Here is a 49,079-nt window from a genome sequence, read left to right on the forward strand (position 1 = left end):
TCATCCACGACCTTCTGCACCTGGGCGAGCTCGCGCACGTCGCCTACTCCGGCCACGATCCGGCCGCCGAGGCCTTCGACGAGCCGTACCGTCTCATCGAGGTCGGCCCGGGTCGCCAAGTCGTACTTGATTGTCTTGACATCTTGAGAACAGATGTCAAGGGCAATGATGTCGGCCCCCTCTTTTGCCAGACGGACGGCGTGCGAGCGGCCCTGGCCGCGAGCAGCCCCCGTAATGAAGGCAACCTTGTTTTCGAGCAATCCCATGTCTCTCCTTTGTGAACTTCCTAGGGCTATCGATCTACTGCCACTACAGGACAACGTCATCGGCGGTAATCCGCTGAGGGTCGGTCTCGGTGTCGATTGCGTGCAGGTCCGTGATGCGTCGCGGTGCGAAGAGCAGCCACAGCACGATGAAGACAAGGATGGAGGCGCCCATTCCCAGATATACCGCCGCGAAGGTCTCCTGCGGAATGAATCCCTGGGGTCCAGCATTTAGCACGTTCAGGATGACCGCCAAAACGATCATCGAGCTCACGAACTGCACGATGGTCTGCATCCCAACGGTGACGGCCATGTTGTCCTGGCGGCCGGACGCGGCGACGAGCGTGTAGCCGACAGTCAGGAAGCTCAGCACGGTGAGCCCATAGAAGAACACCCACACGTAAAAGATCCATGACGGGGTCTGCACAAAGGCGAATCCGAGGTAGAGGACGAACCCTGCGATGCCGGAGATGACCAGCACCCACTTCGGGCCAAGACGATGGAGGCCCCAACGGGTCCAAACATAACCTAGGCATGACCCGGGGAGCATTGCGAGCAGGACATAGGCGGACTCGAGGGCGGACATGCCGTGCCCGAAGCCAGAATCGGTCGGCGTCTGCAGCAGCAGCGGAAGCACGACGAAAAGCCCTTGGGCCGGGATGGTAGCCGCGAGGAGGGTCATATACCCGACTACTGCTTGGCGCACATCCATGTGGCGGAACGACATGATTGGCGCCTTCGCATTCCGCTGTTGGAAGACCCAGGCGACGAGTACCAAACCGCCCACGATGAATCCACCCAAAACGAGCGGCGATGACCATCCACGGGTTGGACCCTCGCTGATGCCGATCAACAGCGCAGTGACCCAGAGACCGAGCCCGATCGCCCCGAACCAGTCGACGGCCGAGCCCGCCAGCGCGGCTTCGGGCGTCTCGGGTGCAACGAGTGCGAGGAGCAACAGCGTGGCGTAAGCCGCGAAGATCACCCAAAAGACGCTCTGCCACGGCAGCCCGAGGCTGTGAAAGAACCCACCGATGACGATTGCGAGAGGCGTGAAGATCGCCATGACAAGTGATAGAGCTAGCGCGGAGAGTCTAATCCGGTCGGCAGTAGCCCGCGGGCGCAGCAACCCCCAACTCAGCGGTATGGACGCCGCTGTACCTCCCAAGAAGCGACCGATGACCAGCGGCCAGAAGCCTACGACGGTAGCCGCCAGGAGTGATCCCAGCATCGCCAGGATAGTAACAGCGATGAGTACTTTGCGATGCCCATACGTGTCCCCGAGACGGGTTGTCAGGCCGATGGAGACGGCGGTGCCTAGCATCATGCCGTTCAGGACCCAGCCGATCTCAGATGCGGTCAACTGCGATTCTGCCGCGATAGTGCCCACCAGCGGGTAGAGGATTCCGTACTGGACGTCAAGGGCGATACCGCTCAGCATAAGCAGCGCGACAACGGTGGGAACCCCCCGTGAACGGGCCTTGGCCGGTGAGACCGATGTATTGGTTGCAGTGGGGGACATGTGATCGCTTTCTCGTTGCTTTCCAGGGCCGTCAACGGCGACGGCAAGACACTTGTCAGCGGTGTCACACTTCAACGGCATCGTTGAGTGTGATGCGCTTCACCTTTTGTATCAACGAATTTCAGTAAGCATTCATAGGAAGAGGCGCCAACGCTCTTATATAAGGCGCCAATGCGGCACGGGCCGTCCTCGCCGCCGCCCGGGTCTTTGGCGGCAGGCTGACGGGTGGGTTCTGAACAACAACTTGCCATAGCTGCTGCCAACACGCGTGTCTGACGGATTGGTTGCGCTCCGAACCCTGAGCGTGAAGCGCCGGGAATGGGCCATCGACGGCAGGTTCCCCGGACGGTGGGACGACTTGCACGGAAACTTCCGGACTGCGTACGCCGGCAGCATGAGGGCGTACACACTCGAGGTCCGGGCCGGATTCCGCCTCGATGTCAGGCTCACCGCGGTGATGGACAATATCGTCAAGGACAACGAAGATGCTGTGCTGCATCCGGGCAGGTGCTCCGGGAATGGCTTGACGCCCGTGCAGCGACGTCAGCCGAACTGACTGCCAACTACTGCGCCGTGACGGACTCCCGGTCCATCTCAGTCCTTCATTCGCACTTTATCGGCATGCCCTCAGCCTCGGACTTTTAGACCTGGACGCCGCAGCCCTACCGCTAACTCGCATGCTAGCTACGGGGGGTCCTGATCACGAAAGCCGTATGGAGTTCCTAAAGAAAGAACCCCCATTAGGGAGACAACCGTCAGCCTGGCTACACCCCAACCTGATGTCAGGCTGTCACTCAAAAACTGTCAGACTAGAATCCGTTCCGGTGTCCCGCAGACTCCTATTGGACAGCCCAAGATCCCAAACTGACACTTGGCAGCAGTACAACAGCACCGCCGTTTGGCTCCCACGAGCCTTTCGGGCTCGAATCATGCTGGTGCGCAGGTGTACCGGCCAACGCCCGGGAGGAGCGCCCCCAGCTCAATGACCGCCCCCACCTCACACCTTGAAGTACTTCGCCTCCGGGTGGTGGAACACGAACGCGTCGGTGGACTGTTCGGGGTGCAGCATCAGCTCATCGCTGAGGATCACACCCATCCGCTCAGGTTTCAGCAGTTCCGTCACCTTGCGGCGGTCTTCCATGTCCGGGCAGGCGGGGTAGCCGAGCGAGAACCGCGCACCGCGGTAGTCGAGCTTGAAATACCCTGCCGTGTCCTTCGGCTCCTCGGCCGCGAAGCCCAGCTCCTTGCGGATGCGCGCGTGCCAGAACTCCGCCAGCGCCTCTGTGAGCTGCATGACCAGGCCGTTGAGCTCGTAGTAGTCGCGGTACTGGTTGGCGGCGAACATCTTCGAGGTGAACTCTTCAATCTTCGAGCCGGCGGTGACCAGCTGCACCGGCAGCACGTCGATCTGCCCCGACTCGCGGGACTTCACGAAGTCGGCCAGGCACAGGTGCCGGTCGCGGCGCTGCCGCGGGAAGTCGAAGCGAAGGCGGTCGGTGCCGATGGGGCCGCCTGAACCACCATCGGGGGCGAGCAGTCCCGCGGTGCCGAGGACGCCGTCGGGATCCTCGCCGTGGTGCAGCACCACCACCTGCTCCCCCTCGGATACCACCGGGAAGTAGCCGTAGGCAACGGAGGCGTCGAGCATGCCCTCGCCGAGGATGCGGTCCAGCCAGTACCGCAGGCGCGGCCGGCCCTCGCGCTCCACCAGTTCCTCGTAGGAGGCGCCGTCCTCGCCGCGGCCGGGCTTGAGCCCCCACTGCCCCATGAACGTCGCACGCTCATCGAGGAACGCCGCGTAGTCGTGCAGGGAGACGCCGCGGACAATGCGCGTGCCCCAGAACGGCGGGGAAGGAACCGGGTTGTCGGCGACGACGTCGGACCGGCCGGGCATTGCCTCGGGCTCGGTTACCGTGAACTTGGCACCGCCCTTGTGGATGCGCTTCTTCAGCGGCGGCAGGCCGACGTCGTCCGGCGACTCGCCGCGGGCCACGCGCACCAGCGGTTCCATGAGAGCGAGGCCCTCGAACGCGTCCTTGGCGTACCGGACGACGCCGTCAAACTGCTCGGCGAGGTCCTGCTCCACGTAGGCGCGGGTCAGGGCTGCGCCGCCGAGGATCACAGGCCACTTCTTCGCCAGGCCGCGGGACTGCAGCTCCGCGAGGTTCTCCTTCATCACCACGGTGGACTTCACCAGCAGCCCGGACATGCCGATCACGTCGGCGTTGTGCTCCTCGGCCGCGGCCATGATCTCGGCGATGCCCTGCTTGATGCCGATGTTGATGACCTTGTAGCCGTTGTTGGTGAGGATGATGTCCACCAGGTTCTTGCCGATGTCATGCACGTCGCCGCGCACGGTGGCGATCACCATGGTGCCCTTGCCCGAGGAATCGGACTTCTCCATGTGCGGCTCTAGCAGGGCGACGGCGTTCTTCATCACCTCGGCGGACTGCAGCACGAACGGCAGCTGCATCTCGCCGGCGCCGAAGCGCTCGCCCACCACCTTCATGCCCTCGAGCAGGTGGTCGTTGATGATGCCGAGCGGGGTCAGTCCCTCGCTGCGCGCGAGGTCGAGGTCGTCTTCGAGGCCCTTGCCTTCGCCGTCGATGATGCGCCGTTCCAGGCGCGCGCCGGTTGGGAGGGCCGCAAGTTCAGCGGCGCGCTGGTCCTTGAGCGCTGCGGTGTCGACGCCGGCGAACATGTCCAGCATGATGGCCAGGGGGTCGTAGGTGGTGTTGCCGTCGGCGTCGTATTCGCGGCGGTCATAGACGAGGTCCAGGGCCACCTTGCGCTGCTCTTCGGGCAGGGAAGCGAGCGGCACGATCTTGGCGGCGTCGATGATTCCGCTAGTCAGGCCTGCCTGGACAGCCTCGTGCAGGAACACGGAGTTGAGGACGACGCGCGCTGCCGGGTTGAGGCCGAAGGACACGTTGGAGACGCCGAGTGTGGTGTTGATGCCGGGGTACTTGGTGGTGATCTGGCGGATGGCCTCGATGGTTTCGATGCCGTCGCGGCGGGTTTCTTCTTGGCCGGTGGCGACGGGGAAGGTCAGGCAGTCGACGATGATGTCCTCAACGCGCATCCCCCATTCCCCTACCAGGGCGTCGACGAGGCGGGACGCGATGGCCACCTTGCCGTCGGTGGTGCGGGCCTGGCCCTGCTCGTCGATGGTCAGGGCGATGACGGCGGTGCCGTGTTCCTTCACGAGCGGCATGATGCGCGCGAAGCGGCTGTCCGGGCCGTCGCCGTCCTCGTAGTTGACGGAGTTGACCACCGGGCGGCCGCCGATGAGTTCGAGACCGGCCTGCAGCACTGGCGGTTCCGTGGAGTCGATGACGAGCGGGAGGGTGGAGGCCGACGCGAAACGCGAGACGACCTCCTTGATGTCCGCCACGCCGTCGCGCCCCACGTAGTCAATGCAGACGTCCAGCAGGTGGGCGCCGACGCGGATCTGCTCGCGGGCGATATCCACGCAGTCGTCCCAGCGCTCTTCGAGCATCGCCTGACGGAACGCCTTGGAGCCGTTGGCGTTGGTGCGCTCTCCGATGGCGAGGTAGGAGGCGTCCTGGTCGAAGTTCACGTGCTGGTAGAGGGAGGCGACGCCGGCCTCGCGTTCGGTGGGGACGCGGGCCGGGGTGTTGCTGGCGGCGTCCGTCTTGCGGGTGCGGAAGGGGGCAAGACGTTCGACGACGGCGGCCATGTGCTCCGGCGTCGTACCGCAGCAGCCGCCCACCAGGCCCAGGCCGAATTCGCGCACGAACTGCTCGTGCGCGGTGGCGAGTTCGGCGGGTGAGAGGGGGTAGTGCGCGCCGTTGGCGCCGAGGACGGGCAGGCCCGCGTTGGGCATGCAGGCGATGGCGACGGAGGACTGCTTGGAGAGGTGGCGCAGGTGCTCGCTCATCTCGTCCGGGCCGGTGGCGCAGTTCAGGCCGATGGCGTCAACGCCGAGCGGCTCGAGGGCGGTAAGTGCGGCGCCGATTTCGGAGCCCATGAGCATGGTTCCGGTGGTTTCGACCGTCACCTCGACGAAGATGGGGAGCCGGATGCCGCGGGACACGATGGCCTGCTTGCAGCCGTTGACCGCGGCTTTAGTCTGCAGGAGGTCCTGGCTGGTTTCGATGAGGAAGGCGTCCGCGCCGCCGTCGATGAGGCCCTCGGCCTGGAGGGCGAAGGTCTGCTTTAGGTAGTCGTAGCTGGTGTGGCCGAGGCTGGGGAGCTTGGTGCCGGGGCCCATCGAGCCGAGGACCCAACGCATGCGGCCGTCTGTTTCTTCGGCGGCTTCCGCGCGCTCGCGGGCGATCTTCGCCCCCTTGAGGGCGAGCTCTGCGATGCGGTCATCAATGCCGTAGTCGGAGAGGTTGGACCAGTTGGCGCCGAAGGTGTTGGTTTCCACGGCGTCGATGCCCGTGGCGAAGTACGCGTCGTGGATGTCCGCGATGACGTCGGGGCGGGTGTCGTTGAGGATCTCGTTGCAGCCTTCGAGGTTCTGGAAGTCCACATCGAGCGACAGCTCCCGGCCCTGGAGCATGGTGCCCATAGCGCCGTCAGCGATGACGACGCGGTGGTTCACTGCGTCCAGGAGCTCCTGCGCACGGACAGGGCGGGGCACGGACTCAATATCAAGTGCAAAACGAGGCATCTAAACAGGTTACGTGGGGAGGCCTACTACATTGCTTAGTGTTTCTGTGTACTACGACGGCGGGTGGGTGAGATCCTTGGCGCCGTGTTCGCATGCTTGGGTCAGCAGCAGGCCGACGACGGACGCTGGCCTGGGAGCTTCGGTTTGACGGCTGCACAAGCCGGGGAGGTTGTTATGCGCTCTTTTCGACATGGAGTCATACCTGCCAGCCAGATGAGTGTCATTCAGGACAATCACATGTAGTTTGTTGCTTCATCAGCTTGGATCTTTGCTGCACTGCGTTGTGCAGCATCCACGGTCTTGTAGGGGGACAAATGGAGTTCGCAGAGAAGCTTTCAGCGTTGGCAGCAAAGGTGCGCCAGCAGCGAGGTGTTATCCAGACAGAAGAAGCGACGAAGAACGCGTTCGTGATGCCGTTCATCTCGACGATTCTTGGTTATGACGTCTTCAATCCCATGGAAGTCGTTCCGGAATTCATCGCAGATGTGGGACTTAAAAAGGGTGAGAAAATCGACTACGCGATCGTCAAGGACGGCGAAGTCCAGATCCTGATCGAGTGTAAGAAGTCCAGTGAACCCGTCAAAATCGAGCACGCCTCGCAACTCTTCCGGTACTTCGCCGTAACCAACGCTCGGATTGCCATCCTTACCAACGGCGAGGTCTATCAATTCTTCACCGACCTTGATGCCCCGAACCGTATGGACGCAAAGCCCTTCCTCGTGCTCGATTTGAATGACATCGATCAAATGCTCATCCCCGAACTGCAGAAGCTGTCCAAAGATGTTTTTGATCTTGATTCGATCATCAGCGCGGCCGGAGAGCTGAAGTACATCGGCGAACTAAAGCGGACTCTGGCCGCGCAGTTCAAAGAGCCAGAAGACGAGTGGGTCAAGTTCCTGACTGGACGCGTTTATTCCGGCCCGTACACCCAGAAGGTGCGGGAACAGTTCACTGCTTTGGTGGCCAAGGCATCGAAGCAGTTCTTGAATGACCAGGTGAACGAGCGTCTGAAGAAGGCCCTCGGCAACCCCGGCTTCCCGCAGAGCGAGGAAGCTGCAGTTGCGGCCAGCGTCACCAGCGCTCCAGTGGCAGAAGCTGATCTGGCCGAAGCTGATGGGCTGGAGACAACGCTGGAAGAGATCGAGGGTTACCAAATTGTGCGGGCTATTGTTTGCAGCGAGGTGAAGCCGGCCCGAGTAGTTCAAAGGGATGCCAAGTCGTACTTCGCAGTATTGCTGGACGACAACAACCGCAAGCCCATCGCACGTCTGCACTTCAACCGGACGCAGAAATACATCGGGATCTTCGACGACAACAAGGAAGAGACCCGAGTTCCCATTAGCTCTCTCGAGGAAATCTACGAGCACACGGAAGCGCTCCGCGCGAGCGTCAAGAGTTACCTGTGACGGCGCCACCGACAGACCAGGATCTGCTTCTCGTCGCGATTGCCGCAATCCCAACGCCGTGGAAAAAGTGGCCCGGCGGATATCCTGGTCGCCTGGACCTAGCGTTGGTGGATGCCGTCATGTCCATCCGATTTCGCCATGGTCGAGAACGCAGAGACGGAACATGGACAGCTCGCGGTGCAGTCCTGCACTCGGCCGCAGGGACCTACCTGCGGCAGACCCAGCGCGTAAACAACGCCGCCCCGGTGTTGCCTGGCGAGCTGAAGCCGATCGCGCCCAGTACGGACTGGAGCCCGCGACGTGGCAGATCGCGACCATCGGGCGCCTGTCCGAGCCGATCAAGCTGCAGTGGCTGGAAGACTACCCGGCGCTGGAGCAGTTCCTGAGCCAAGAGCTGGCCTACGGCGTGGACGAGGCCATTGCGGACTTCATCCTCAACGGCGGCATCGCCGAGGGCGGCTCCACGGTGTCCGGCATCCTGAACACCACTGGCGTCCTGCAGACCCCGTTCACCACGAACAGGCTCCTCACGCTCCGCCGCGCCATCGGTGAGCTCGACGTGCAGGGCGTCACCGCGACCGGCATCATCCTGAATCCCTCAGATTGGGAGAGCATCGGGACGCTGACCACCGCAACGGCGAGTTCCTGCTGCCCTTGGCTCCGCAAAACAGCGCCGAACGCCGTCTGTGGAACACCCCGGTCACCTTGGCTACGGGCATGCCCGTCGGGGAAGCCATCATCGGGGACTTGTCCACGGTCTCGCTGCTGTACCGGAACTCCCAGCGGATCGGATGGAACCCTACATGACCGAGATCGGATCAAGCGGCGCCCTGGAGCCGCGCGATCTGTTCCGCCGGAACGAAGTCGTCTTCCGCGCCGAAATCCGGGTCTGCCTGGGAATCCTCTCCACCAAAACTCTTCGAATACCAGACCTCGCGTCCACCTAGGCGGGTAGCCAGCCATCAGTACATCCCGCATGAGCCGTTCGGGCGGGATGTACTGTCATACCCGGACTGTAGCCTTGGGCTTTACACGCCGGTATGGGGCCGGCGGTCGAGAAAAGGGCAGGAACGCTTAGTGTCTCTTCAATTAGTCGAATCCATCCAGGAACGGCTGTCTAGCGCCAACTCTGAATGGCCCAGGCACATGTTCACGACTGCCGACAAGCAGTCAGTCATTCTAGTACGTAGGCTGGCACGTGCGGCGAAGTCGCAGAACGTCGAATTCTGCTTCTCATCAAAGGAAAAATTTGCCGAGGGTTCAGCCCGTTTCGGCGGAATCCTGTTTACCCGTGACATGGTGATTGTCGGCACTCTGTCCTCTGGGGAGGAGTATCCACCGTCAGGAGACGTCGTGATGGTGCCCCGCTCCGCAATTAGAAGCCTGACTCTCCATCATGTGGAGTACTTCGGCTATGACGACGATGGTTCCGAGCCGGACTACGTCTCATTTACGGCCGAGTACGATGGCATGCCGCCTGTTCACATTGGCATGCCAGGTAAAGGGGGACCACTCGACGGAAGCACGAGTCAGCTCTTCGACGCGCTTCAGGCTGACCTCCTAAAAGCGATCCAGCGGTAACCGGGGCGACGGAGTACACCGATCGAACCCGGAGAATTTATGAGGCGTCGCGTTGCCCCGAGTGTTCCCGCCGTCTAACGTTCGTGTGGGCCCACGTCACTTCTCCTGCAGACGCTCAGAAGCTTTAGGTTCCAACGAGATTCAGGTGCCCATCGCGCACCTGTCCGAACTCGGAGCCGAGCGTCGAGGGCCTCCCCGGCTTGTAGGCAACGCAGAAAGTCCCGCTGGCAATACCGCCAGCGGGACTTTCTGCTTTCCGCTATTTGCCACTTCCTATAGTCGCCTCATATCCGGCGCGCAGCTCGTCCTCGCTGACCTCGACCGGAGGCCGGTGGCCGAACTGGATGGTGTATATGTACTCGCCCGCAGGGACCTCTGCAACTTCCCAGGTGAGCACGCAATTCTTGGGCGTTGCCGACTGCTTGCCGTTCTTGACGCGCCCGGTACCGACGAGGCTTCCACCATTGCCGGTGATCTCAACTTCACTATCTATTGCGAGGTCCTTGTACCCGCCGGTGGGATTACAGTTGTCGTTGCTCTTGTCGAAAACGTTGTGCAGGTCGCGGTTGATGCTTAATGACTCGATCGTCAGCGATCCCGAAGCGGTGAAGGGCGGCACGTATGTGGCTGTAGGTGATGGGGCGGGCTGCTTTACAGAAGCCAAGGTGCTGCATCCCGCGGCCACGGCTATGACCGCTCCAATGCAGGACGCGGCGATGATGAGCTTCTTGCGTCGCTTCTCCGTTGCCGGGATGCGCTCCACCGAGCAGACCCCATTGCTCCAGTCGGTGACGCGCCGGAAACCGCCAACCTTGACATGCCCGTCCGCCGCCTCCGGGGTGTCAGCGGTCCTCGCGGAGTAGACGGTCTGGCCCTCCCCGTCCGTGATAGTGATCTGGCGCGTCGGCCTTGACGATGTACGCCGCGAAAACCCATCAGGTCCAGGTGCACCAAGCTCCCCCAGCGATGCGATAAATGCTTCTGAATCCAAATCAATCCCCCAAATTATTGCTTGCCCGCAATCTACGGCTCGTCGCCTTCAAAGGCGGGAATGAAGTAGGTACCTGTGGCGGCAAGAGACTTTTGAGCCTCTTCAGTACTGCAGCGGCCTGCGACCACGGCCTTCAGCAGCAAGAATAGCTGCCGTGTGTCGATGACCAGGCCGCCTTCCTGAGCAAAAAGCTCGACGTCCTCGGGGTTCGATTCCAGCGGGATTGGACGCTCATCGGGGGCCTTGTCAAACATGGCGTTCACCACGTACCACTGAGCGTCAGGTCCGCGGCCATTCTTGTGTTCATATATAGCTACGGCCTTGGCCAGTTGCCTCAAGTCGTTCATCTTTGCCCCGCCCTTCGCATAGCCTTTGACTTCGACTAGCGCAACCCAGCCGGGTTGAGCCTCGAGCGTGACTTGCAGGTCTTCACGCTTCGCCGTCTTGTTGGCATCGGCGACTGCATCCGAGTCTGACACTGTAAACCCGATAGCTGTCAAAGCTTCGGACACGGCTGCCACGAGGTCGTCGCCCTGGCTGTTCAGCAGACGGCGTTCCCGCGTGTCAGCAGTGCGAGTGACAGCAGCGGACGCATCAATCAGTCCCAACCGATCACGCTCGCGTTGTTGTAGCTGACGTTCTGTCTCAACGTCAAAGGCGGCAATGTTAGCTTCCGCCTCAAGCTCAGCTTGGGTTTTCCACCGCTCGCTTAGAGACTGCCCAGCAGAAGGGAAATCGTCGGGGTACTGCGCCCGCCAATGGTCCAGCGCAGCCCTTAGCCAGAGATGCTGGGAAGTAACCGCGGGTGAAAGCATCCACCATTGGGAGCCCGTCTCGTTGGTAAGGATCCCGGCGAGCGCTCTGCCCTCGGTTTCGTGTACCAGCGATTGGAATTGGTCATGTGCAGCAGGCGGCACGAAGATGACGCTGTACTCCCCACCGGCTGGAACGTTTTTCAAGAGTTGCTGGTTCACGAGCGTTTCCAGCCCCAGCGCCCTCGCCTCGCTACCAACAGTGAATCGAGCTGCCATGTCGCCTGAGTTGATGCTGAGATAGTCACCGTTGTAGGTGGTCCCGACGTATCTCTGCACGTACCCAGAATAGTGGTCGCTAATAAACTGCAGGATCTTGAGACGCTTGTCAGGGCGCTCATCGGGGGTGCCGACGCACACGAGTAGAGAGTAGTCACGTTGACGAACCTCACTCAGACTATTCACGTAAGTAACAGTTGCGCCCAGGGAATCCAGTTCCTTGCGTAACGTTGTCCCGTCTTCAACGTTCATTGCCACAATCCACGGCAAGGGCCGTTCAAGTAAAGCCGAACCGGGGACGTTATCTGGCTTCGGCCGCTCCGGCACAAGTTCGTAAGCATGGGTCACTAGGGCATCCTAACTGACCTGTTGCTGGCTACAGGACCGCACGGAAGGCTGATGGACAGGGTTAGAAGACACGAAGCGTAAAAGCGGTAGCAATGCACCATTGCCAACACTATTGCGTTCTCTTTTGCGGCTTCCATCAGGGCGCCTTTGGCACTATTACAGATCCTGAGTTCAAGCGCGAAGCACGCCGGCCACGGGTGGGCCCACTCCGGACGAAGCTCAAACCTCCGCCGCCGGAGCCGCGAACTGGGCCTCATACAACCGCGCATACGCCCCACCAGCAGCAAGCAACGAGGCATGCGTCCCCTGCTCCACGATCTGGCCGGCCTCCATCACCAGGATGAGGTCGGCGTCGCGGATGGTGGACAGGCGGTGCGCGATCACAAAAGAAGTACGGTCGGACCGCAAGGCACTCATTGCCTTCTGCACCAGCACCTCGGTCCGGGTGTCCACCGACGAAGTTGCCTCGTCCAGGATCAGCACCGAGGGCCGCGCGAGGAAAGCCCGCGCAATCGTCAGCAGCTGCTTCTCCCCCGCGGACACGTTCCCACCTTCGTCCTCCAAAACCGTGTCGTACCCCTCCGGCAGCGACCGCACGAACCGGTCCACATACGTCGCCCGCGCAGCCTCCAGGATCTCGGCCTCAGTAGCCGAAGGCCGCCCGTACGCAATGTTGTCCCGGATGGTCCCGCCGAACAGCCACGTATCCTGCAGCACCATCCCCAGCCGCGAGCGCAGCTCGCGCCGCGGCACCGAGGTGACGTCCACGCCGTCGAGCGTTATCCGCCCGGCATCCAGCTCGTAGAACCGCATCATCAGGTTCACCAGCGTGGTCTTGCCCGCCCCGGTTGGTCCCACGATCGCCACCGTCTGCCCAGGCTCCGCCACCAGAGACAGCCCGGAAATCAGCGGCTTGTCCGGCGAGTACGAGAAGGACACATCCTCGAACACCAGCCGCCCCCGCCCAAACACAGGACCAGCAGAAGCGGCGGGCTCCACCGATTCCTCGTCCTCATCCAGCAGCGAGAACACCCGCTCGGCCGACGCCACCCCGGACTGCAGCAGATTCGCCATGGACCCCAGCTGCGCCAGTGGCATGGTGAACTGCCGGGAGTACTGGATGAACGCCTGCACGTCGCCCAGCTGCATCGCCCCGGACGCCACCTGCAGGCCGCCCACCACGGCGATCCCCACGTACACCAGGTTCCCAATGAACGTCATGGCCGGCATGATCAGCCCGGAAATGAACTGCGCCCCGAAGCTTGCGTCATACAGCTCCGCGTTCTTCTGCCGGAACCGGTCCTCCACCTCGCGTTGCCGGCCGAACACCTTCACCAGCGCATGCCCGGTGTACGTCTCCTCGATCTGCCCGTTCAGCTCCCCGGTGTTCTTCCACTGCGCCACAAACAGCTTCTGCGAGCGCTTGGCAATCAGTGCCGTGATCCCCAGCGTCAGCGGAATGGTCACCAGCGCGATCAGCGCCAGCGTGGGCGAAAGGATCACCATCATCACCAGCACACCCACCACACTCAATACCGACGTCACCGCCTGGCTGATGGTCTGCTGCAGGCTCTGAGAAATGTTGTCCACGTCGTTCGTGACCCGGCTCAGCAGCTCGCCGCGCTGGATCGAATCGAAATACCGCAACGGCAGCCGGTGGATCTTCGCCTCGATCTCCTCGCGCAGCCCGAACACCGTCCGCTGCACCACCCCGTTCAGCACATACGCCTGCACCCACATGAACCCCGACGCCAGCACATACAGCACCAGCGCCCACGTCAGCACACTGCCCAGCGCAGCGAAGTCGATCCCCTGCCCCGGCGTCAGCGCCATGGGCGTCAGCATGTCCGCCTTCTGGTTCTCCCCCGCGGCCCGCAGCTGCGCGATCAGCTGCTCCTTGCCCACCCCGGCAGGCAGCTGTTTGGACACCACTCCGGCGAAAATCAGGTTGGTGCCCTCCCCCAGCAGCCGCGGCCCGATCACCTGCAGCGCCACGCTGATCACCGACGCCGCCAGCACCAGCAACAGCCACGCCCGCTCCGGCCGCAGCTTCCCCAGCAGCCGCCTGGCCGACGGCCAGAAGTTCATCGCCTTCTCCGCCGGGATGTTCATCCCGCCGAAAGGTCCACCGCGTCCTGGTCCGCCTGCCGGACGGGGAATGCGTACGACGTCGGCGCTTGCGGTTTTGGACGCAGGTGCGGCCTTGGTGCCGGCTTCTGGAGTGGGTTCCGGGCTCATACCGTCTCCTCCGCTGCCAGCTGGGAGTTCACGATTTCGCGGTACGTCTCGGAGGTCTCCAGCAGCTCACTGTGCGTTCCGCGCGCGACGATCCTGCCGTCGTCGAGCACTAATATCTGGTCCGCGTCCACGATGCTGGACACGCGCTGGGCGATGATCACCAGCGTGGCGCCCGCGGTGCTGCGCTTGAGGGCCTGGCGCAGCCGGGCGTCGGTGCCGGTGTCCAGGGAGGAGAACGAATCGTCGAAGATGTACAGCTCGGGCCGCTTCACCAGGGCCCGGGCGATGGCCAGCCGCTGCCGCTGCCCGCCGGAGACGTTGGTGCCGCCCTGCGAGACGGGCGCATCCAGGCCGCCCTCCATCTCCTCCACGAAACCGCGCGCCTGGGCGATCTCCAGGGCTTGCCAGCATTCGTCGTCGGTGGCGTCCGGCTTGCCGTACTGGAGGTTGCTGCGGACGGTGCCGGTGAACAGGTAGGGCCGCTGCGGGACCAGGCCGATGTGGCCCCAGAGCAGGTCCGGGTGCAGCTCGCGCACGTCCACGCCGTCGATGCGGACGGCACCGGTGGTGGCGTCGAACAGCCGGGGCATCAGGTTCACCAGGGTGGTCTTGCCGGCGCCGGTGCTGCCGATGATCGCCGTGGTCTGCCCTGCCCTGGCGGTGAAGCTGATTCCGGAGAGGACGGGCTGGTCGGCACCCGGGTAGGCGAAACCGGCGTCGACCATTTCCAGCTCGCCGCGCCGCACTTTGGTGCTGACGGGCTTCGAAGGCGGCCGCACGCTCGACTCCGTGCCCAGCACGGCGCCGATCCGGTCCGCCGAGACGGACGCGCGCGGGATCATCACGGCCATAAAGGTGGCCATCATGACGGACATCAGGATCTGCATGAGGTAGCTCAGGAACGCGATGAGGGTGCCCACCTGCATGGAGCCGTCCTCGATCCGGAACGAGCCGAACCAGATCACGGCCACGCTGGACACGTTCATCACCAGCATCACTATGGGGAAGGCGAGCGCCATCAGCCGGCCGGCCCGGAGCGCGGTGTCCGTGACGTCCTCGTTGGCCTGGGCGAAGCGTGTGCTCTCGATGTCTTCGCGGACGAAGGCGCGGACCACGCGGATGCCGGTGAGCTGCTCGCGCAGGACCCGGTTCACGGTGTCGATCCGCTTCTGCATCTTCCGGAACAGCGGCACCATCCGGAAGATGATGAGCCCCACGCCGGCCAGCAGCACGGGCACGGCGACGGCGATCAGCCAGGACAGCTGCACATCCTGCCGGACCGCCATGATCACCCCGCCGATGGCGAGCATGGGCGCGGCCACCATCATGGTGGCGCCCATCAGGACAAGCTGCTGGACCTGCTGGACGTCGTTGGTGGAGCGGGTGATCAGGCTGGGCGCGCCGAACTTGGTGACTTCCTGCTCGGAGAACTCCCCCACCCGGGAGAAGATGGCGCCGCGCAGGTCACGGCCCGTGCCCATGGCCGCCTTCGCCCCGAAGTACACGGCGATCACGGCGCAGGCGATCTGCAGCAGGGTGATCCCCAGCATGAGCCCGCCGAGGTTGAGGATGACCCCGGTGTCACCCTTGGCCACGCCCTCATCGATGATGTCGGCGTTGAGCGTGGGCAGGTACAGCGACGCGATGGACTGCGCCAGCTGGAAGACGACGACGGCGATCAGCAGCTGCCGATGCGGCCGCAGATATTCAACAAGTAACTTCCAGAGCATGCGCAGCTCCTGCCTGACACAGTGTCCACAAGTGGTGGTGCGAAGGTCAGTTTACGTCCGGAGGCTGGGAACAATCGGTGCCTTTGGAGGAGAAGTTGGGCGGGTTCACCGAGGGCGTATTTGGGCTGAGCTGGCAGCTAAAAGCGGAGCGGTCTGGGTATCTTCCTCAACGTCTCGATAAGCTGAGGGAGCGTGCGATGATGCTCGTGTCAGTGACGCGGGGAGCCTTAGAGGACGACTGGTGGTGGGCCCTATAAACATGGAAAATATTCACCACTCGGCAGCTACTCACCGTTGGTAGAAGCCAGGCAGGAACCGAACAATGAGAGTGGGACTGCGGCTACAGGCAACCAGCTGCCGGACTGTTGTGCTGGACGGGCGGACTGTAGTTTCCGCGGGTCGGGAGGTGCACGCGGGGAGCTTGTCGGAAGCGTTGGACTCGTCCTTGTCCGGGCTCCGTCGGGAGTTCGGGTCCGACATCACGGCGATCACTGCCGACGTCGGGCGGGCCTTGGGGGAGCGGAAACTGGCCGACGTCGTCGCCATCCGCATTTCGCCCCGTCCGCCCTCGGATGCCTTCCACATGACCGTGCTGCCACCGCTTGTTGAGCCGGCAGTGACCCGGACAGTTCATGTGCGCGGGGGCCACGATCTGCGGGGACGGCCTTTGGCCCGCTTGGACTTGGAGGGGTTCCTGGCCGATCTCCCCGGCATCCTTTCCGCTGATGTACGGAACGTGGCGATCACTTCTGTCGGTTCGACGGCGTCAAACGACCATGAAACGCGCATAGCCGATGCCATCCTGGGCCACGACAGAGATATGCGTATCAGTATCTCCAGCGACTTCTATTCCAGCGTTTTCCGCGACCGCGACTACACGGCCATCCTTAACAGCGCCCTGATGCAGACGGGGGAAGAACTGGCTGTCATGCTTGAGGCTGCGGGCCGGCGCCAGTTTCCGGCCGCCCACTTGTCATTTGCAAAGAACGACGGCGGCCGCGCACCTCTGTCACGGCTGGCATTGACGCCTGTGCACGGGTTGCGCCCCGAGCCCGCGATGGGAATTCTTGGCGCCGCCACCCTAGCGGGAATCCCCGAGGGGGAAGTCATTCTCTGCATGGAGACTGGAGCCATGGTGGGTCACATCCATGGAGGCCTGCCTGTCGCCAGAAGCCTCATCCGCCAGGGATTTGATGCAAGCCTCGCCAGCAACACCGCCATTCTCGAGCCATACACAATCCACCATCCGGTTCGCGCAGGCATCCCCTCCGTGATTGCCGACCTCCGCGAGGAGAAGGAGACCGCCCTGCCCTTCGGGCTGGTGCCTACTCCGTCGGCGGCCCAGGACGCCGCGCTGGTAGGAGCTGCCGCTGCGCCGCTGACAGCCTGGATCGACAGGCTCGAAACCGTCAGCGGCCGAGCCGACCTGAAACGAGTACAGAACCTCGCCGAAGACGACGCCCAGTCGGCGGCCGTCCAGTTGGGCGCCACCCCCGGGCAAACCCAAATCATTGAATCGAACGTCTATGCCATGCCCTACGGCAATCCCGGAATCGTTCGAATCCGGGTCCAGGCGGCAGGAGAAGCGTCCGGCGACGAGGAACACGAGCTGCCCACAGCCGCGCGGGGGGCCACCCCATGAGCACCATACTCACCCCCGAGGACGTCCGGAACCTCCGCACTGGTGCCCACTTCCTGACCTGCACCATCGACCCGACGGCTATCTACATTTACGCAGAAATGATCCAACGGGCCATGGAGGACAGGTCGTTGGAACTCATCACCGTCGACGAGCTTGCTCCCGACGATCTGGTGGTGGCGGTCGGAATGGTGACACAGGGGCTTTTCATCGCCGACATGCCTCCCGTAGGTGATGAGTTCCTCGGCTGCATCCGTGCCATCGAGGCCAGTCTCGGCCGGCCGGTGCGGGCGGTCTATTCGCTCGCTGCCGCGAACATCAACGGAATCGTCCCCCTCATGGTTGGGCTGCAGTCCTCGTTGCCCGTCATCGATGCCGACCCCATGGGCCGCGTCTTCCCCTTGATCAGCCAAACGACGCTGAATATTGGAAACGTGGCGATCGGCCCTATCGCACTCATGGGGGTAACCGGGGAACGGGCGGTGATCGAGGTCGAAAGCGCGCAGCGGGCTGAAACGCTGGTGCGTGCAATAGTGACCGAACTCGGCGGCTGGGCAGCCACTGCCATGTATCCGTGTTCGGCACAACAGCTGATGGAGCATGGCGTCCAGGGCTCCATCAGCCGAATGATCCGGATCGGGCAAATCCTCGAAGCGAGCACCTCCGTTGAGAGAAAGCTGCTGTTGCTCGCCGAACTCCTCGGCACCACCCGCATCGGCCGGGCCCGCGTGAGCCACATCGAAAGCCTCTCCCGGCCCACAGACCTCGGCCTGCCGGCGCAACCGTCCAGCGTGACGCTGGAAGACGAAACCACCGGACGCATCATCCATCTTGAAGTCCAGAATGAGATCCTGCTGGTCCTCGTGGACGGCGAGGTAGCAGCAGCCGTCCCGGACATGGTTACGTTGCTCAATTCCGAGCAGGGCACGGTGGTCAACATCGACGATGTCCAGGTGGGCGATGTTCTGGACATCATGAAGATCACGGCAGCGGCGCAGTGGTACACGGAGGCGGGGCTTGATCTCACCGAGCCGAAGGCCTTCGGCATTCCGATCATGCACCCAAGGCGGCGACATGCGTAGATCAAAAAATGAAACCCGGCTCGATGTCGCCGGTCTATTGGCGCACGGCTCCCTCCGCGGGACCACGCCGCTGTATCTCACTCCGGCCAGCGGGTTGATTGAAAGTGTTGTTCTCGTCTCCCAGCTTGAGGCAATCCGGCAGGTGCGGCCCAATACTGTGGTGGTCCTGTCCTCCGAAATGGGATCAGGGGGTTGGCTCGTCTCCGCGGCGCTGCGACAGGCCTGGGAGCGGCGGGCCAGCGCAGTCATCGTGGCTGGCAGCGCTTATGCAAGCGCGGCGGTGGGACTGGCGGAGCGGTTGGGCATCACCCTGTTGGCCGCTGACGGGGACCCTGCAGGGCTTGCCCTGGAACTGGCAGCCGAGATCGGAGCGGCCCTGTCAGTGGTCGATGCTGAACTGGCCAGGGTCGCCCGGGCAGTCGCAAGGGACACCACGCTCGGTGATGTCCTCAGGACCATTTCCGGGGAGCTGGACGGGCTCGGAGTTTCGCTGGAGTACGACGGCGTGGTTCTGGCCTCCGCCGGAATGCCCCCACGGGACACCGACGAAGTCATCCCCGTGGAAGTCGGCGAAGCCAATAGCGCCGTCCACTTCACCATCACGGCCCGCGTGCCCACTTCCGCTGTCCACAACCTGCGTCTGGTGCGCTCAATCCTTGAGGTTGCCACCCCCTCAGTGAAGGCTGCCTGGCTGCTGGAGGACCTACTCAGCACTGCCCGGGCCGTTCCGACGGCAGCGATCCCCAGGTTGGATCAGGACCTTGACGCGTCAGGCGCGGAGTTCGAGGAAAAACACCGGCATCTGCTGAACCAGTTGGGCTGGCGTGCCGGGGAGCCGTACGTTGCCGTGAGGTTCCGCAGCGCGGAGGAGCAAGACCATCGGCCCGAACTGACGGCCGTGTTGCGCCTGCTCTGGCGCAAGGTCACAGCACGCAGCCCTTTGGCCGAGGTTCATGACGGTTGGCTGACGCTCGTACCGGCCGGGGATCAGGACGCCTCGACCCAGCTCGAAACCCGAATCAGGACACGGCTGGGGCCGGCTCTGGCCGAGCTTGGCCTGGTGGCGGGACTGTCCCGATGGCAGGAGGATGCCCCGGCGCTGGCGATGATCGTGCGTGAGGCGCGGCTGGCTGCTGAATCCGCCCGGCCCATGGGGTCAGGCACAGTTCTAGGTTTAGCCAGCCTAGGGGTGGTCGCGGCCACGACCTTTGTCGACATGGCCGCCGTCGTGGACGTGGCCGAACTGACACTGCCGCGACTGATGGCGGCCCCTGACCGCGATGTGATCATTACTGCGCTGGCCGCTTTTCTCGATCACCGCGGCTCAGTCAGCCTCGCTGCGAAATCCCTCAACCTGCACCGGAACACCCTGCAGGCCCGGCTTAACCGGGCAAGGGAACTCGGCGTCCCGCTTGATATCCCCTCGGAGCTGCTGTCCGTCCACCTCATCGCCAAAGTGCTCCGGCGATCTATGCCGGATAAAACGACTTCCGAAGATGCCCTCGAAAACCAGAAAGGACTCCCCTGACGGCGGGGTGCATGCCTGGGCAGACCCCGGTCCGTGTCCGCCGGACTGTCCACGGACACGGACCCAGGCGCCGCAGGGCTAACTTACTTCGACGACAATCTTCCCTGACTGTTCGTTCGATTCCATGTAACGGTAAGCGTCAAGCACCTGATCGAAATCAAAGACTCTGTCGACTCTGGGACGCAGGTCGCCGGAGCCAATCCGCTGGAGGATGAAGTCGACACCCCGCCTCCGCTCATCCGCCCGTCCAACGTGGTTGAACATCGAGTACGGGTGGAAAACCGACTGGGTTCTGCACATTGCGGCCATAGGGATGACAGGCTGCAAATCGCTCAGTGTTCCGTAGCCGAAAATGACGGCGTTGGGTGCGAGGTGATCGACGTAGACGCCGAGGGACTCTCCGCCGACAGGATCGAAAGCGACCCGAACGCCTTTGCCATTGGTAGTGCGGTTGATGACCTCGCCGAGGTCATCGACACCCACGAGGGCTACTTCGTTTGCGCCGGTCTCAAGGAGGAGCGATCGCTTCTTTTCTGACCGCGTCGTCGCGATCACCTTCGCCCCCAGCGCACGGGCGATCTCGATGGCGCCAAGCCCGGCTGAACTGGCGGCGGCAGTGACGAGCACTGTGTCTTCGCTGCCGAGATCGGCTACCTCTGCGAAGGCGAAGTACGACGTGAGGTATTGCATCCAAACAGAGCAGGCCTCGGCATCCGAAAGTTCCGGTGGGGCAAGGGTGAGATAGTCTGCCGGCAGGACGGCTGTTGTTCCCTGAACGCCGTCGGTTGTGGTGAAGAAGGGAATGCTCGTGACGCGGTCGCCGATACTGAAGGCGGTCACGTTCCCGCCGATCTCGGTGACGGTCCCCACTGCCTCGGACCCGATGCGCGAGGGGAACACCGGGACTGTGTAGTGCTCTCCATGGATGAACATTAAATCTGCCCGGTTGAGTGCGAATGCTGCGACGTTGATGCGGACATCGTTTTCGGCGAGTTGACGTGGGGAAGCAGCTTCCACGGCCAGCACTTCGGGGCCTCCTATGTTGCGGAAGACAACCGCGGAATCCGGCCTGCTCATGCCTGCACCAGCGAGTCGTTGGGCGTGAGGGGAGACAGCAGCTTTGGGCTTTGGTGCTCACCATCACCCATTATGGGGTTGATAGATAGGGTCCGTCTGAACATCGCAGTACCTCCGATTATGCGTAGTGCCGGATGGCACGTCTGATTTTTATTGGGTTAGCCGGCGCTGGTGCCGGCGGGATCGTGGGCAGATGCGGTTACCGGACGCCGCATTGTTGATGACCCGCGAGGTTCCCTCGCCTGCCTCGATCGTGGGATGTCAAGGCAAGCGAGGGTGTTGGTGTACCTCGGGCCAAAGATGCCTCATGGGTGGAGGGCCTCGCCGTCGCGCAAGCGGCCGGCCTGACGAGCGGGGCGTATTTACCCGGACACCCTGGTCATTGACACGATGTGCTTGGGCTCGAGTGCCGGGAAGAACCGCTGGCGTTCCTGGGCAGTGGGCCCGTCGTAGCCCAGGCGTTTGCTGTGCGTCCAGCCGAACCGACGGACCGAATCGATGAGCTGCTCGGCGTGTTTGAGCGGAGCCACAGTCGCGTCGATCACGGGTACGCCAATTTCCTCTTGAACCGTTCGGAAGAATCCGAATTCGGCCGTGCACCCGAGGATGACGACGTCTGCGCCGTCCTTCTCCACAGCCTCGCGGGCTTCGGCCATGATCCGCTTTTCCGTGAGTGCCGGATCTTCTTGGAAGTCATCGACGCCCATCTCGAGCACGCGCCATGAGGCAAGACGCTCTGATGCACCGCAGCGATGGACGTTCTCCGCCATCTCGGGAATCCACTTTTTCCGTCCGACGAGGATGGAGAACCGCTCACCGAGACTGCCGGCGATGCTCAGCGCCGAGTGCGCCGGCCCTACAACCACCATCCGATCGGTGATTTCGCGAGCCGCCCGCAGCGCCGGGTCGTAAAAACACCCGATGACGGCGGCGTCATAGCCTTTTTCTTCCGCCCACCGCACCGTGCGCAACAGCTGTGGAAGCATGAGTGCTTCGAAGGCGTTGTATTCCACATGGGAGGGGCCCTCTCCGTCAAGGGAGACGACGTCAACTTCGGTGCCGGGGCGGACTATCTGGCGGAAGGAGTCCGCCATAGCGCGGTTGTACACATCGGTGAAGAGCGGGTTGATCCATAGGATTCGGGCGTTCTCCGCAAGAGCGTCGAGATTGTCGGTGTGGGTGATCATTCCAATTCACTTCCTTCGGTTTCGGGCAGGAACAGGCCGAGGATGACCGTGGCAAACAAGAACATGTTGATAAACAGAATTGTTGAGGTAGCTCCGGCGGCGGAGGCCAGGAGGAAGCCGACAAGGCTCGGTGCGACCGTATTAGCGACGCGCTGGCCGAATATCCCGAACCCGTAACCTGAGCCACGGAGAGCCGAGGGATAGAACTCGCCCATCCACGTGTCCCAGACGCCCCAGGCCCCGAGAGCGAAGAAGGCCAGCGAGAACATCCCGATGTACATCTCGGTCTCAGTTGCGGCTGTCCCGAAGAAGAAGCCGCCGCCTGCCGCGGCGAGGACGTAGATCGTGAAGATCCATTTGCGCCCAAAACGTCCGGTCAGGTAGGAGGCCGTCATGTATCCGGGGATCATGAGGACTGCGCTGAGGGCGATGAAGGAAAAGCTTGATGAGGCGCTCAATCCTCGCCCTTCAAGCAGTGTTGGCATCCACGATTGAAGTCCCCAGTAGCCCCAGGAGAAGGTGAAGTTGATCAGGACTTGAATGACCGTGATCCGGCCCATCCTCCCCTTGAAGAGGCTCCAGATGGACTGCTTCTCGCCCTCCGATACGGTGAAAATTGTGCCACGGGAAATGCCGCGTGCGCCCAGCAGTTCGAGGACATCGTGTGCCTCTTCGCTCCGCCCCTGCTTCGCCAGCCAGTAGGGGGATTCCGGAACGACCTTGTACAGAACGATGCCCCACAGGCTGGCAAGTGCGCTAACGGCAATGACCCAGCGCCAGCCGTGCCCGCCGATGAGGGCAGCGGTGCCGAGGGCGGCCAGGATACCGATCGGCCACCCTGCGGCCAGGTAGACGGCGGCCCTTCCGCGGGCCTTAACCGGGAGCAGTTCTTCAAAATAGGGGAAAGTCACAGTGAAGACGCCGGAGAACAACAGGCCGGCGAGGAAGCGGGCCACCGAGAGGGTCTCAAAATTCGGTGCGAAGCAACTCAGGAGCGTGAAGACCCCATAACCGGCGAAGCTCCATGCGCAGGTGGCTTTCCTGCCGATCCGGTCCGAGATGGGGCCCCAAACCAGTGATCCGGGGATCATCCCCAAAAAGAGCGCCGAGATGGCGATTCCTACCTGCGTCATGCCGACCTGGAGGCTGGCGGCCAGGTCACCAGCAACATAGGTAAGCATGAGCATTTCCCAGGCCTCGATTGCGAAAGCAATGAAGAGGACTGCGCAGATTTTGAAGTGGATGGACCCGAAGGGCATGTCGCGGAATGCGTGCCCGACGGCCATCGAGCGAGGTGGGCTCGCCGTCCCGGGCGTTTGCCCTGAAATGAGTGGGTCGATACTGGACATGTCTTGACCTCCGATATTTTGGACAGGATAAGAAGTACACGCAGTTTTTCTGTGCACGGAGAACAGCCCGGATATCAAGGAATCCACCTCGGAGCAGCTCATCCAAGCCTCCACCCGGAGTGGATGGCCCTAGCCCTCCGCCGAGTGATTGCGATCACACTACAAACCAGGGGCGCTCCGACGGTGTTCACTCTGCACTTTTCTGATTCGTCCTTTTGGGCGTAAAGCACTGGGCTTCTAAATGCGCACCCCTCTACGCAGGTCAGAGGACTTTCGTGGCTTCGGAATATTGGACCCGATTCTCCACACGCCGCTGCCAGACTCTTGGCGAAGCCCAATCGGAAGCGGCTTTTGTCGCACTGGCGAGGGGCAAGGGCCAATTCAGTAAAACCTCACGCCCATTTTGCGGAGCCCACCTGTCCCGGTAGTTCCGGTGTGTGCACGGCAGTGTTATGCACTCTGCCTGTCCCGCCGCAGCCGATTCATGCAGTATGCCCAGCATCCCGGCCGGCCCCATTTGTACTGTGATCTCCCACACGGAAAGTTCCATTCCGGAACCATTTCCATTCCACAACCATAAGGAGATACACATGCCGAACTACAGGGTGTCGATGGATATCGGCGGAACCTTTACAGACATCGTGGCGTACGATCAGGACGCCGGCACGTACGCCGCTACGAAAGCGTCCACTACGCCGGGGAACCTGAGTGCCGGTGTCATCGCAGGCCTCGAATCGATAGTTGATGATCTCTCGGACATCGATTTCCTGGTCCACGGCACCACCCAGGGCCTGAATGCGTTCCTGGAACGTCGTGGGGTTCCAGTGCTGCTGCTGGCCACGGCCGGCATCGAAGATACCTATCACATTGCCCGCGGCCCCCGTCTTGAGCTCTACAATGCCCAGTACCGCAAGCCTGCCCCGCTGGTCGAGCGCAAGGACGTCATCGGCGTAGGTGGCAGGTTGGACAGTCAAGGCCAGGAACTCGTGCCCTTGGATGAACTGGCAGTCCGCCAGGCAGCGCGCCGGGCAGTGGATGAGGGGTACGGCGCCGTCGCCGTTGCATTCCTGTTCAGCTACAAGAACCCCGCGCACGAACTTAGGGCCCGCGAAATTCTGATCGAGGAGCTCGGGGAAGACTTCACAGTCTCCCTTTCACACGAAGCAGCCAAGGAATGGCGCGAATACGAGCGCACGTCCTCCGCCGTCGTGGAGGCTTATACGGGGCCGGTTGTACGAAACTACCTCTTGGACCTGGAAGAGAAACTCACTGACCGGGGAGTGGAAGCCCCGCTGCACATCATGCAGTCTTCTGGCGGCGTCCTTACCGCCGAGTCCGCCCGTAAGCGGCCGCTGCAGACGCTGCTTTCCGGCCCCGTCGGCGGTGCCATGGGCGACGTCGAACTGGCGGGTGTCTCGGGAAACCGTAACCTCATCGGTGTGGACATGGGCGGCACATCCTTTGATGTTTCCTTGGTGGTTGACGGCAAGCCGGACGTCTCCACGGAGGCCCACCTTGAGGGTCTGCCGATGCTCATGAGCGTTGTCAACATCCATACCGTCGGCGCTGGCGGCGGTTCCGTCGCTTGGCTCGAAGCCGGCGGCCTACGGGTGGGACCGCGTTCCGCTGGAGCCAATCCCGGGCCGGCCTGCTACGGCCGCGGCGGGACGGAACCCACCGTTACCGACGCCAACCTGGTGCTCGGCCGTGTCGACCCCGACTGGTTCGCCGGCGGACAGGTCGCCTTGGACCGTGAAGCCGCTATAACAGCCCTGAAAACAGTAGGTGACCAGCTCGGGCTGGACCCCATCGCCATGGCAGAAGGCATCTGCGACGTCGCCAACTCGCAGATGGCACAGGCCATCCGGACCATCACCATCTCCCGCGGCATCGAACCCCGCGACTTCTCCCTCGTAGCCTTCGGCGGAGCCGGACCCATGCACGCCGTCTTCCTTGCTAAGGAACTTGGCATCCCGGAAACGATCGTTCCGCGCTTCCCCGGCGCCTTCTCCGCCTGGGGCATGCTGCAAACCAACATTCGTAAGGACTTCTCCGAACCCTACTTCTACCTTGACGAAGACATCGATGTGGCAGACATGGCCGGCGTCCTGCGCTCGATGGAGGTCGAAGGCTTGTCGTCTCTGGTCTCGGAAGGAGTCCCGGAGGAAAGCCGCACCACGACGGCGTCCGTGGACGTCCGCTACCAATCGCAGGAATTCTCCCTGAACGTTCCACTCACGTCCGCTGACGAACCCGAGTCTCCCGACTTCATCGCCAACCTTGCTGTCCGCTTTTCCGCGATGTACCACGAGCGCTACGGCCACTCCAACCTCGGCGCCCCGATCGAAATCGTCACACTCCGCACCCAGGCCGTCGGCGACCTGGGACGACTGGAAGCTCCAAGTCACGTCACCGCACAGGACCCGGGGTTCAAGCACGAAATCCGCCGCGTGGTCTTTGACCACATCGAGCACGACACCACCGTAGTCCGCCGGGATGACCTCGCGGCCGGCCACACATTCGAAGGACCCGCAATCATCGTGGAGCAGACCGCCACCACCGTGGTTCCCCCCGGGTTCAATGTCAAAGTCGACGAGTTCGGCTCCCTGGTCATCCGCTCTGAAGACGTCGAAGGAAACTGAGGTACCAAAAATGACAATTGCAGCAGTCAAAACCCTTGATCCTGTCACCGTGGAAATCATCCGCAACGCGCTCACCAGCGCCGCAGATGACATGAACGCCACGCTGATCCGTTCCGCTTACTCACCCATCCTCTATGAGGGCGGGGACTGCGTCGTGGCCCTCCTCGACACCGAACACCGCGTGCTCGGACAGTCCGCCGGCCTGCCGCTGTTCCTCGGCAACCTCGAAACCTGTTCGATCGCTGTGGAGGAAATGTACGGCCGCGAGGTCTGGCAGGAAGGGGACATCTGGATCCTCAATGACTCATACCTGGGCGGCACTCACCTCAACGATGTGACCCTTTTTGCTCCGATCTTTGACGAAGGCGCGGTGGTGGGATTCGCGGCCACCCGTGCGCACTGGATGGACATGGGGTCCAAGGATGTCGGCGGCTCAATGGACTCGACGGACATCTTCCAGGAAGGCTTCAGGATGGGGCCGGTCAAGCTGGTCGAAGCCGGAATTGAGACTTCGGTTGTGGACCTGATCCGGACCAATGTGCGTTTCCCCTACCAGACCATTGGTGACATGCATGCGATGATCGCAGCCCTCCGGATGGGGACCACCCGGATGAAGGAGCTCGTGGGCAGGTACGGGATGGAGCAGCTGAATGCCGCCCGCGATGAGATCTTCCGCCAAACGGAGGAAATTGAGCGTGCGACCGTGCGCAACATCCCGGACGGGGTCTACGAAGCCGAGGGCTTCCTGGACAACGACGGCGTCAATTTGGACACTCCCATTCCGATCAAGCTGCGCGTCACTGTGGCCGGCGACACCGTTGACTTCGATGTGACCGGATCGGCGGACCAGACCCTTGGCCCGGTCAATTGTGGTGCCGCCCAGGCCGTCTCGGCACTGCGGGTAGGCTACAAACTCCTGGTCAGCCCGGAGTCCAACTCCAACGGCGGTTCATTCCGGCCAATGACCACCCAGGTTCGGTCCGGCTCAGTGCTCGGCGCCGTTACACCGGCCGCATGCCAGTGGTACTTCTCCCACCTGGGGCTGCTGATCGACCTCGTCTCCAGGGCAATGGCCCCTGCCATGCCCGAACGCGTCGCCAGCGCCAGCCACGGTGACTCAATGATTATTACCGCCGCCGGTTTCGACGCCCGCTTCGGCCGGAACTTCGTCACCATGGAAGCAACCCTGGGCGGCTGGGGTGCCTGGCAGGGCACGGATGGCGAGTCAGCCATGATCAACAACGTCAACGGGTCCCTCAAGGACCTGCCCATCGAGATGCTGGAGACCCGCTACCCGTTCCGGATCAACGAGTACTCCATCCGCCCCAACTCCGGCGGTCCCGGGCAGTACCGTGGGGGCAACGGTGTGGTGCGCGAATACGAATTCCTGGCTGACTGCGTGGTGGGGCTCTGGTTCGAGCGGTCGAAGACCCCCGCCTGGGGGCTCTTCGGCGGTTCGGACGCCCAGGGGCCGGAAGTTGTGATCAACCCCGGCCGCCCTGATGAGGTCCGCACGCTGAAGGCGAACGCCCGCAAGGTCAAGGCCGGCGACGTGGTCCGCCTCGCCGTGGGAGGGGGCGGCGGCTTCGGAGAGGTCTCCAAACGCTCCCGTGATGCCATCACCTATGACATCGTCAACGGTTTCATCACCGAGGACTTCGCCAAGACCCACTACGGCTACTAAGCACCAAATGGATGGGTTCCCATCAATAAAAGAAAGGACTCCATGAGTTCCCCATTTGAATCCTTCGACGACGTGTACGCTCACGCCCAGGAAGAAGTCGGTGTCATCCTCTTTACCGCCTCCGTCATCGCCGATAGTGGCGCCAGTATGGCACGCGTCTACACCACTCATCCCGATGTCTATCCCGTGGGCGGGAAGAAGACCCTCGCCGGGGACACGAACCGCGTGTGGCTGAAGCAGGTGCTCATTGGACAGCAGCCGTTCCTGGGAGCGGACAAGGAAGCGGTCCGCGCGTTCTTCTTTGACTCGGCAACCATCGAGTCCTTGGGCTGCGGGGCGATCGTCAACGTTCCAGTCGTGAGCAACGGCCAGACCATCGGATCCATGAATTTCCTTGGCCCTGAAGGCAGCTACGACCAAGAATCGGTGGACGCAGCCGTGGACGTCGCACGGCGGTCTGTTCATCTGTTCGAAGAAGCCCTTACCAGCGCCAACTAGTTCCTTCGCGGGCGGGCATCAATTGGGGGCCCGCCCGCAAGGGCAAAAACAAAGGAACCACACGTGACCACTTTGGGAATCCTGACAATACGGAACGCCCTAATCTTCGACGGTGAATCACCAGATTTGGTTGAGGGCTCCATCAGCATCCGGGATGGCCGGATCACGGGCATAGGCCTGGAGGTGGAAGAGGCCGGCGTCGTCCTTGACGCTGGCGGCCGGGTGGTGATTCCGGGCCTCATTGATGCCCACTTCCATGCCTACGCGCTCAGCCTGACCTCGGCGGTCAACGAAACCGGGCCGCTGAGCTACTCCGCACTGGCAGGTGCCCGCAGACTTGAGGCCGCACTCACCAGGGGCTTCACGTCCGTCCGGGATGTGGCGGGGGGTGACGTAGGCCTGGCAACTGCCATCGAGGAAGGGCTGTATCCCGGTCCCCGGTACTTCTTTACCGGTCCGGCCCTAAGCCAGACCGGTGGTCACGGCGACATCCGCGCTGCGAACGACGGAAGCTGCTTCCATGGCGGCCACATGTGCGAGGTAGTGGACGGCGTGGAGGACCTGCTGCTGGCGGTGCGCCACCGGTTCCGGACCGGTGCCACGGCCATCAAGATCATGACCTCAGGAGGTGTGATCTCCCCGGTCGATCCCATCCGTGTGCCCCAGTACAGCGCGGCGGAAATCCGCGTGGTCACAGAAGAGGCATCGCGGCGGGGCAGCTACGCCACCGCGCACGCCTACTCGCCCGAAGCCATCAGCCATTCTGTGCTGAACGGGGTCGGCTGCATCGAACACGGCAACCTGCTGGATGCCGAAACGGCCCGGCTCATGGCGGAGCACGACGTCTATCTGGTGCCCACGCTGGTCACGTACGACGCCATGGGCCGCCGCGGAGCGGAAATCGGACTGACCGAGGTGGGCGCCGCCAAGAACCAGGAAGTACTGGCGGCCGGCAAGAACGCCGTCACGCTGGCGCGCGACGCCGGAGTCCGGATTGGTTTCGGCACCGACCTCATGGGTGAGCTTGAGGATGAACAGCTCGCCGGGCTTCGCCTGCAGTGCGAAGTGCTGGGCGTCTACGACGCACTCCGCTCTGCAACATCGACCAACGCTGCGCTCCTCCGGCGAGAAGACCTTGGACGCGTCGCGGAGGGGGCCTGTGCGGACCTGGTGATACTGGATGGCAATCCTTTTGAGGAGCCCGCAGTGCTGTGGGACGAGAGCCGGAACCGCACCGTCATCAAGGATGGTCGCGTTGTTCCTTCCGGCAGCCTTCAGGCCGATCCTGCGATGGACGAAGCTATCAGCGGCGCCCACGCCTGACGGTCTGCCCGGGCGGGCAGCCATTGAAGACGACGGCGGGAAGTCCCGCCGTCGTCTTCTTTCACGGGGACTTTGGTCCTCCGCGAGGCATTGCGTGCCGCTGTGGCGGGGGACTGCCCGAAGCGGGCTGGGGCATGGGCTGGGAGAGATGGCGTACTCCAAGAAGTGTGCTCACCGATCCAGACGGTGCTTGGTGTTGAATCCTCCGGCTTCGGTAATGGGGCCGGTTCCGTCAGGTTCTCGAAGCTGCCGCGGTTGCTCATGTGGAAGTCCGGATCCCGGGCAAAATTTGTGGTATCGGAAAACGTTCCTTAGGGTGCAGAGCAATGCTAAGTACGCTTAGTATTTCGGTCATCGGCCGAGGACTGCCAGTTTTGCCCATCCAGAGGAGAAATATTCGTGCCAGAAAAGAGCAGCATCAACATCCCCGGCGTCCCGGCAAGCGAACCTGCCAGCCTGGACGAACCCACAACCCCGCGGGAGCCTCTGCCGCCCAAGCCGGACCAGCGGGGACCTGAGGCGGTCTCCCCCACCGGAAGCCCAACAGGGGCACCGGCCACATCACGCGCACAGTCCGGCCAGTACCTGACCACCGCCCAAGGGCTTCGCCTTCGCGATACCGACCACTCCCTGAAGGCCGGTTCGCGCGGGCCCATCCTGCTGCAGGACCACCACCTGCGGGAAAAGATCACGCACTTTGACCACGAGCGCATTCCGGAGCGCGTAGTCCACGCCCGCGGCGCCGGAGCCCACGGCGTGTTCCGCTCCTACGGCACTGCGGCCAACATCACCCGCGCGGGTTTCCTGGCCAAAGACGTTGAGACTCCGGTCTTCGTCCGCTTTTCCACCGTACTGGGCTCCCGCGGCTCTGCCGACACTGTCCGTGATACCCGCGGGTTCTCGACGAAGTTCTATACCGACGAAGGCACCTATGACCTGGTAGGCAACAACATCCCGGTCTTCTTCGTCCAGGACGGCATCAAGTTCCCGGACATCGTGCACGCCGCGAAACCGCATCCGGACCGGGAAATTCCCCAGGCACAGAGCGCCCATGACACATTCTGGGACTTCGTCTCCCTCCACACCGAGGCCCAGGCGCACACGATGTGGAACATGTCGGACCGGGGAATCCCGCGTTCCTACCGGACCATGGAAGGCTTCGGGGTCCATACCTTCCGGTTCGTCAATGCGGAAGGCCGCACCACCCTGGTGAAGTTCCACTGGAAGCCAAAGCAGGGCGTCCACTCGCTGGTATGGGAAGAAGCGCAGATCATCAACGGCATGGATCCGGACTTCCACCGCCGGGACCTGGCCGACGCCATCGAAGCCGGCGCCTACCCGGAGTGGGAGCTCGGGGTCCAGACGTTCCCGGACACCGAAGACCAGATGTTTGAAGGTATCGACCTGCTCGACCCCACCAAGTTCGTACCGGAGGAACTGGCTCCGGTCCAGCCCATTGGCCTCATGACCCTCAACGCCAATCCCACCAACTTCTTCGCCGAAACCGAGCAGGTGGCGTTCCACCCCGGCCACCTGGTTCCCGGGATCGACGTCACCAACGATCCACTGCTGCAGGTACGCCTCTTTTCGTACCTGGACACCCAGATCTCCCGCCTGGGCGGCCCCAACTTCGGTCAGATCCCCATCAACCGTCCGCAGGCTCCGGTGAACGACATGCTGCGGGACGGGATGCACCAGCAGGCAGTCCACGGTGGAGTCGCTCCCTACCGGCCCAACTCGCTCGACGGCGGCTGCCCGTTCCTCGCCGGACAGGACATGGGGTCATTTATTGATGTGCCGGAGGAGCTGGCTGCCTCCATCAAGGAGCGCAGGAACCCGGCGTCCTTTGACGACCATTACAGCCAGGCGGGCCTCTTCTTCCGCAGCTTGAGCCCTGTGGAACAGGACCATGTGATCCAGGCTTACACATTCGAGCTGGGCAAATGCTACGAAAAGTCCATCCGGGAACGGCAGCTCGCAGCTCTGGCCAACGTGGACGCCGGACTGTGCGCCGCAGTAGCCAAGGGCCTTGGCCTGCCCGCCCCCGCTGCAACAGAACAGGTTCCGGAGTCCGAGCCCAGCCCTGCCCTGTCACAGGTGGGCAAGACCTGGCCTGTTGCCGGCCGGATTGTAGGGATCCTGGCCGATGAGGGCAGCGACCTTGCTGCCGTGAACGCGGCACGAAAGGCTTTGGACGCGGAGGGCATCGTCCCGCTGGTCATCGCTCCGGCGGCGGGCTTCCTGGGATCAGAGAACGACGGCGGGGTCCCCGTGCAGCGTACCTATCTCACCGCGCGCTCAACAGAGTTTGACGCGGTCATCGTTGCCGCGGCTGCCGCTCCGGCTCCCGACGCCGCACCTGGGCTTGACGCCAAGGCTGCCGCCCCCGGGGGTGCTTTGGATCCGCGGGCAGTGCTGCTGTTGACAGAGGCATTCAGGCACGCAAAGGCTATAGCCTCGCTGGACAGCAGCGCAGCGGCTTTGAAAGCGGCAGGCATACCGCAGGATGCTCCCGGCATTGTGTCCGGCAAGGAGGTGGAAGCCTTGATAACGGAATTGACGGGCCTGCTGGAAGCCCACCGGGTGTGGGAACGGTTCCCGGCAGCGTCGGCCTAGGAATCTGCCGGCCCATGTGCTTGGGCAGCCGGAGTGACGCCCTCCCCCTCGGCTCAGCCGACGGGGAGGGCTTCACCAGCCGAAAGAGTTTGGTGAAAGGTTGGTGACCGGCGGCCGGTGGGGGGTCGGCACTCCTGCTGTTTTGTGGTAATTTGCCGGGATGAAGCCGATTCAGGTCGGCCTGATGGCCGACCCCGCTGCGCCCACGGAGATCGCGCAACAGCTCAGCGACCTCGGGCCGCCGGGCGGCGAGGACCGCGAAGCGTGGGACATCGAGATCGTGAGCGAGCCATTCAGCATGGATTGCGAGGACGTCGACACTGCACTGGCACGGCTTCGGGATCACGCCCGTCAGCATGAATGGGACGTGGTTATCGGGCTGACCGAGCTTCCGTTTCGTGACGAGGATGAGGGCCGCTACCTGCTGGCCGAGACCGACCCGGAGCGACGCGCGGCCGTGCTGTCGCTACCGGCGCTCGGGGGGATCGGCATGCAGCCGCGGGCCCGGCATGCGGTGCGTGCGCTCGTGAGCGGCATGGCCGCGACTGCGCGTGACGCGGACAGCGAGCCGCTCCCCCGTTTCACCAGCCGCTGGCGGCTGCTGGTGGGCATGGTACTTGCGAACCGGCCCTGGCTCCTCGTGCCCGGGCTCAAGTCCGCGCTCGTGGCAGCACTGACAACGGGCGCGGTCGCCACGATCAACTCCACCGTTTGGCTGCTGGCTGGCTCCCTGTCGTCGTGGCGCCTCATAGTCGCAACCATCGCCTCCATTGCCCTGATTGTTGCCTGGCTCATCATCGATGGCGGACTGTGGGACCGCCCCGACGACAATTCCGCCGATGCCAAGGAAAGATCCCGTCTCTACAACACCTCCACGCTGGTGACCCTTACCATCGGAGTGATCCTCTGCTATCTGGCGCTTTATGTTGTGAACCTGGCCTGGGCACTGTTTGTCCTCGATCCCGCCGTGATGGGCGGCTACCTCAACAAACCACTTGGGTATGGCGACCTGTTCACACTGACCTGGTTTGTGGCCTCGGCTGCGACCGTCGGCGGCGCCCTTGGCAGCGGGCTGGAGTCGGAGGAAGCAATCCGCGCGGCCGCGTACTCCAAGCGCGAAGAGGAGCGCCGCAACCGCCTCGCAGCCGGGCGGACCTAGACCCCGTCCGGCGGCAAAACCCCCAACGCTGTACCGCCTCAACATTTTTCAGATGACCCCTCGACACACTTACTAAGGTTGCTTAGCATTAAGGCTCGATCAGTTTCTCTTTTGCGTACAGACCGGCCAGGCGGGACCTCCCAGGACCGCCGGCCGGCCTGAAAACCCTTGGCCTCCCGAGCCCCGAGGTGGACTCAGAGGCCACGATCCTTGTCTCCCCCCTTCCCATGCCAGCTCCAATACGGTAACGGGTGAACTCCGCCCTTTTTCCGGTCCGCCGTCCTGCTGACCGCAGCTTTACAGCGCGCCCGGAAGCTACCACTACTGGGCCCGCTCGGGATGGGATAAAAGAAAAGAGCGGAAAAGTGAAGGCAGTAGTTTACAAAGGACCGAACGACGTCAGCGTTGAGGACGTGCCTGACGCCAAAATCGAGCACCCGACGGACGTGCTGGTGCGGATTACGGCTGCGAACATCTGTGGGTCGGACCTGCACATGTATGAGGGCCGCACCAGCTTCGAACCCGGACGCACCTTTGGGCACGAGAACCTGGGCGAGGTGGTTGAGACGGGTCCGGCAGTCAGCAAAGTAAAAGTGGGCGAGCGGGTGGTGCTGCCATTCAACATCGCCTGCGGATTCTGTAAGAACTGTGACCGGGGTTTCACCAATTACTGCCTGACCATGCAACCGGATCCCAAGCTCGCGGGCGCGGCGTACGGGTTCGCGGACATGGGCCCGTACCAGGGCGGACAGGCTGAGTACTTGCGCGTGCCGTATGGGGACTTCAACTGCCTGCGCCTGGGCGAGGACTCCGTGGAGAAAGAGCTCGATTACGTCATGCTCGCGGACATTTTCCCCACCGGCTGGCACGCCACCGAACTGGCCGGGGTGTATCCGGGAGACTCCGTGGTCATTTATGGTGCCGGGCCTGTCGGCCTGATGGCAGCTTACTCGGCCATTATCAAAGGCGCTGGCAAAGTCATGGTGGTGGACCGCCAAAAGGACCGCCTGAAGCTGGCTGAACAGATCGGTGCCATCCCAGTGGATGATTCGGCAGTGGACCCCGTCGAGTTCGTCAAGGACCAGACCATGGGATTCGGGGCCGACCGGGGTTGCGAATGCGTCGGCTACCAGGCACACGACCCGGCCGGAAACGAACATCCCAACCAGACCCTGAACCGGCTCGTAGACTCCGTCCGGTTCGTCGGCGGCCTGGGTGTTGTGGGCGTGTTCCTGCCCCAGGATCCTGGCGCCCCCGACAAACTCGCCAAGCAGGGGCAGGTGGCTTTCGACTACGGAAACTACTGGTTCAAGGGACAGACGATGGGATCGGGCCAGTGCCCGGTCAAGAAATACAACCGGGCCCTGCGCGACCTCATCGCCGGCGGAAAGGCCAGCCCGTCCTTCATCGTCAGCCACGAACTGCCGCTGGATCAGGCCCCCAGGGCTACAAAAATTTTGACAGCCGCGAAGACGGCTGGACCAAAGTTGTCCTCCACCCGGCCCACGCCTGAGAAAGCCCAGACAGGAGATTTGAGATGTCAGAACAAACTACCTTCCGGAGGCGGTACTGATGAAGTCAATGGTTTATCGAGGCCCGTACAAAGTCCGGGTCGAAGAAAAGGACATTCCCAAGATTGAGCATCCTAATGATGCGATCGTGCGGGTGACGAGGGCTGCTATTTGCGGTTCCGACCTGCACCTTTACCACGGCATGATGCCCGATACCCGGGTGGGAATGACGTTCGGGCACGAGTTCATCGGCGTGGTGCACGAGGTGGGCTCCTCGGTGCAGAACCTGGCCGCCGGGGACCGGGTGATGGTGCCGTTTAACATCTACTGCGGGTCCTGTTACTTCTGTGCCCGCGGGCTGTATTCGAACTGCCACAACGTGAACCCGAACGCGACCGCGGTGGGCGGCATCTACGGCTACTCCCACACCTGCGGAGGTTACGACGGCGGCCAGTCCGAGTTTGTGCGCGTGCCGTTCGCCGACGTGGGTCCCGGCAAGATTCCCGACTGGATGGACGAAGAGGACGCAGTCCTGCTCACCGACGCCCTTCCCACCGGCTACTTCGGCGCCCAACTGGGCGACATCGTTGAAGGTGACACGGTGGTGGTGTTCGGCGCCGGGCCGGTGGGCCTGTTCGCGGCGAAGTCCGCGTGGCTGATGGGCGCCGGCAGGGTAATCGTCATCGACCACCTGGAATACCGGCTCGAGAAGGCCCGGGGTTTCGCGCATGCCGAGACGTACAACTTCGCCGAGTACGACGACATTGTGGTGCACCTGAAGAAAGAAACCGACTACCTGGGCGCCGACGTCGTCATTGACGCGGTGGGCGCCGAGGCGGACGGCAACTTCCTCCAGCACGTCACCAGCAGCAAACTGAAACTGCAGGGCGGCTCCCCCATCGCCCTGAACTGGGCCATCGACTCGGTCCGCAAGGGCGGAACCGTGTCCGTGGTGGGCGCCTACGGCCCGATCTTCAGCGCAGTGAAGTTCGGCGACGCCATGAACAAGGGCCTGACGCTGCGGATGAACCAGTGCCCGGTGAAACGGCAATGGCCAAGGTTGTTCGAACACATCCGGAACGGATACCTCAAGCCCAGCGACATCGTCACCCACCGCATCCCGCTGGAACACATCGCCGAGGGATACCACATCTTCTCCGCGAAACTTGATAACTGCATCAAGCCCCTCGTCGTTCCCACGGCCGCCTAACCCGGACTGAAAGGAAACAGCATCATGGCTCAGATACCTGCCGCGTACATCGCCGACAAGCCGGTCCTGAAGGAGTCCGTGGAAGAGCTGCGGGCCCGCATCCCGGGATGGGGTGCGGATCTCGACCCGGCCGACAGGCCCTCCTACCCCCGCGAACAACCCGGGATTGAAACCGGCGCGCACTGGGACTTCCCCGAACGCCAACCCGAGAAATGGCCCCGGGAACGGTCCGTCGAACACGCATTCCTTCCCCCCGTTTTCGGCACCTCGACCCCACCCAAGGGCGTCTCCGGGGCTATCCGAAAATACGCCTACAAATACAGCGAAGGCCGGGCAGCGCACTGGCTCCTGCTTGTCGCCGCAGACCGCGTGGACGCCACGGAACATCACGTGAAGTCCCTGGCGACCCTGCGCCCGGACAACCCCGTCACCGAAACCGGCGTGCTCAGCGAGTTCCGCCGGGGCGGTCTAAGCTCACGCTTCGGACAAAAGCGGGCCGACACCAACCACCAGTGGATCGACCCGATCATCGTGGCCGGCCCTTGGGTGCTGGCGGCTGTAGGGCTCGCGGCGGCCTATAAGAGCTTGCGAACGGAGCGCACAGAGCCTGACACTCGTTCCGCCACGCAGACGGAAAGCCGGCTTTAACAGCACCAACGTGCGCCGCAACTCCTGCCGCGGTGCCCCATCCAAAGTGGGCACCGCGGCTGGAGTCCCTTTGGCCGGGCATAGCCCTGCAGACCTGCACGGATCAAGGGCGTCGACTCGGGTCAAGGGCACAGAGATTCAGGAGCAGCCCGAACACGTCGCCAACGGCACCATCGCTACGAAACGCAGGCCCGGACCCACGCAATGGCAAGTAGTAGTCAGCGCATACGACAAACAATCAGATCTCCCGGTTCTCCGTGGATACAACGCAATCCGTAGGTCCTGTGATATCTCGTGATCTTGAAATCCGCTCCGACCGAAACAGCGGACCCTCCGCCAGTCACGGTCAATCTAATCTGGAGGGCAGCTTCTGCAATGTCACACATTGACCGCAAGGCTCTGGTTTCGGCCATCATCGGTCTCGTAATCGCACTCGTTCCGGCGCTGCTCGGTGCTCCCGAACTCGCGCCCTTGATCGGATGGGCTGTCGCCGGCTGCGTCTTCCTGACCTGGGCGTGGACCAAGGCGTGGCCCGCTGGTCCGGAGGCAACGGGCGAACTCGCCCGCCATGAAGGCCGATCTCGAAGACTCGTCGACACCCTCATCATCAGCGCGACGTTCGTCAGTCTCGTCGCGGTCGTCTTTGCATTGATCCGCAGCCAGCAGAAGGACCCCATCGGCGTGGCCGCGGCGCTCCTGGCAGCTCTCGGCGTGGTGCTCGCATGGGCTCTCGTCAACACTGTCTTCGCGTTCAAGTACGCCCGGATGTACTACCACGACGACAACCACCGCTTCCGCTTCAACCAAGACGAGGACCCCTCCTACAGCGACTTCGCCTACGCAGCATTCTCAATCGGCATGTCCTACAACGCGAGCAATGTGAACGAGTCATCCACTCCCTCCCGCAGGATCGCCCTGGGGCACGCCCTGCTCTCCTACTTCTACGCAACCTTCGTCGTCGCAGTGGCGATCAACCTCGTCGTCAGCCTCGGCCAGTCCAGTTGAACTACACTCAAACCTGACGTCGGGCCGTCTGGCCAGGGAGGATTCGCCTGTCGGCGACTTTGGTCTTTTTCTCAGACACTTGCCGCTCTGCAATCGGTGGCATCGCCAGCTTCTGCCCCAAGCGATTTCCATCGAGTCCCGATTCTTTGGACTATTTCGATGATTCTCTGGCTACCGCCCCCGTGTTCCCTGCCCCTCCGACTGTCAGGGTGGCATCTAAGAGCATCATGATCCACTGTCAACAAGACGGAATTTCGGCGCTATTCTGCCACCAACCAAGAGACCGTCGTGTCGAATTTGACGTGTTCGATGAGGGCAGCTACGGCGGGACCACCTCCAGGAAAACTTGACTGGTGCGGCACGTAGCGGATCGTCCCGCGGTTTCTGCTACTTGGCCAAATATCCGTCATCGGCATTCCAAGTAGGCGGCAACGAAGCGGCATCATTGGGGCCGCCGGCGTAGCCCGCAGCCTCGATGATCAGCGGGTAGGGCTTACTTTTCCGCTCCCGCTCCGCCCGTTCGGTCAAGCGCCAGGGTTCAGCGACTCCCGCAGTTGTTGCAGCGCGACACCCACGACGGTCTCGGATCGGTGAATCTCCCTTACATTCATTCCGGTAAATTCCTTGACTGCACGGCGCATGCTTTGCACATTGGTGAATCCGCACGACGCCGCAATTTCTGAGTAGGAGATCCTTTTGATATCGGCCGCAAGGAGGAGCTCGAGCGCTTTCCGCGTTCTCAAGGCACGTATGCGCTCCCCCAAACGGAGTTCTTCATTCTCGAAAAAGTAGAACAAAGAGCGACGGGAGAGGCTGAACCTTTCGGCGACCATGGCCACGTCCAGATCCGGGTTGTCATAGCTGGCATCAAGGTATTTTTTTATAGCCCGGCTTAGTGCGGGTCTCTGCGCCTCATCGTCGACTGCCGTTTCGAGCAGGGAAGCCACAAGGGTTGCCATCACGGATTGAAGGATTTCTGCGGTTCCCGGTGCTTCGCGGTCGATGCCCGGCCGCTTCCAGCTCATCAACGTGGGGATGACGAAAGTGCCCACAATTGGATGTTTTGCGAGGTCAGGCAGACTAAGCAGGGAGTGCAGCGCGGCCTCACTCACATTCAGGCTGCTGCGGTCAATGTTGAGCTGCAAAGCGTGAAATCCTTCGGGGGCATCGAAACTTCCACCACGTGAGGCATCGATGAATCTAACGGAACCTGCTGGTACTGGCTCAGGCGCGCCGTTGTGAGCGAGTGTTAGGCCGGGCGCTTTGCGGAAGTAGGCCAAGCGGAGATCCCTGTTGTCGGGATTAGGCGCCCATAAGCCGCGTGCAGGGGCGTTGTGTATTTCTATAAGGCTGAAGCCCGGCCCGGCAAGATTAATGGCTGTGGGATTGAAGGACACCGGAGTCTTAGGTGTCGACTTCTCCAATCGCATAGGAGTTTCGACGGCGCTGCCGTACCACACTCGCCAATGCTCGAATCTCTGCTCAGGATTGAGCCCCTCCGGCACTTTATAGAGTCGCAGACGGCCGCTGTTCTCATTATCAGACTGAGGCATGCCATCCTCCTGGAACACCTGGGCTTTACGGCGGCCATGAGAGTTGCCACGACGTTGCGGTGGCTCCCAAGACCGGCCGGAAAAGACTTCAGCTGTCAGGACCATTTTACCTGCGTCCAGCTCTGGTGTGGCGGTGCTCACAGAAAGACCCAGTCCGCCGTTTTACACCACTTTCTGCAGATCATGGGTATTTTCATGTCCGGCGGAATGCAGCGTGTTCGCGAGGTCATTGACCCGGTGAGGGGCGAGGGCATATTCGACGGCCAAGATGCTTGCCCCAATCACTCCAGCTTCCGGCCCGGTTTCGGACTGGGTGATATTCAGGTGCTGGGTCGCCAATGGTGTTGAGCGTGCATAGACCGTTTCACGTATTCCAGCGATCAGATGTTCTCCGGAATGTGACAGCGATCCGCCCACCACAATGAGCGCCGGGTTGATGAAGCTCACGCACATGTTGAGCATTTCCCCGATGTCGCGTCCGGCCTGTCTGACCGCTTGAATAGCAGCCATATCGCCGGAACGAACGAGCGAGACCACGTCATTTCCGGTGATTGCCTCGAGCCCGTTCCCGCGGAGCTGCGCGGCGATGGCGGGGGTGCCTGCGATGGCCTCCAGGCAGCCACTCTTGCCGCAGCGGCAGAGAATTCCTACTCCCCTGGAAACGGCGATATGGCCGACGTCTCCAGCCACCCCAGCCGCACCCCGCTGCAACATTCCCCCACTTACTACCCCGGAGCCGATACCGGTGGCGACCTTAAGGAAGATCATGTTGTCCTCGTTAGGCCAGCGCGCGGCCCGTTCGCCGAGGGCCATGAGATTGACATCATTATCGACCAGGACGGGAACGTCAAAGGTCTGCCGCACGTAGGCGGGGACATCGAATCCATCCCAGCCCGGCATTATCGGCGGGCTGGTCGGCTTTCCGGTGGAGTGTTCAACGGGACCGGGCAGCCCGATACCGACAGCGATGATATCCGCTGTTGAACACTCCATCACGTGCAAATGACCCTTCAGCGTCATCAGCAGCCAGTCCAGAACAGCTTCCGGCCCGCACGAAATTTCAAGTTGTTCGGTGGCTTCCACCAAAACCCTTCCCGACAAGTCGGTGAGTGCAACAGTGGCGTGTGTGGCGCCGACATCAGCGGCAGCGGCATACTTTGCCGCCGGGTTGAAGGCTAGCCGCGCCGAAGGACGGCCTCCGGTGGAAGGGGCATCGGATACGGGAACAACCAGTCCGAGTTTTAGGAGCGGCTCCAGGCGGGAACTGATGGCAGCCCGACCCAAGCCGGTTATCCCGGCCAGCTCTGCCCTGGTTCGTGGACGTCCGTCCCGAAGGATATGTAAAAGTTCGCCGGGACCGCCGTTGTCCATGTTTCTCCGTTTCGGGGCTCAATGATGATGTGGACGGTGAGGCTGAGGCCGTGACAACAGGCTCACAGGACCCCGAGAGGGGCCGCATCCCACCCAGTGTCAAGCGGTCCGCTTGTGTCCGTCCACTCATCGACACGCGCAGCATCAAAAAGTGCAACTTTGCCGCGCATTCCAACTCCCTAAGCGTCAAAAGGTGCAGACTTTTGCTGATGCCCTGACTAAAGACAAGTGCTGCATGTCACTGTTTTGGCCATGGAAAACAACCGAACCACGACAACCACCTCCCCATTGCGGGCCGGGTTCGTCGGCGCCGGGTTCATGGCTGAGGTGCACAGCAGGGCCGCTCGTGCTTCAGGGGCGGAGATCGCCGCCGTCGCATCCTCGAGTCCTGCCAGTGCCGCCCGCGCCAAACACCGCTTGGGGGTCGAACAGGCATACGCATCCGTCCAGGACCTCCTCCGGGACGACACGATCGACGTCATCCACGTCTGCACCCCGAACTCAACGCATCATGCGCTGGCCGAGGCCGCGCTCAAAGCAGGCAAGCACGTTGTCTGTGAGAAGCCCCTGGCGACCAACGTGCAGGATGCCGCCGAACTCGTGGAGCTGGCTGATACGGCCGGAATGGTTGCAACCGTTCCCTTCATCTACCGGTTTCACCCGATGGTCCGGGAAGCCCGGGAACGCATTGCATCCGGCCAAACGGGGCAAATCTTCACCATTCAGGGTTCCTATCTTCAGGATTGGCTTCTGAGCCGGGAGGACGATAACTGGCGGGTGGACGCCGGTCTTGGCGGCCCTTCACGGGCCTTCGCCGACATCGGGTCCCACTTGTGCGACCTCCTCGAATTCGTGAGCGGTGAACGGATATCACGGGTCGGGGCCTTGAGCCGCACAGTTTTCTCCGGCCGGGCAAACAATAGGGACGTCCAGACCGAGGACTTGGTTGCGGCCGTCTTCACCACTGAGGGCGGCACGGTGGGAAACCTCCTGGTCAGCCAGGTTGCGCCTGGACGGAAGAACCGCCTGATGTTCGAGATTTCGGGTGCGGAGAGCACCGTTCAGTTCGACCAGGAAGCCCCGGAGACGTTGTGGCTTGGCAAACGGGCCGGTTCCCAGTTGCTTGTCCGCGACCCGGACGCCCTCAGCCCCGAAGCGGCACGGCTCAGTGTCCTGCCGGCAGGGCATCCGCAGGGTTATCAGGATGCTTTCAATGCATTTGTTGCCGACACCTACGCCACCATCCATGGGGACATCCGCGACGGCTTGCCCACCTTCCGGGACGGCCTCAGGTCAGCCGTCCTCACCGAAAGCATCATCGAATCCAGCAAGGGCGGCGAGTGGGTCGACGTCCCATACGTGAAAGAACTAGAAGGAGTGCAGTAATGAAAATCATCCAGGTAGGCCTCGGCGCGTGGGGCGCTTCATGGCTGAACGTTATTCACCAAAGCAAAACCTGGGAGCTGGCCGGCGTTGTCGACGTCAACCCCGAGGCTGTACGGGCCGCAGGTGAACAGTACGGAATCCCCGCTTACGGCACTATCCAGGAAGCGCTGAAGCACAAGGAAACGTTCGACGCTGTCCTGGTCATCGTTCCGCCCGAGTACCATGCAGCCGTGGCCATCCCGGCCCTTGAGGCCGGCGTGCACACACTGATAGAGAAGCCCCTCGCCCACAACCTTGAAGACGGCATCCGCATCATCGAAGCGGCAGAAAAATCCGGCAAACAGGCTATGGTGTCGCAGAACTACCGTTTCAAGCGCGCCGCGCGCACTGTTCAGCGCCTCATCCGCGAAGGGGTCATTGGAGACCTCGAGCACGTCTTCGTCGACTACAAGAAGAACCCGCCGTTCGAAGGGTTCCGGCTCGAAATGGACGAACCCCTCATCGTGGACGCCATGATCCACCACCTTGACCAGCTCCGTGGCATCGTCGGTATTGAACCCACCACTGTCCGGGCGCGCTCCTGGAACACTGGCACTTCCAGGTTCAAGGGCAACGCCTCCGCGGTGGTGCAATTCGACTGCCGCAACGGTGCCCGCGTCGTATACACCGGTTCATGGAGCTCCTACGGCCCGCAAACCAGCTGGGACGGCGACTGGGAAATCCAAGGCAGCAAGGGCGCCATCACCTGGAAGAACAACGAAGTCACCATCAACTTCGCCTCACTGTTCGACACCGTTTTCCTCGCCGGGGCGGTGGAACGCTCCGGCGTCATGCACGTCGACCTGGACCCGTTGCCGGTCGAGGAACGCCTGGGGACCCTCGCCACGTTCCGCGACGCCATCGAAACGGGGCAAAAGGCTGAGACGGACGTCACCGACAACATCCAGAGCCTGCAGCTCGTCATGGCCACGGCCGACTCCGCCCGCCAGGATGGTGCGGCCATTTCCTTGAAGACCAACGCCGAACTCTTCGGCAACCACTAGCACTTTCCGACCCGAGGAAGTGTCGAATTGACTGGAGATACAACCATGCAGCCACAAACAGCCACCGGCCCCGCCGGTCCGGTTTCCGGGAAGGCTGGCCCCGGAAAATCCCAAGACAACCCGCGTTCACGGCTATCCGTTGTTGGTGACTTCATCGGTGCGCAGGGCCTGCTCGTCGTCGTCGTACTCTTCGGTGTACTGCTGACGTTCCTCAGCCCGGTATTCCTGACCACTGTTAACCTGGTAAACCTGCTCTACCAGTGCACGATCCTCGGTGTGTTCGCCATCGGCATGACCTTCGTGATCCTTACCGGCGGCATCGACGTCTCGGTGGGCTCAACCGCTGCCCTGTCGTCCGTGCTGTCCATGGGCGTGATCGTGAACATGAACATGCCACCGGCAATCGGACTACTGACCGGCCTCGTGGTTGGCGCCGGAGTCGGATGCCTCAACGGGCTGATGGTCACCAAGCTGGGCATATCCCCGCTCATCGCGACGCTGGCAACACTTTCCGCCGGGTCGGGCATCGCCTTCGCCTACTCCGATGGCGGCAACATCACTCCCGTACCGAAGATGCTCACCGGCCTCGTCAGCGCGAAAATCGCAGGGATCCCCCTGCTCATCCCGGCCGTTCTGGTACTGGCTTTGCTGGCCCACCTGGCCCTGACCCGCACCACCTACGGACGGTCGATCTACGCCGTCGGCGGCAACAAGGAAGCAGCCCTGCTTGCAGGGATCCGCGTCGACCGCGTGACGATGAATGCCTACATCATCGCCGGTCTCTCCGCGGGGATGGCCGGGCTCCTGCTAACCGGCCGGCTGGCCTCCGGAAGCCCCCGCGCCGGCGACGGTATTGAACTAACCGTGATCGCCGCCGTGGTCATCGGCGGAACCAGCCTCTTCGGCGGCCAGGGAAACATCAAGGGCACCTTGCTCGGTGTGCTGTTGATCGCCATGGTCTCCAACGCCGTGAACCTGCTCGGCATCCCCTCGTCCTACGACCGGATTGTCCAAGGCGTCGTCATCTTCGCGGCCGCTGCCCTGGACGTGTACCGCTACAAGTACGTCCAAAAGAACCTGTCACGGAAACGCAAGATCGGGCCGCCGCCGGCGACAGACCCGAAGACGACCGGCACCACAGCCGGCGGCCCCGTCGCAGCTCGCACCGGTACACCGGCCTGACACGTCACCTCACACCCCGGCTCAGCCTGCACAGCTAAGCATCCAACAGAAAGAGTAAGTCAATGAAGACCTCACCCAAACTTGCGGTCCTTGCGGCAATCTCCGCCGCTGCCATCGCCCTGACCGGCTGCGGCGCACCGAGTGCCGCCCAGGAAGGAGATGACGGAAACAAGACAAAGAAAATTGCCGTCCTGCTCTACAGCCAGAGTTTTGAATTCATGGTTGCCCTCGGGCAGGGCGTCAAGGATAAAGCGGAGGAACTCGGAGTGGAGGTCACCGTCCTCGACGCCAAGGGTGACTCCAACACCCAGATCAGCCAGATCCAGGACCAGCTCGCCCAAGGCGTAGACGGCATCGTCCTCAGCCCGAACAACTCTGCAGAACTGGTTCCCGGAGTCCAGATGATCCACGACGCCGGAAAGACCGTCACAACGGTCGACTCAGTGATCCCGGGCGACATCGCCGACGCCGCCGTCGCATTCGACAACGAAAAGGCCGGCAAACTCGGCGCTGAAGCATTGGCCAAACTGATGGGCAACAAGGGAACCGTCCTTGAATACCAAGGAGCCAAAGGCGCCTACCACGCCATTTTGCGCGGCAAGGGCTTCACCGAGGGCATCAAGCAGTCCCCAGATATCAAGGTCATCGGCCGTGACGCCCAGTGGACCGCAGATAACGCCCTGTCCCTCACCGTCGACAACTTCACCGCCGACTCAAGCATCAACGGCCTGTTCAGCCATAACGATGAAATGGTGCGTGGCATCGTCTCCGGCCTCTCGCAAATCAACAAAGACGCTCCGGTCGGAGCCGCAAACCACATCCCGCTCGTCGGAGTCGACGGCACACCACTGGCCCTGGACCGCATCCGCAAGGGCGTCCAGGACGCCACGATGGACCAGAACCCGTTCGAAATGGGAGCACTGGCCCTTCAGGCCGAGGTTGATCTGCTGGACGGCAAGCAGGTGCCCAGGATGCAGCTGACCGACACCAAGCTCATCACCAAAGAGAACGTCGATGATCCAAAGCTCTGGGGCAACATCTTCAAGGACTAGCGCCCCAGAGCAGTGACGGCCGGGCCGAGGTTAGTCCCTTGGCCCGGCAGCAACAAACCAATTCCAACTCAAGGAGAAACATGTCCCGCTTCAAGTATTCCTACAACGCCATCGTCTACTACCAGGAAGACATCGCCAAAGGCATCGACCGCGTCGCCCGCTACGGCTACGACGCCATCGAACTCGTAGGAGAACCGGCAACGCACAACGTCGAAGAAATCAACCGGCTCACCAAGGACGCAGGCATTGACGTCAGCTCCATCTGCAGCATTTGGTTCGGCGAGGAACGCGACCTGATCAACCCCAGCGCCGCCAACCGGCAGAAGGCCCTGGACTATGGCAAGTCGGTAGCCGACTTCGCCGCCGCCGTCGGAGCTCCGACCATCATCGTCGGCCCGTCCCCGGTGGGTAAGACCGAGGCGCTGGCCAGCGACGAGCAGGAATGGGAATGGGCTGTGGAGAACGTCCGCACCCTCGGCGAATATGCAGCCAGTGTTGGCGTCAACATCACTCTCGAAGCGTGGAACCGCTACGAGACGCATTTCCTGAACCGGCTCGACCGCGCCGTTGAACTTCTGGACGCTACCGGCCTGAAAAACGGGGGCGTGCATGGTGACCTCTTCCACATGAACATCGAAGAAGACAGCATTCATGGCGCCTTCGCCCGTGCCGGCAGCAAGGTCAACCACGTCCACCTGGCCGATTCAACCCGTGCAGCCCCTGGCGTAGGACACACCGACTTCCGTCCCACCCTGCAGACGTTGAAGGACATCAACTTCGACGGCTACCTGACCTTCGAGCTCCTGCCCGCCGCGTCGAACCCCTTCGCCATGATGGCACGCAACGGCCACCTGGAATTCCTGGATTCCTATACCGAAAAGGCTATTAACGAAATGAAGAAGCTGGAACAGGAGCTGTGGCCCAATGAGTAAATACGAGTTCGGCGTCAGCACTTTCATCCTCGTCTCCCCGTTCACCGACAACGACGTCGATCAGTTCGATGTCGCCAAGGAGATGGGCTACGACCTGATCGAGGTTTGCATTGAAGACCCCGCAGTGGTCAGCGCGGAAGCACTGAAGAAGGCCTCAGAACGAACCGGACTGCCTGTGTCAATCTGCGGTGCGTTTGGACCGGACCGGGACGTCTCGCACGAGGACCCACAGAAGCGGCGGCAGGGCATCGACTACCTGAAACTGTGTGTCGACATCGCCCAGGCCGTCGGGTCACCCCACGTGGCCGGCCCGATGTACTCCGCCACTGGCAAAGCCCGGTTGCTTCCCCCCGCGGAACGCCAGCAGCAGCGCCAGTGGGCGGCAGACAGCCTGCGTGAAGTGGCCGATTACGCCTCCGAACGCGGCATCACTCTGGCCATAGAACCGCTCAACCGATTCGAAACCGACCTTGTGAACACCGTCGAACAGGGTCTGGAACTGTGCGAGCTGATCGGCCGGGACAACGTGGGCCTGATGCTCGACACGTTCCACATGAACATCGAAGAGAAGAACATCGGCGCGGCCATCACTGCCGCCGGTGACAAGGTCTTCCACTTCCAGGTGTCAGAAAACGACCGCGGAACGCCCGGCAGCGGTCACGTGCCATGGTCCGAGACCTTCGACGCACTGAAAACGATCAACTACCAAGGTTCCATTGTGGTCGAATCATTCCTTCCCACGGTCGAGGAAATCGCCAAGGCCGTTTCGCTCTGGCGGCCGGTGGCGCCATCCATGGACGCTCTGGCCCGTGACGGACTCACCTTCCTGAGGAGGGAACTGGCATGACCGAGAAGCCCGGACGCGCTCCAGCAATCGTTGAAGCACGCAATCTCGTAAAACTGTTTCCGGGCGTAGTCGCCCTCTCCGGCATGAACTTTGAGCTTCATGCCGGAGAGGTGCACTGCGTCTGCGGCGAAAACGGAGCAGGAAAATCAACGCTGATCAAGACACTCAGCGGGTTCTACACTCCGGACGAAGGCGGGGTGTACGTGGACGGCGAGCTCATGCCCTCCAGCACGGTGGCATCCAAGGCGGCCGGCATCGCCACCATCTACCAGGAGCACAACCTGGTCCCGGACCTGTCCGTGGCCGAGAACGTTCTTCTGGGAAACTGGGGTGGACACAACGGCATCCTCTCCCGCCGGGAGATCCGCAAGCGCGCACGCAAGGCCCTGGACCAGGTTGCACCCCACCTCAACCTCGACACCCCTGCCATGGCGCTCTCAACGGTGGACGGCCAGATGGTCGAAATCGCGCGCGCCATAGCCCAGGACGCGAGGGTCATCATCATGGATGAGCCCACCACGGCCCTGACCGAGCAGGACGTTGAAAAACTGTACAAACTCGTCGACGAGCTGCGGAGCAAGGGCCTGGCGATCATGTACGTCTCGCACAAACTGGAGGAAGTCTTCACACTGGCCGACCGGATCACCGTCATCCGCGAAGGCAAAACGGTGGCCTCCTCCGTCCCCGCGGATGAACTTGACGCCCGTTCCGTGGTGCAGCTGATGGTAGGCAAGGACGTCGACCTCTATGAGCACATTCCCCGCGAACGCGGTGACCTTGTTCTCGAGGCGCGCGGCCTAAGCCTTGCCGGTGCCTTTGAGGACGTTGACCTCCAGCTGCACGCAGGAGAGATCGTTGGACTCGCAGGGCTCGTCGGTGCGGGCCGGACCGAGGTCGCCCGTTGTATCTACGGGGCCGACAAAGCCGACGCCGGAACCGTTCAGGTAAACGGCCGGAAACTTAATCTTCATGGCGCCTCAGCCGGCATCGCCGCCGGTATTGCCCTCGTCCCGGAAGAGCGGAAGCTGCAGGCCATCATTCCAATGCTGTCCATCCGCGAAAACACCACCCTGACGCTCCTGAAGCAGGTCAGCAAATGGGGCATCTTGCAGCGGGGCCATGAAAAGAAGATGGTTAACGGCTATATCAAGGACCTCGATGTCAGGACCCCGTCCGCCGAAACCCCGATACAGTCACTTTCCGGCGGCAACCAGCAAAAGGTCATCATCGCCCGCTGCCTGGCAAGCAATCCCAAGGTCCTCATCCTGGACGAGCCGACAAAGGGCATCGACATCGGTGCTAAAGCCGAAATCCACCGTTTGATCGAACAGCTGGCCCGTCGAGGCGTGGCCGTGCTCGTGATCTCCAGCGAGCTCCCTGAGCTGCTCGAGCTCTCCGACAGAGTGATGGTCATGCGGGCCGGCCGAGTGGTGGCCGAACTGGACAAAGCCCAGGCAACCAAAGAAAACGTCATCGCTTACGCCGCTGCGTAGGCAATCCCACCAGAACGGAAACAATTATGACCTACCAAGAGCCCCGGTCGTTCACCTTGTTCACCGGCCAGTGGGCCGACCTGCCCTTCGAGGAAGTCGCGCGCCTGGCGTCCGGCTGGGGCTACGACGGCCTGGAGATCGCCGTCTCCGGGGACCACCTGGACGCCTGGCGCTGGGACGAACCCGGCTACGTCGACTCCAAACTCGAGATCCTGGACAAGTACAACCTGAAGGTCTGGGCCATCTCCAACCACCTCAAGGGCCAGGCCGTCTGCGATGACCCCATCGACTTCCGCCACGAAGCCATCGTCGG

At 62.4% G+C, this 49,079-nt stretch carries 37 protein-coding genes and 2 pseudogenes; 27 read left to right on the top strand and 12 right to left on the bottom strand.

Annotation, left to right across the window (positions count from 1 at the left end; all coding sequences use genetic code 11):
- Positions 1 to 266, bottom strand: a 266-nt coding sequence (locus BMX78_RS20515) for an SDR family NAD(P)-dependent oxidoreductase (protein WP_139205047.1), incomplete at its 3' end; no start/stop codon positions are given.
- A gap of 43 nt (positions 267 to 309) precedes the next feature.
- Complete coding sequence (locus tag BMX78_RS20520) at positions 310 to 1,785, bottom strand: MFS transporter (RefSeq protein WP_170850896.1); 1,476 nt, start codon at positions 1,783 to 1,785, stop codon at positions 310 to 312.
- Between the two features lie 268 nt (positions 1,786 to 2,053).
- Between BMX78_RS20520 and BMX78_RS20525 the strand changes: the two genes are divergently transcribed.
- Positions 2,054 to 2,341 (top strand): hypothetical protein, encoded by a 288-nt coding sequence (locus BMX78_RS20525; RefSeq protein WP_139205048.1) that lies wholly within the window; start codon positions 2,054 to 2,056, stop codon positions 2,339 to 2,341.
- Positions 2,342 to 2,782: 441 nt separating this feature from the next.
- Here the strand turns inward: BMX78_RS20525 and metH are convergent, their stop codons facing one another.
- A complete protein-coding gene (gene metH / locus BMX78_RS20530; RefSeq protein ID WP_091423793.1) occupies positions 2,783 to 6,424 on the bottom strand; it encodes a methionine synthase in 3,642 nt (1,213 codons plus the stop codon).
- Between the two features lie 314 nt (positions 6,425 to 6,738).
- Between metH and BMX78_RS20535 the strand changes: the two genes are divergently transcribed.
- The 5 genes and pseudogenes from BMX78_RS20535 to BMX78_RS20545 all read left to right on the top strand — a co-directional run bounded on the left by BMX78_RS20535 (position 6,739) and on the right by BMX78_RS20545 (position 9,411).
- The gene (locus tag BMX78_RS20535; RefSeq protein WP_091423795.1) at positions 6,739 to 7,830 is read left to right on the top strand and encodes a type I restriction endonuclease; all 1,092 of its coding nucleotides are present in this window, start codon (positions 6,739 to 6,741) and stop codon (positions 7,828 to 7,830) included.
- A gap of 163 nt (positions 7,831 to 7,993) precedes the next feature.
- Positions 7,994 to 8,413 (top strand): annotated as a pseudogene (locus BMX78_RS23750) (phage major capsid family protein); the annotation flags it as partial.
- 20 nt (positions 8,414 to 8,433) lie between these two features.
- Entirely contained in the window at positions 8,434 to 8,637 is a 204-nt protein-coding gene (locus tag BMX78_RS23500; protein ID WP_286139193.1) for a hypothetical protein, read from the top strand.
- The gene (locus BMX78_RS23505) at positions 8,634 to 8,777 is read left to right on the top strand and encodes a hypothetical protein (RefSeq protein ID WP_286139194.1); all 144 of its coding nucleotides are present in this window, start codon (positions 8,634 to 8,636) and stop codon (positions 8,775 to 8,777) included. The genes BMX78_RS23500 and BMX78_RS23505 overlap by 4 nt, the downstream gene beginning before the upstream one ends.
- Before the next feature lie 199 nt (positions 8,778 to 8,976).
- The gene (locus BMX78_RS20545; RefSeq protein ID WP_139205050.1) at positions 8,977 to 9,411 is read left to right on the top strand and encodes a hypothetical protein; all 435 of its coding nucleotides are present in this window, start codon (positions 8,977 to 8,979) and stop codon (positions 9,409 to 9,411) included.
- Positions 9,412 to 9,670: 259 nt separating this feature from the next.
- Here BMX78_RS20545 and BMX78_RS22890 read toward each other — a convergent pair whose 3' ends face one another.
- The 4 genes from BMX78_RS22890 to BMX78_RS20570 form a co-directional block, all read right to left on the bottom strand.
- Positions 9,671 to 10,402 (bottom strand): hypothetical protein, encoded by a 732-nt coding sequence (locus BMX78_RS22890; RefSeq protein ID WP_139205053.1) that lies wholly within the window; start codon positions 10,400 to 10,402, stop codon positions 9,671 to 9,673.
- A 32-nt stretch (positions 10,403 to 10,434) separates the two neighbouring features.
- Positions 10,435 to 11,781, bottom strand: a complete 1,347-nt coding sequence (locus BMX78_RS20560) for a vWA domain-containing protein (protein ID WP_139205055.1) — start codon at positions 11,779 to 11,781, stop codon at positions 10,435 to 10,437.
- Between the two features lie 219 nt (positions 11,782 to 12,000).
- Complete coding sequence (locus BMX78_RS20565) at positions 12,001 to 14,019, bottom strand: ABC transporter ATP-binding protein (RefSeq protein WP_091423808.1); 2,019 nt, start codon at positions 14,017 to 14,019, stop codon at positions 12,001 to 12,003.
- Complete coding sequence (locus BMX78_RS20570; RefSeq protein WP_091423811.1) at positions 14,016 to 15,749, bottom strand: ABC transporter ATP-binding protein; 1,734 nt, start codon at positions 15,747 to 15,749, stop codon at positions 14,016 to 14,018. Before BMX78_RS20570 ends, BMX78_RS20565 begins: the two co-directional genes overlap by 4 nt.
- Positions 15,750 to 16,170: 421 nt before the next feature.
- Between BMX78_RS20570 and BMX78_RS20575 the strand changes: the two genes are divergently transcribed.
- The 3 genes from BMX78_RS20575 to BMX78_RS20585 are packed head-to-tail and all read left to right on the top strand — an operon-like array spanning position 16,171 to position 19,998.
- Complete coding sequence (locus BMX78_RS20575; RefSeq protein WP_286139195.1) at positions 16,171 to 17,391, top strand: hydantoinase/oxoprolinase N-terminal domain-containing protein; 1,221 nt, start codon at positions 16,171 to 16,173, stop codon at positions 17,389 to 17,391.
- Positions 17,388 to 18,470, top strand: a complete 1,083-nt coding sequence (locus BMX78_RS20580) for a DUF917 domain-containing protein (protein WP_091423817.1) — start codon at positions 17,388 to 17,390, stop codon at positions 18,468 to 18,470. The genes BMX78_RS20575 and BMX78_RS20580 overlap by 4 nt, the downstream gene beginning before the upstream one ends.
- The gene (locus BMX78_RS20585; protein ID WP_286139196.1) at positions 18,463 to 19,998 is read left to right on the top strand and encodes a PucR family transcriptional regulator; all 1,536 of its coding nucleotides are present in this window, start codon (positions 18,463 to 18,465) and stop codon (positions 19,996 to 19,998) included. The genes BMX78_RS20580 and BMX78_RS20585 overlap by 8 nt, the downstream gene beginning before the upstream one ends.
- 78 nt (positions 19,999 to 20,076) lie before the next feature.
- Here the strand turns inward: BMX78_RS20585 and BMX78_RS20590 are convergent, their stop codons facing one another.
- From BMX78_RS20590 to BMX78_RS20600, 3 genes are all read right to left on the bottom strand, one after another.
- Positions 20,077 to 21,024, bottom strand: a complete 948-nt coding sequence (locus BMX78_RS20590) for a zinc-binding dehydrogenase (RefSeq protein WP_170850897.1) — start codon at positions 21,022 to 21,024, stop codon at positions 20,077 to 20,079.
- Positions 21,025 to 21,437: 413 nt separating this feature from the next.
- Positions 21,438 to 22,262 (bottom strand): aspartate/glutamate racemase family protein, encoded by an 825-nt coding sequence (locus tag BMX78_RS20595; RefSeq protein WP_286139197.1) that lies wholly within the window; start codon positions 22,260 to 22,262, stop codon positions 21,438 to 21,440.
- Positions 22,259 to 23,548 carry an MFS transporter gene (locus BMX78_RS20600; protein WP_286139198.1) on the bottom strand — a complete coding sequence of 430 codons (1,290 nt, stop codon included), beginning with the start codon at positions 23,546 to 23,548 and terminating at the stop codon, positions 22,259 to 22,261. Before BMX78_RS20600 ends, BMX78_RS20595 begins: the two co-directional genes overlap by 4 nt.
- A 653-nt stretch (positions 23,549 to 24,201) precedes the next feature.
- Here BMX78_RS20600 and BMX78_RS20605 point away from each other — a divergent pair.
- The 10 genes from BMX78_RS20605 to BMX78_RS20650 all read left to right on the top strand — a co-directional run bounded on the left by BMX78_RS20605 (position 24,202) and on the right by BMX78_RS20650 (position 37,907).
- Entirely contained in the window at positions 24,202 to 26,253 is a 2,052-nt protein-coding gene (locus BMX78_RS20605; protein WP_091423823.1) for a hydantoinase/oxoprolinase family protein, read from the top strand.
- Between the two features lie 10 nt (positions 26,254 to 26,263).
- Positions 26,264 to 27,937, top strand: a complete 1,674-nt coding sequence (locus BMX78_RS20610; RefSeq protein ID WP_091423826.1) for a hydantoinase B/oxoprolinase family protein — start codon at positions 26,264 to 26,266, stop codon at positions 27,935 to 27,937.
- A gap of 42 nt (positions 27,938 to 27,979) precedes the next feature.
- Positions 27,980 to 28,435 (top strand): hypothetical protein, encoded by a 456-nt coding sequence (locus BMX78_RS20615; RefSeq protein ID WP_091423829.1) that lies wholly within the window; start codon positions 27,980 to 27,982, stop codon positions 28,433 to 28,435.
- 63 nt (positions 28,436 to 28,498) lie between these two features.
- Complete coding sequence (locus BMX78_RS20620) at positions 28,499 to 29,758, top strand: metal-dependent hydrolase family protein (protein WP_091423831.1); 1,260 nt, start codon at positions 28,499 to 28,501, stop codon at positions 29,756 to 29,758.
- A 399-nt stretch (positions 29,759 to 30,157) separates the two neighbouring features.
- Positions 30,158 to 32,374 (top strand): catalase, encoded by a 2,217-nt coding sequence (locus BMX78_RS20625; RefSeq protein WP_091423836.1) that lies wholly within the window; start codon positions 30,158 to 30,160, stop codon positions 32,372 to 32,374.
- Between the two features lie 160 nt (positions 32,375 to 32,534).
- Positions 32,535 to 33,533 carry a hypothetical protein gene (locus tag BMX78_RS20630; protein ID WP_091423842.1) on the top strand — a complete coding sequence of 333 codons (999 nt, stop codon included), beginning with the start codon at positions 32,535 to 32,537 and terminating at the stop codon, positions 33,531 to 33,533.
- Positions 33,534 to 33,898: 365 nt separating this feature from the next.
- Complete coding sequence (locus BMX78_RS20635) at positions 33,899 to 35,173, top strand: glutathione-independent formaldehyde dehydrogenase (protein ID WP_286139199.1); 1,275 nt, start codon at positions 33,899 to 33,901, stop codon at positions 35,171 to 35,173.
- The gene (locus BMX78_RS20640) at positions 35,106 to 36,254 is read left to right on the top strand and encodes a zinc-dependent alcohol dehydrogenase (protein ID WP_091423848.1); all 1,149 of its coding nucleotides are present in this window, start codon (positions 35,106 to 35,108) and stop codon (positions 36,252 to 36,254) included. The genes BMX78_RS20635 and BMX78_RS20640 overlap by 68 nt, the downstream gene beginning before the upstream one ends.
- 24 nt (positions 36,255 to 36,278) lie before the next feature.
- Positions 36,279 to 36,902, top strand: coding sequence for a hypothetical protein (locus tag BMX78_RS20645; RefSeq protein ID WP_091423854.1), 624 nt, complete (start codon positions 36,279 to 36,281; stop codon positions 36,900 to 36,902).
- Between the two features lie 375 nt (positions 36,903 to 37,277).
- Positions 37,278 to 37,907 carry a DUF1345 domain-containing protein gene (locus BMX78_RS20650; RefSeq protein WP_091423857.1) on the top strand — a complete coding sequence of 210 codons (630 nt, stop codon included), beginning with the start codon at positions 37,278 to 37,280 and terminating at the stop codon, positions 37,905 to 37,907.
- A 524-nt stretch (positions 37,908 to 38,431) separates the two neighbouring features.
- Here the strand turns inward: BMX78_RS20650 and BMX78_RS20655 are convergent.
- Together BMX78_RS20655 and BMX78_RS20660 are read right to left on the bottom strand one after the other, a co-directional pair.
- Complete coding sequence (locus BMX78_RS20655) at positions 38,432 to 39,601, bottom strand: helix-turn-helix transcriptional regulator (protein ID WP_286139200.1); 1,170 nt, start codon at positions 39,599 to 39,601, stop codon at positions 38,432 to 38,434.
- 21 nt (positions 39,602 to 39,622) lie between these two features.
- A complete protein-coding gene (locus BMX78_RS20660; protein WP_091423865.1) occupies positions 39,623 to 40,831 on the bottom strand; it encodes an ROK family transcriptional regulator in 1,209 nt (402 codons plus the stop codon).
- 252 nt (positions 40,832 to 41,083) lie between these two features.
- On the opposite strand from BMX78_RS20660, the gene BMX78_RS20665 reads away from it, so the two are divergent.
- The 8 genes and pseudogenes from BMX78_RS20665 to BMX78_RS20700 form a co-directional block, all read left to right on the top strand.
- The gene (locus BMX78_RS20665; RefSeq protein ID WP_091423900.1) at positions 41,084 to 42,217 is read left to right on the top strand and encodes a Gfo/Idh/MocA family protein; all 1,134 of its coding nucleotides are present in this window, start codon (positions 41,084 to 41,086) and stop codon (positions 42,215 to 42,217) included.
- The gene (locus BMX78_RS20670; RefSeq protein WP_091423869.1) at positions 42,217 to 43,260 is read left to right on the top strand and encodes a Gfo/Idh/MocA family protein; all 1,044 of its coding nucleotides are present in this window, start codon (positions 42,217 to 42,219) and stop codon (positions 43,258 to 43,260) included. Before BMX78_RS20665 ends, BMX78_RS20670 begins: the two co-directional genes overlap by 1 nt.
- 45 nt (positions 43,261 to 43,305) lie before the next feature.
- Positions 43,306 to 44,442 (top strand): ABC transporter permease, encoded by a 1,137-nt coding sequence (locus tag BMX78_RS20675; RefSeq protein ID WP_091423873.1) that lies wholly within the window; start codon positions 43,306 to 43,308, stop codon positions 44,440 to 44,442.
- A gap of 62 nt (positions 44,443 to 44,504) precedes the next feature.
- Entirely contained in the window at positions 44,505 to 45,494 is a 990-nt protein-coding gene (locus BMX78_RS20680; RefSeq protein WP_091423879.1) for a sugar ABC transporter substrate-binding protein, read from the top strand.
- An 80-nt stretch (positions 45,495 to 45,574) separates the two neighbouring features.
- Complete coding sequence (locus BMX78_RS20685) at positions 45,575 to 46,426, top strand: sugar phosphate isomerase/epimerase family protein (protein WP_091423883.1); 852 nt, start codon at positions 45,575 to 45,577, stop codon at positions 46,424 to 46,426.
- Positions 46,419 to 47,273, top strand: coding sequence for a sugar phosphate isomerase/epimerase family protein (locus tag BMX78_RS20690; protein WP_091423886.1), 855 nt, complete (start codon positions 46,419 to 46,421; stop codon positions 47,271 to 47,273). Before BMX78_RS20685 ends, BMX78_RS20690 begins: the two co-directional genes overlap by 8 nt.
- The gene (locus BMX78_RS20695) at positions 47,270 to 48,766 is read left to right on the top strand and encodes a sugar ABC transporter ATP-binding protein (RefSeq protein ID WP_091423889.1); all 1,497 of its coding nucleotides are present in this window, start codon (positions 47,270 to 47,272) and stop codon (positions 48,764 to 48,766) included. The genes BMX78_RS20690 and BMX78_RS20695 overlap by 4 nt, the downstream gene beginning before the upstream one ends.
- Before the next feature lie 26 nt (positions 48,767 to 48,792).
- Positions 48,793 to 49,079 (top strand): annotated as a pseudogene (locus BMX78_RS20700) (sugar phosphate isomerase/epimerase); the annotation flags it as partial.

It is taken from the genome of Arthrobacter sp. OV608 (assembly GCA_900110595.1).
Classification (GTDB): domain Bacteria; phylum Actinomycetota; class Actinomycetes; order Actinomycetales; family Micrococcaceae; genus Arthrobacter.

What these genes read in the sequence shown, in the direction of transcription:
- BMX78_RS20520 (WP_170850896.1), bottom strand. Translation starts at nt 1,785, where the DNA reads ATGTCCCCCACTGCAACCAATACATCGGTCTCACCGGCCAAGGCCCGT.
- metH (WP_091423793.1), bottom strand. Translation starts at nt 6,424, where the DNA reads ATGCCTCGTTTTGCACTTGATATTGAGTCCGTGCCCCGCCCTGTCCGT.
- BMX78_RS20535 (WP_091423795.1), top strand. Translation starts at nt 6,739, where the DNA reads ATGGAGTTCGCAGAGAAGCTTTCAGCGTTGGCAGCAAAGGTGCGCCAG.
- BMX78_RS23505 (WP_286139194.1), top strand. Translation starts at nt 8,634, where the DNA reads ATGACCGAGATCGGATCAAGCGGCGCCCTGGAGCCGCGCGATCTGTTC.
- BMX78_RS20545 (WP_139205050.1), top strand. Translation starts at nt 8,977, where the DNA reads ATGTTCACGACTGCCGACAAGCAGTCAGTCATTCTAGTACGTAGGCTG.
- BMX78_RS20565 (WP_091423808.1), bottom strand. Translation starts at nt 14,019, where the DNA reads ATGAGCCCGGAACCCACTCCAGAAGCCGGCACCAAGGCCGCACCTGCG.
- BMX78_RS20570 (WP_091423811.1), bottom strand. Translation starts at nt 15,749, where the DNA reads ATGCTCTGGAAGTTACTTGTTGAATATCTGCGGCCGCATCGGCAGCTG.
- BMX78_RS20580 (WP_091423817.1), top strand. Translation starts at nt 17,388, where the DNA reads ATGAGCACCATACTCACCCCCGAGGACGTCCGGAACCTCCGCACTGGT.
- BMX78_RS20585 (WP_286139196.1), top strand. Translation starts at nt 18,463, where the DNA reads ATGCGTAGATCAAAAAATGAAACCCGGCTCGATGTCGCCGGTCTATTG.
- BMX78_RS20595 (WP_286139197.1), bottom strand. Translation starts at nt 22,262, where the DNA reads ATGATCACCCACACCGACAATCTCGACGCTCTTGCGGAGAACGCCCGA.
- BMX78_RS20600 (WP_286139198.1), bottom strand. Translation starts at nt 23,548, where the DNA reads ATGGCCGTCGGGCACGCATTCCGCGACATGCCCTTCGGGTCCATCCAC.
- BMX78_RS20605 (WP_091423823.1), top strand. Translation starts at nt 24,202, where the DNA reads ATGCCGAACTACAGGGTGTCGATGGATATCGGCGGAACCTTTACAGAC.
- BMX78_RS20610 (WP_091423826.1), top strand. Translation starts at nt 26,264, where the DNA reads ATGACAATTGCAGCAGTCAAAACCCTTGATCCTGTCACCGTGGAAATC.
- BMX78_RS20615 (WP_091423829.1), top strand. Translation starts at nt 27,980, where the DNA reads ATGAGTTCCCCATTTGAATCCTTCGACGACGTGTACGCTCACGCCCAG.
- BMX78_RS20630 (WP_091423842.1), top strand. Translation starts at nt 32,535, where the DNA reads ATGAAGCCGATTCAGGTCGGCCTGATGGCCGACCCCGCTGCGCCCACG.
- BMX78_RS20640 (WP_091423848.1), top strand. Translation starts at nt 35,106, where the DNA reads ATGAAGTCAATGGTTTATCGAGGCCCGTACAAAGTCCGGGTCGAAGAA.
- BMX78_RS20645 (WP_091423854.1), top strand. Translation starts at nt 36,279, where the DNA reads ATGGCTCAGATACCTGCCGCGTACATCGCCGACAAGCCGGTCCTGAAG.
- BMX78_RS20650 (WP_091423857.1), top strand. Translation starts at nt 37,278, where the DNA reads ATGTCACACATTGACCGCAAGGCTCTGGTTTCGGCCATCATCGGTCTC.
- BMX78_RS20660 (WP_091423865.1), bottom strand. Translation starts at nt 40,831, where the DNA reads ATGGACAACGGCGGTCCCGGCGAACTTTTACATATCCTTCGGGACGGA.
- BMX78_RS20665 (WP_091423900.1), top strand. Translation starts at nt 41,084, where the DNA reads ATGGAAAACAACCGAACCACGACAACCACCTCCCCATTGCGGGCCGGG.
- BMX78_RS20670 (WP_091423869.1), top strand. Translation starts at nt 42,217, where the DNA reads ATGAAAATCATCCAGGTAGGCCTCGGCGCGTGGGGCGCTTCATGGCTG.
- BMX78_RS20675 (WP_091423873.1), top strand. Translation starts at nt 43,306, where the DNA reads ATGCAGCCACAAACAGCCACCGGCCCCGCCGGTCCGGTTTCCGGGAAG.
- BMX78_RS20680 (WP_091423879.1), top strand. Translation starts at nt 44,505, where the DNA reads ATGAAGACCTCACCCAAACTTGCGGTCCTTGCGGCAATCTCCGCCGCT.
- BMX78_RS20685 (WP_091423883.1), top strand. Translation starts at nt 45,575, where the DNA reads ATGTCCCGCTTCAAGTATTCCTACAACGCCATCGTCTACTACCAGGAA.
- BMX78_RS20690 (WP_091423886.1), top strand. Translation starts at nt 46,419, where the DNA reads ATGAGTAAATACGAGTTCGGCGTCAGCACTTTCATCCTCGTCTCCCCG.
- BMX78_RS20695 (WP_091423889.1), top strand. Translation starts at nt 47,270, where the DNA reads ATGACCGAGAAGCCCGGACGCGCTCCAGCAATCGTTGAAGCACGCAAT.